The 55,936-nt window shown below is 65.8% G+C and carries 52 protein-coding genes (1 of these 52 cut by a window edge); 28 read left to right on the top strand and 24 right to left on the bottom strand.

Annotated features, from left to right (window positions below; genetic code table 11):
- Window positions 1-698, bottom strand: partial view of an adenylate/guanylate cyclase domain-containing protein gene (locus I6F09_RS22440; RefSeq protein WP_225189070.1) — the start only. The gene continues 1,393 nt to the left of window position 1, outside the view; the window shows 698 of its 2,091 coding nt (coding positions 1-698); the start codon lies at window positions 696-698; its stop codon lies beyond the left edge, outside the window.
- A gap of 308 nt (window positions 699-1,006) precedes the next feature.
- Here I6F09_RS22440 and I6F09_RS22435 point away from each other — a divergent pair, with 308 nt between their 5' ends.
- Genes I6F09_RS22435 through I6F09_RS22420 form a run of 4 tightly spaced genes read left to right on the top strand, consistent with a single transcriptional unit; the run spans window position 1,007 to window position 3,569 of the window.
- The gene (locus I6F09_RS22435) at window positions 1,007-1,312 is read left to right on the top strand and encodes a DUF2282 domain-containing protein (RefSeq protein ID WP_036026732.1); all 306 of its coding nucleotides are present in this window, start codon (window positions 1,007-1,009) and stop codon (window positions 1,310-1,312) included.
- A gap of 34 nt (window positions 1,313-1,346) precedes the next feature.
- Window positions 1,347-2,261, top strand: a complete 915-nt coding sequence (locus I6F09_RS22430) for a DUF692 domain-containing protein (protein ID WP_225189069.1) — start codon at window positions 1,347-1,349, stop codon at window positions 2,259-2,261.
- Window positions 2,251-3,033 carry a DNA-binding domain-containing protein gene (locus tag I6F09_RS22425; RefSeq protein WP_225189068.1) on the top strand — a complete coding sequence of 261 codons (783 nt, stop codon included), beginning with the start codon at window positions 2,251-2,253 and terminating at the stop codon, window positions 3,031-3,033. Before I6F09_RS22430 ends, I6F09_RS22425 begins: the two co-directional genes overlap by 11 nt.
- Window positions 3,030-3,569 (top strand): DoxX family protein, encoded by a 540-nt coding sequence (locus I6F09_RS22420; RefSeq protein ID WP_225151627.1) that lies wholly within the window; start codon window positions 3,030-3,032, stop codon window positions 3,567-3,569. Before I6F09_RS22425 ends, I6F09_RS22420 begins: the two co-directional genes overlap by 4 nt.
- Window positions 3,570-3,620: 51 nt before the next feature.
- Here the strand turns inward: I6F09_RS22420 and I6F09_RS22415 are convergent, their stop codons facing one another.
- Genes I6F09_RS22415 through I6F09_RS22405 form a run of 3 tightly spaced genes read right to left on the bottom strand, consistent with a single transcriptional unit; the run spans window position 3,621 to window position 5,704 of the window.
- On the bottom strand, window positions 3,621-4,466 hold the full coding sequence (locus I6F09_RS22415; RefSeq protein WP_225114022.1) for an SDR family oxidoreductase: 846 nt from the start codon (window positions 4,464-4,466) through the stop codon (window positions 3,621-3,623).
- Between the two features lies 1 nt (window position 4,467).
- A complete protein-coding gene (locus I6F09_RS22410; RefSeq protein ID WP_225189067.1) occupies window positions 4,468-5,028 on the bottom strand; it encodes a carboxymuconolactone decarboxylase family protein in 561 nt (186 codons plus the stop codon).
- Window positions 5,006-5,704: a TetR/AcrR family transcriptional regulator gene (locus I6F09_RS22405; RefSeq protein WP_225189066.1), complete on the bottom strand. Its 699-nt coding sequence runs from the start codon at window positions 5,702-5,704 to the stop codon at window positions 5,006-5,008. The genes I6F09_RS22410 and I6F09_RS22405 overlap by 23 nt, the downstream gene beginning before the upstream one ends.
- Before the next feature lie 100 nt (window positions 5,705-5,804).
- On the opposite strand from I6F09_RS22405, the gene I6F09_RS22400 reads away from it, so the two are divergent.
- From I6F09_RS22400 to I6F09_RS22390, 3 genes are all read left to right on the top strand, one after another.
- The gene (locus tag I6F09_RS22400) at window positions 5,805-6,809 is read left to right on the top strand and encodes a tripartite tricarboxylate transporter substrate binding protein (protein WP_225189065.1); all 1,005 of its coding nucleotides are present in this window, start codon (window positions 5,805-5,807) and stop codon (window positions 6,807-6,809) included.
- Window positions 6,810-6,914: 105 nt separating this feature from the next.
- The gene (locus tag I6F09_RS22395; protein ID WP_036011717.1) at window positions 6,915-7,454 is read left to right on the top strand and encodes a VOC family protein; all 540 of its coding nucleotides are present in this window, start codon (window positions 6,915-6,917) and stop codon (window positions 7,452-7,454) included.
- Between the two features lie 89 nt (window positions 7,455-7,543).
- Window positions 7,544-8,356, top strand: coding sequence for a class I SAM-dependent methyltransferase (locus I6F09_RS22390; RefSeq protein WP_225147758.1), 813 nt, complete (start codon window positions 7,544-7,546; stop codon window positions 8,354-8,356).
- 29 nt (window positions 8,357-8,385) lie between these two features.
- Here I6F09_RS22390 and I6F09_RS22385 read toward each other — a convergent pair whose 3' ends face one another.
- A complete protein-coding gene (locus I6F09_RS22385) occupies window positions 8,386-9,927 on the bottom strand; it encodes a L,D-transpeptidase (RefSeq protein WP_036026748.1) in 1,542 nt (513 codons plus the stop codon).
- A 262-nt stretch (window positions 9,928-10,189) separates the two neighbouring features.
- Window positions 10,190-11,626, bottom strand: coding sequence for an oligosaccharide flippase family protein (locus I6F09_RS22380; RefSeq protein ID WP_109145177.1), 1,437 nt, complete (start codon window positions 11,624-11,626; stop codon window positions 10,190-10,192).
- Window positions 11,627-11,905: 279 nt separating this feature from the next.
- Here I6F09_RS22380 and I6F09_RS22375 point away from each other — a divergent pair, with 279 nt between their 5' ends.
- Window positions 11,906-12,994 carry a glycosyltransferase family 1 protein gene (locus I6F09_RS22375; protein ID WP_225189064.1) on the top strand — a complete coding sequence of 363 codons (1,089 nt, stop codon included), beginning with the start codon at window positions 11,906-11,908 and terminating at the stop codon, window positions 12,992-12,994.
- Window positions 12,991-14,058, top strand: coding sequence for an endo-1,4-beta-xylanase (locus I6F09_RS22370; protein WP_109145179.1), 1,068 nt, complete (start codon window positions 12,991-12,993; stop codon window positions 14,056-14,058). The genes I6F09_RS22375 and I6F09_RS22370 overlap by 4 nt, the downstream gene beginning before the upstream one ends.
- A gap of 104 nt (window positions 14,059-14,162) precedes the next feature.
- On the opposite strand, the gene I6F09_RS22365 is transcribed toward I6F09_RS22370, so the two are convergent.
- The 3 genes from I6F09_RS22365 to I6F09_RS22355 form a co-directional block, all read right to left on the bottom strand.
- Window positions 14,163-15,110 carry a DUF6492 family protein gene (locus I6F09_RS22365; RefSeq protein ID WP_225189063.1) on the bottom strand — a complete coding sequence of 316 codons (948 nt, stop codon included), beginning with the start codon at window positions 15,108-15,110 and terminating at the stop codon, window positions 14,163-14,165.
- Between the two features lie 96 nt (window positions 15,111-15,206).
- Window positions 15,207-16,001: an rRNA adenine N-6-methyltransferase family protein gene (locus I6F09_RS22360; protein WP_225189062.1), complete on the bottom strand. Its 795-nt coding sequence runs from the start codon at window positions 15,999-16,001 to the stop codon at window positions 15,207-15,209.
- Between the two features lies 1 nt (window position 16,002).
- Window positions 16,003-19,467, bottom strand: a complete 3,465-nt coding sequence (locus I6F09_RS22355; protein ID WP_225189061.1) for an AAA family ATPase — start codon at window positions 19,465-19,467, stop codon at window positions 16,003-16,005.
- A gap of 136 nt (window positions 19,468-19,603) precedes the next feature.
- Between I6F09_RS22355 and I6F09_RS22350 the strand changes: the two genes are divergently transcribed.
- The 3 genes from I6F09_RS22350 (at window position 19,604) to I6F09_RS22340 (ending at window position 27,311) form a co-directional block, all read left to right on the top strand.
- Window positions 19,604-26,047 (top strand): non-ribosomal peptide synthetase, encoded by a 6,444-nt coding sequence (locus tag I6F09_RS22350; protein WP_225189060.1) that lies wholly within the window; start codon window positions 19,604-19,606, stop codon window positions 26,045-26,047.
- A 140-nt stretch (window positions 26,048-26,187) separates the two neighbouring features.
- Window positions 26,188-26,358: a hypothetical protein gene (locus tag I6F09_RS22345; protein WP_167361674.1), complete on the top strand. Its 171-nt coding sequence runs from the start codon at window positions 26,188-26,190 to the stop codon at window positions 26,356-26,358.
- A 221-nt stretch (window positions 26,359-26,579) separates the two neighbouring features.
- Entirely contained in the window at window positions 26,580-27,311 is a 732-nt protein-coding gene (locus tag I6F09_RS22340) for a 4'-phosphopantetheinyl transferase superfamily protein (RefSeq protein ID WP_225189059.1), read from the top strand.
- A gap of 28 nt (window positions 27,312-27,339) precedes the next feature.
- Here I6F09_RS22340 and I6F09_RS22335 read toward each other — a convergent pair whose 3' ends face one another.
- The 3 genes from I6F09_RS22335 to I6F09_RS22325 form a co-directional block, all read right to left on the bottom strand.
- The gene (locus I6F09_RS22335) at window positions 27,340-28,365 is read right to left on the bottom strand and encodes a histone deacetylase family protein (RefSeq protein WP_036026779.1); all 1,026 of its coding nucleotides are present in this window, start codon (window positions 28,363-28,365) and stop codon (window positions 27,340-27,342) included.
- A 131-nt stretch (window positions 28,366-28,496) separates the two neighbouring features.
- Window positions 28,497-29,435, bottom strand: coding sequence for an SMP-30/gluconolactonase/LRE family protein (locus tag I6F09_RS22330; protein WP_036035942.1), 939 nt, complete (start codon window positions 29,433-29,435; stop codon window positions 28,497-28,499).
- On the bottom strand, window positions 29,392-31,479 hold the full coding sequence (locus I6F09_RS22325; RefSeq protein WP_225189058.1) for a PQQ-dependent sugar dehydrogenase: 2,088 nt from the start codon (window positions 31,477-31,479) through the stop codon (window positions 29,392-29,394). Before I6F09_RS22325 ends, I6F09_RS22330 begins: the two co-directional genes overlap by 44 nt.
- A 198-nt stretch (window positions 31,480-31,677) precedes the next feature.
- Here I6F09_RS22325 and I6F09_RS22320 point away from each other — a divergent pair, with 198 nt between their 5' ends.
- Both I6F09_RS22320 and I6F09_RS22315 read left to right on the top strand, forming a co-directional pair.
- Complete coding sequence (locus I6F09_RS22320; RefSeq protein ID WP_036011788.1) at window positions 31,678-31,911, top strand: hypothetical protein; 234 nt, start codon at window positions 31,678-31,680, stop codon at window positions 31,909-31,911.
- 9 nt (window positions 31,912-31,920) lie between these two features.
- Complete coding sequence (locus tag I6F09_RS22315; protein WP_225189057.1) at window positions 31,921-32,097, top strand: hypothetical protein; 177 nt, start codon at window positions 31,921-31,923, stop codon at window positions 32,095-32,097.
- A gap of 140 nt (window positions 32,098-32,237) precedes the next feature.
- Here I6F09_RS22315 and I6F09_RS22310 read toward each other — a convergent pair whose 3' ends face one another.
- Window positions 32,238-33,011, bottom strand: a complete 774-nt coding sequence (locus I6F09_RS22310) for an enoyl-CoA hydratase-related protein (RefSeq protein WP_109145186.1) — start codon at window positions 33,009-33,011, stop codon at window positions 32,238-32,240.
- A 122-nt stretch (window positions 33,012-33,133) separates the two neighbouring features.
- Here I6F09_RS22310 and I6F09_RS22305 point away from each other — a divergent pair, with 122 nt between their 5' ends.
- Together I6F09_RS22305 and I6F09_RS22300 are read left to right on the top strand one after the other, a co-directional pair.
- The gene (locus tag I6F09_RS22305; protein ID WP_225189056.1) at window positions 33,134-34,723 is read left to right on the top strand and encodes a gamma-glutamyltransferase; all 1,590 of its coding nucleotides are present in this window, start codon (window positions 33,134-33,136) and stop codon (window positions 34,721-34,723) included.
- A gap of 148 nt (window positions 34,724-34,871) precedes the next feature.
- Complete coding sequence (locus tag I6F09_RS22300; RefSeq protein WP_081494583.1) at window positions 34,872-35,090, top strand: hypothetical protein; 219 nt, start codon at window positions 34,872-34,874, stop codon at window positions 35,088-35,090.
- Window positions 35,091-35,142: 52 nt separating this feature from the next.
- On the opposite strand, the gene I6F09_RS22295 is transcribed toward I6F09_RS22300, so the two are convergent.
- The 4 genes from I6F09_RS22295 to I6F09_RS22280 are packed head-to-tail and all read right to left on the bottom strand — an operon-like array spanning window position 35,143 to window position 38,606.
- The gene (locus tag I6F09_RS22295; RefSeq protein ID WP_225151661.1) at window positions 35,143-36,426 is read right to left on the bottom strand and encodes an FAD-binding oxidoreductase; all 1,284 of its coding nucleotides are present in this window, start codon (window positions 36,424-36,426) and stop codon (window positions 35,143-35,145) included.
- Between the two features lie 11 nt (window positions 36,427-36,437).
- Complete coding sequence (locus tag I6F09_RS22290; protein ID WP_036011798.1) at window positions 36,438-37,169, bottom strand: amino acid ABC transporter ATP-binding protein; 732 nt, start codon at window positions 37,167-37,169, stop codon at window positions 36,438-36,440.
- Entirely contained in the window at window positions 37,166-37,819 is a 654-nt protein-coding gene (locus I6F09_RS22285) for an amino acid ABC transporter permease (protein WP_024341720.1), read from the bottom strand. The genes I6F09_RS22290 and I6F09_RS22285 overlap by 4 nt, the downstream gene beginning before the upstream one ends.
- Window positions 37,820-37,847: 28 nt before the next feature.
- Window positions 37,848-38,606 carry an ABC transporter substrate-binding protein gene (locus I6F09_RS22280; RefSeq protein ID WP_225189055.1) on the bottom strand — a complete coding sequence of 253 codons (759 nt, stop codon included), beginning with the start codon at window positions 38,604-38,606 and terminating at the stop codon, window positions 37,848-37,850.
- A gap of 178 nt (window positions 38,607-38,784) precedes the next feature.
- Here I6F09_RS22280 and I6F09_RS22275 point away from each other — a divergent pair, with 178 nt between their 5' ends.
- Window positions 38,785-39,441, top strand: coding sequence for an XRE family transcriptional regulator (locus I6F09_RS22275; protein ID WP_225189054.1), 657 nt, complete (start codon window positions 38,785-38,787; stop codon window positions 39,439-39,441).
- A gap of 149 nt (window positions 39,442-39,590) precedes the next feature.
- On the opposite strand, the gene I6F09_RS22270 is transcribed toward I6F09_RS22275, so the two are convergent.
- A complete protein-coding gene (locus I6F09_RS22270; RefSeq protein ID WP_225189053.1) occupies window positions 39,591-40,856 on the bottom strand; it encodes a D-amino acid dehydrogenase in 1,266 nt (421 codons plus the stop codon).
- A gap of 66 nt (window positions 40,857-40,922) precedes the next feature.
- On the bottom strand, window positions 40,923-42,251 hold the full coding sequence (locus I6F09_RS22265) for an aspartate aminotransferase family protein (protein ID WP_036026788.1): 1,329 nt from the start codon (window positions 42,249-42,251) through the stop codon (window positions 40,923-40,925).
- A gap of 148 nt (window positions 42,252-42,399) precedes the next feature.
- Between I6F09_RS22265 and I6F09_RS22260 the strand changes: the two genes are divergently transcribed.
- A complete protein-coding gene (locus tag I6F09_RS22260) occupies window positions 42,400-42,948 on the top strand; it encodes a cupin domain-containing protein (RefSeq protein ID WP_018646206.1) in 549 nt (182 codons plus the stop codon).
- A 178-nt stretch (window positions 42,949-43,126) separates the two neighbouring features.
- Here the strand turns inward: I6F09_RS22260 and I6F09_RS22255 are convergent, their stop codons facing one another.
- Genes I6F09_RS22255 through I6F09_RS22245 form a run of 3 tightly spaced genes read right to left on the bottom strand, consistent with a single transcriptional unit; the run spans window position 43,127 to window position 46,924 of the window.
- Window positions 43,127-45,382: a xanthine dehydrogenase family protein molybdopterin-binding subunit gene (locus I6F09_RS22255; RefSeq protein ID WP_225128762.1), complete on the bottom strand. Its 2,256-nt coding sequence runs from the start codon at window positions 45,380-45,382 to the stop codon at window positions 43,127-43,129.
- Complete coding sequence (locus I6F09_RS22250; RefSeq protein WP_225189052.1) at window positions 45,375-46,430, bottom strand: xanthine dehydrogenase family protein subunit M; 1,056 nt, start codon at window positions 46,428-46,430, stop codon at window positions 45,375-45,377. Before I6F09_RS22250 ends, I6F09_RS22255 begins: the two co-directional genes overlap by 8 nt.
- Entirely contained in the window at window positions 46,427-46,924 is a 498-nt protein-coding gene (locus I6F09_RS22245; protein ID WP_036011822.1) for a (2Fe-2S)-binding protein, read from the bottom strand. The genes I6F09_RS22250 and I6F09_RS22245 overlap by 4 nt, the downstream gene beginning before the upstream one ends.
- A 251-nt stretch (window positions 46,925-47,175) precedes the next feature.
- Here I6F09_RS22245 and I6F09_RS22240 point away from each other — a divergent pair, with 251 nt between their 5' ends.
- From I6F09_RS22240 to I6F09_RS22230, 3 genes are all read left to right on the top strand, one after another.
- Window positions 47,176-47,808, top strand: coding sequence for a TetR/AcrR family transcriptional regulator (locus I6F09_RS22240; protein ID WP_225189051.1), 633 nt, complete (start codon window positions 47,176-47,178; stop codon window positions 47,806-47,808).
- A gap of 128 nt (window positions 47,809-47,936) precedes the next feature.
- On the top strand, window positions 47,937-48,242 hold the full coding sequence (locus I6F09_RS22235) for a hypothetical protein (RefSeq protein ID WP_225189050.1): 306 nt from the start codon (window positions 47,937-47,939) through the stop codon (window positions 48,240-48,242).
- A gap of 321 nt (window positions 48,243-48,563) precedes the next feature.
- Window positions 48,564-48,779, top strand: coding sequence for a hypothetical protein (locus I6F09_RS22230; protein WP_036011828.1), 216 nt, complete (start codon window positions 48,564-48,566; stop codon window positions 48,777-48,779).
- 194 nt (window positions 48,780-48,973) lie between these two features.
- Here I6F09_RS22230 and I6F09_RS22225 read toward each other — a convergent pair whose 3' ends face one another.
- On the bottom strand, window positions 48,974-49,351 hold the full coding sequence (locus I6F09_RS22225; protein ID WP_225189049.1) for a PRC-barrel domain-containing protein: 378 nt from the start codon (window positions 49,349-49,351) through the stop codon (window positions 48,974-48,976).
- A gap of 221 nt (window positions 49,352-49,572) precedes the next feature.
- Here I6F09_RS22225 and I6F09_RS22220 point away from each other — a divergent pair, with 221 nt between their 5' ends.
- Window positions 49,573-49,980: a DUF4864 domain-containing protein gene (locus I6F09_RS22220; protein WP_225189048.1), complete on the top strand. Its 408-nt coding sequence runs from the start codon at window positions 49,573-49,575 to the stop codon at window positions 49,978-49,980.
- Here I6F09_RS22220 and I6F09_RS22215 read toward each other — a convergent pair.
- A complete protein-coding gene (locus tag I6F09_RS22215) occupies window positions 49,977-51,269 on the bottom strand; it encodes an MFS transporter (RefSeq protein ID WP_225189111.1) in 1,293 nt (430 codons plus the stop codon). The genes I6F09_RS22220 and I6F09_RS22215 overlap by 4 nt on opposite strands.
- A 121-nt stretch (window positions 51,270-51,390) precedes the next feature.
- Between I6F09_RS22215 and I6F09_RS22210 the strand changes: the two genes are divergently transcribed.
- The 6 genes from I6F09_RS22210 to I6F09_RS22185 all read left to right on the top strand — a co-directional run bounded on the left by I6F09_RS22210 (window position 51,391) and on the right by I6F09_RS22185 (window position 55,788).
- Window positions 51,391-51,837, top strand: coding sequence for a hypothetical protein (locus tag I6F09_RS22210; RefSeq protein WP_225113999.1), 447 nt, complete (start codon window positions 51,391-51,393; stop codon window positions 51,835-51,837).
- 76 nt (window positions 51,838-51,913) lie between these two features.
- Window positions 51,914-52,195, top strand: coding sequence for a hypothetical protein (locus I6F09_RS22205; protein ID WP_225113998.1), 282 nt, complete (start codon window positions 51,914-51,916; stop codon window positions 52,193-52,195).
- 9 nt (window positions 52,196-52,204) lie between these two features.
- On the top strand, window positions 52,205-53,632 hold the full coding sequence (locus I6F09_RS22200; protein WP_225189047.1) for a TolC family protein: 1,428 nt from the start codon (window positions 52,205-52,207) through the stop codon (window positions 53,630-53,632).
- A 13-nt stretch (window positions 53,633-53,645) separates the two neighbouring features.
- Entirely contained in the window at window positions 53,646-54,980 is a 1,335-nt protein-coding gene (locus tag I6F09_RS22195) for a copper oxidase (RefSeq protein ID WP_225189046.1), read from the top strand.
- Window positions 54,981-55,012: 32 nt separating this feature from the next.
- Entirely contained in the window at window positions 55,013-55,468 is a 456-nt protein-coding gene (locus I6F09_RS22190; RefSeq protein WP_225134787.1) for a cupredoxin family protein, read from the top strand.
- A gap of 17 nt (window positions 55,469-55,485) precedes the next feature.
- Window positions 55,486-55,788, top strand: a complete 303-nt coding sequence (locus I6F09_RS22185) for a copper-binding protein (RefSeq protein WP_057027389.1) — start codon at window positions 55,486-55,488, stop codon at window positions 55,786-55,788.
- Window positions 55,789-55,936 lie beyond the last annotated feature (148 nt).

Genomic DNA, 55,936 nt, shown 5'->3' with positions numbered 1-55,936 from the left:
AGCCTGGTATATTCGATGATGACGGCAAGCACGCCTTGGCGCTCCTGGTAGACGTCGATGGGGCCGGCGAAGGCGATCGACGGCCGCTCGCCGGTCGCGTGGTCCATCACCCTGAACCATTGCGGGTCTTCCGCGCCGAGGCCGGCCTTGAACCAGGCCTGATCGGCGACGCGGAAATCGGTCGGCTCGAAGCGGCGGTTGGCGAACTCGATGTCGCCGGGCACCACGTCGTATTCGTCGACGCGGCGCTCGCCCGGATGATCCGTCAGCGAGATCTCCATCATCTCCAGGCGCCGATCGCCGAGCTTGTGCGCGGCGAAGAAGGAGCCGTCAGGCCAGCCGAACGCGACCCAGGAAATCGTGGCCTGCGATTGCAATTGCGAGAGGAAGACGAATTCGCGCTTGTCGGCCTCGCGGGTGTCGAGCACGTTCTGGAGGAACAGGGTGCGGATCGCGGTATGCGCGGCGCGCGCCTCGTCGACGATGGCCGAGACCTCCTTGCGCACCGCCGCGACGATCTGCTCGTTGATGGTCGAGGCGAGCTGCCGGCTGGCCGCCTCCGCGGTGCGCCACCACAGCAGGCTGGAGAGCGCCGCGGTCAGCAGGATCGCGGCGAGGACCAGCGCGGAGACAGCAAGGCGGATACTGACCGTCATCCTTGCGATCGCGCGCAGCTGGCGTCCGGGATCGACGTTCATGGTTTTATCCGCCTTTGGGTGGGCGCGACTCCTGTCATCTTCCTACGCAGATTTCCTACCGTCCGTTACCTCTGCCAAGTTTGGTCGGACGCATCCAATGCTCTCGCTCTAACGTGTCGATAGCGCCAAGGCATTGGATTTGGGCACCCACTTGCCCGCTCATCCCGTCCAAGCGCACCGACCGTGCGCCCGATCCAATCGATCTCACGGTTTCGTGAGCAGCCCGCCGTAACACGGGCGGCGCGCGGAACGAAGGAGATCATGCGCGCTCGCCTGCCGGGCGGCACCATTCGAACAGGAGAACCTCGATGTCTGCCAAACATACCGTCACCTCCCTCGTCCTCGCCGGTGCGGTGTCGACCGCGCTCGCGACCCTTGCCTCCGCCGCCCCCCTGAGCAAGGCCGAAGCCGATGCCGCCGTCGCCGCCAAGAAAGAGAAGTGCTTCGGCGTCGCACTGAAAGGCCAGAACGATTGCGCGGCGGGACCGGGCACCACCTGCCAGGGCACCTCGACCGTGGACTACCAGGGTAATGCCTGGAAATTCGTCAAGGGCGGCACCTGCACCAGCATCGAGCTGCCGGGCGGCAAGAAGGGTTCGCTGAAGCCGATCTGAACGGCGCAACGGCAGGCGCGAACGGAGCAGCACGATGAGCACGATCAAGCCGGCCCCGCCAGCAGCGCTGCCGCTCCGCTTCGCAACGCCGATCGGCGGCGTTGCCGGGACGAGCTTCAAGCCCGAGCACCTCCCGGCAATCCTCGAGGCAAAGGATCAGCGCGGCTTCTTCGAGGTCCACGCCGAGAACTACATGGGCGCCGGAGGGCCGCCGCATCGCGCGCTTGAGGCGATCCGCCGCGACCATCCGCTCTCGCTGCACGGCGTCTGCATGTCGATCGGCGGACCCCGGCCGCTCGACAAGGCGCATCTGGCGCGCTTCCGCGGCCTGGTCGCGCGCTATCAGCCGGCGCTGGTCTCCGAGCATCTCGCCTGGTCGACGCACGAGACCAGCTTCTTCAACGATCTGTTGCCTCTGCCCTATACCGCGGCGACGCTCGCTTGCGTCTGCGATCACATCGATCAGGTGCAGGAGGCGATCCGGCGACCGCTGCAGTTGGAAAACCCGTCGACCTATCTCGCCTTCCGCGAATCCTCCATGCACGAGACCGAATTCATCCGCGCCATTGCGGAGCGCACCGGCTGCGGCCTGCTGCTCGACGTCAACAACGTGTTCGTCTCCGCGGCCAACCATGGATATCCTGCGCTCGACTACCTCGCTGATTTCCCGCTGTCGCGCGTCGAGGAAATTCATCTCGCCGGGCATGCCGAGCAGGCCGACGACGAAGGTGACCTGCTGTTGATCGACAGCCACGATGGCCCGGTGGCCGACGCCGTCTGGAAACTCTACGAGATCGTGATCCGCCGCCGCGGGCCGGTGCCGACGCTGATCGAATGGGACAGCAAGATTCCGGACTGGCCGGTGCTGCAAGCGGAAGCCGCTGCCGCCCAGGCGATCCTCGATCGCCATCAGTCCGCCGTGCGGGCAGGAGAGCGTCATGCCGCCTGAACCAGGTTTGTGCTTTGCCGCATCGTTCGCGCCGGCGCTGCTGGATCCGGCGCGCAGCACGCCTGAGCTCGTGACCGGCCCCAACGGCAAGGCCGCTGGCCGGCGCTATGACGTCTACCGCAACAACGTCACGGTCAGCCTGATCGACGCGCTCGCCGCGATCTATCCGGCGGTGCAGCGCATCACCGGCACCGACTTCTTCCGCGCCATGGCGCGCTTCCATGTGCGCAGCAATCCGCCGACATCGCCGCTGCTGTTCGAATACGGCCGCGATTTTCCGGATTTCATCGAAGCCTACGAGCATGCGCAAGGTATGCCCTGGCTCGCCGACGTCGCGCGTCTCGAGCGGGCCTGGCTCGATGCCTATCACGCCGCGGACGCCGTCCCGCTGTCGCCGGCCCGGCTCTCGGCGGTGACACCCGACCGCCTGGCTGATGTGGTGTTCATTCCGCACCCGGCCGCGCGATGCCTGCGTTCGGACTATGCCGCCGTGACGATCTTTGCGGCCAACCGCGACGACGCACCGGTCATGCGGATCGATGCCTCGACGCCGGAAGATGCCCTGATCACGCGAGGCGAATTCGACGTCGCCGTGCGCCGCCTTCCACCCGGCGGTGCGGTCTTCGCGCACCATCTCATGTCGGGCCGGCCGCTCGGCGAAGCCGCTGCGGCAGCGCTGGAGGCGGCAAGCGAATTCGACATTGCCGCGAACATCGCCGGGCTGATCGAAGCCGGCGCCTTCACCTCGCTCTGTTGCGGAGACCCATCATGATCACGGAGCAACCCATGACGCCCGCCAGCGGCCTGCCGTCGCTCGGAGCACTCATCGACAGAGCCAATCATCTGGTGCAGGCGCTCGCGATACCATCGCTGGTCCAGCTGGTGCTGCGCCTCGCGCTGGCCGTGCCGTTCTGGCGCTCGGGCCTGCTCAAATGGGACGGCTTCCTCAGGCTCAACGACACGGCAGTAACGCTGTTCAGCGACGAATTCATGCTGCATCTGCCCGGCGGTCCCTATCACTTTCCGGCCCCGACGGTGATGGCCTTTCTCTCGGGCTCCGGCGAGATCATGTTCCCGATCCTGCTGGTGCTGGGGCTGGGCACGCGGTTCGCAGCGCTCGGACTGCTAGTGATGACGGTGATCGTCGAGCTCACGGTGCCCGACGGCTGGCCGATCCATCTCACCTGGGCAGCGATGGCACTTGCCCTCATGGCTTACGGGCCGGGGCACATCTCGCTCGATCATCTGATCTGTCGCATCCGTAGCCCGGATGGAGCGCAGCGCAATCCGGGGCAGGTTGCGCGGTGAGGCATCGGTCCCGGATTACGCTTGCGCTCCATCCGGGCTACAGAAGAGCACTTACATCCCGCTCAGGCCGCTATCGACTGCGAGGGTCTGTGCGGTGACGTAGACGCTTTCGTCGGAGAGGAAGAACAGCACGGCATAGGCAATCTCCCAGGCTGTCGCCTGGCGGCCGAACGGGATGTGGCTCTTGCCGCGGGAGGGACGGCCGGCGCCGGCTTCGCGGCCGTTGGGGGTGTCGACGAGTCCGGGATAGACGAGATTGGCGCGGATGCCGCGGCGGGCTCCGAGATGGGCGATGTTGCGCATCAGACCGCCGAGCGCGGCTTTCGAGGAATCGTACACCGCCATCTGCGAGCCCGCCTTCAGCGCGGCGATGGAGGAGATGAAGACGATGGCGCCGCCATCGTCGAATTTCGGCAAGCCGGCGCGGCAGCACAGCATGGGGCCGCGGACATTGACGTCGTAGATCTTGTTCCACTCCTCGGGGCTGACGGCATCGAGCCCGACCTTGCCGAATGTGCCGACGTTCAGCACCATGCCGTCGAGCCCGCCCATGGCGCGGCGCGCCTCGTCGATCATGCGGACGACGTCGGCCTCCGAGGTGACGTCGGCCGCGATGGCAAAACCCTCGCCGCCTTCATCCGTGATGCGCTTCACCGTCTGTTCGGCGGAGCTGCGGTTGAGATCGGCGACCGCGACCTTGGCGCCCTCGCGGGCGCACAGGATGCTCATGGCACGGCCGTTGCCGATTGGATCGCTCGCTGCGTCGAACACGCGTTGGCCGCCGCCGACGATCAGGATGCGGCGCCCTTTGAGGCGCCCCCTGCCCGGCGCTTCTCCGGATGATTCCGCGCTCGGCGGACGAATGTAACGCTCCGGCTTGCTCTCGGTGTCCGCCATCTCAGCCGCCTGGCTTCTTGCCGCCGTCATAGACCTTCATGCCAGCGGCGGGATCGAGATCGGTTTCCGTTGCTTCGGTCAGGCGCGCCATCATCATGTAAAAGCCGAGCGCGACGATGGCTTCGACGATTTCCTGGTCGCTGAAATGTTTTCGCACGGCCGCGAAGATGGTCTCGGGGACACGGACGTTCTCGACCACTTCGCGGCCGAACTTCAGCAGCGCGCGCTCGGCCTCGCTCAGGCCGGTGGCGTCGTAGTCACTACGCTCGACGGCGTCGATCTGGTCCTGCGTGCAGCCGACGCCGAGCGCGATCGGCACGTGCTGGCGCCACTCGTAGGCGCCGCCTTCGAGCTGGGCGGACTGGAGGATCAGAAGCTCGCGGTTGACCGCGCTGAGCTTCTGCTTGTGCAGGATGGAATTGCCGAGCCGCATCGCCGGAATCATGTTGGCCTCGGCATGGGCCATCATGCGGAAGATGTTGAGCTTGACCGGCATGCGGTCGAACGAGGCGCGAATGTCGCCGCTCGTCGTCTCCGGATCAATCAGGGGCAGCCTTGCCACGCATTTCTCCCTTGGGCTTTCGTTTCTTGTTGTCGGCGTCTTGACCTGCCGCGATCAGCGACAGGAAGAAGGCGAGATAGCGGTCGATCGCCTCGATCACCTTCGGCCGCGGCGACGGCACCGCGCCCATCACGTAATGCTCGAGGCGGATGTAGATCAGACCGGCGGCGAACAGCCGCGCGGTCTCGCGCGGATCAGTGGTCGAGATCAGGCCGGCGAGCGCGAAGCCGCGGAAATAATCCGTCATCAGGCTCTGCTCGCGCGCGTAGAAATGATCGGCGAATTTGGCGCGAATGCCTGGCACGCGGTTGCGCTCGGCGGTGATGACCTTCTGGAACTGGTGCTCGCGCGGATCGGACCATTGCTCGACGAGGTCGAGCGCGAACTGCCGGCAGAACTCCGCCGGCTGCCGCGCCAGCTGCTTGTAGCGCGGCTCCTCCAGCCGGCTCGCCGAGCTGGCCAGCCCATGCTCGCTGACGATCGCCTCGAGGATCGCCGCCTTGCCGGGGAAATGGTTGTAGAGGCTGCTCTCGCGGATGCCGACGCGGCGCGCGAGCTCGCGCATCGAGGCGCCGCCATAACCGCTCTGCGCGAACAGGTTGAGCGCTTCGGCGAGGATGCGCTCGCGCGTCGTGGGCGCAGCCGCTTCAGCCGCGCTGGAGGTGTCGACAGCCATGCTGCTTGACTAACGAACGCTCGTTCGCTAGTCAACCGTACGAACGATCGTTCGTTTCAACTCCGCTCGATAAGCGGAGAGCAATTGGGGGAAGAACGCCATGGCAAGCCACGCTCGCCTTTTGCCCGCGCAAACCATCGCAGCGCTTCGCATCGTCACATCATTGCTGCTGATCTTGTCAGCGGCGCCGTCCGCCCGCGCCGAGGATGCTGCCGCCTACCCCACCCGCAAGATCAGGATGCTGCTGCCTTACGCGGCCGGCGGCGGCGGCGACGTAGTCGGCCGGCTGCTTGCGGACAGGATGGGCAAGACGCTCGGGCAGAGCATCTATATCGAGAACCACACCGGCGCCGCCGGCACGATCGGCACGCAGATGGTCGCGACTTCCGCGAATGACGGCTACACCATCACCGTCGGCGGCATGACCACGCATGTGCTGGCGCCCGCGATCTATCCAAAACTGCCCTACGATCCGATCAAGGACTTCACGACGATCGGGCGCGTCGGCGTCTCCTCCATCATGCTGGTGGCGACCAAGGACTTTGCCGCCAATGACATCAGGGGTCTGGTCGCGCTGGCCAAGAAGGGCGAGCCGATCCAGTACGGCAGCTGGGGCGTCGGCTCGACCGGACAATTCTGCGCGGAAATCCTGATGCAGCAGACCGGCATCAAGATGGACCACGTGCCGTTCAACGGCATCGCAAAGCTGGCCGGCGATTTGCTCGGCCGCCACATTTCCCTGGCGACGCTCGACGTCGCCACCGCAACGCCGCTGGTGAAGGAGGGCTCGATCAAGGCGCTGGCGGCCTGCGGCGAGCGGTCGCCGAGCCTGCCCGAAATCGCCAGCTACAAGGAGCAGGGCGTCGCGTTCGACCGCAGCCTGTCATGGGCGATGTATGCGCCCGCCGGCGTGGCTCCGCCGATCGCGCAGAAGCTGTCGGCGGCCCTGAAGGAGACCCTTGGCGATGAGGTGGTGAAGCAGAAGCTGCTGGCGCTCGGCATCACCCCGCAATTCGTGCCCGGCGAGGAGCAACGCGACATCAACGCGCGCGACATCACGGCCTGGAAGCAGGTTGCCAAGGACGCGGGCATCGAGGTCAAGTGAGCAAGTGGCGGGCAGCTCGCCAGCAACCATCCTTCGAGACGCCCGCCTGCGGCGGGCCCTCAGGATGAGGCCCCTCGTGAATAGGCAGAGAGCAGGAGCGCGGACATGAGCCGCATCTTCGGCGCGGTGCGCCAGAACGGATATGTGGTGCGGGACATCCACGCCGCGATGAAGCACTGGATCGAGGTGATGGGCGTCGGCCCCTGGTACTACATGGACCGGGTCAAGACCGACTGGTTCCGGCATCGCGGCCGGGATTCGGCCGTCGAGATGAGCATTGCGCTGGCGAATTCCGGCGATCTCCAGATCGAGCTGATCCAGCAGCGCAACGACGCGCCCTCGCTCTACAGGGAATTTCTCGATGCCGGGCACGAAGGGCTCCAGCACATGTCGTATTGGAGCCACGACTATCAGGCGCTCTACGACAAGGCGCTCGGGCTCGGCTATCGGATCGGCCATGAGGGCCAGATCGGCGGCAACAAGGGACGCTTTGCCTATTTCGACACGCAGGCGCATCCGGGCACGGTGATCGAAATCTCCGACATCAGCGGCACCAAGGGCCCGTTCTTCGAGAAGGTGCGGCAGGCCGCGATGAGCTGGGACGGCACGCGGCCAATCCGCGAGATCGGCGGCGGGAGATCGTAGAACCGATTGCCCGCAATGTACGCCGTTGCTGGCTCTTGCGGGAAACCATGGTAACGTGGCCTCGTGTCCGAACCTTCAGCGAGGCTAGCATGCCCGACACTGACAAGGTTTTCGCCGGCTCGATTCCGAAAATCTACGACGAGTATCTGGTCCCGATGATCTTCGCCGTCTATGCGGAGGACATCGCAAGGCGCGTTGCCGCACGCTCTCCCGCTGTATTGCTCGAGATCGCAGCGGGCACCGGTGCGGTGACGCGTGCCGTGGCGGCGGCGCTGCCGCGCGGCGTTCGATACGTTGCAACGGACCTCAACGAACCGATGCTCGCGGTCGCAGCGCAGCGCCAGGCGAATGACGATCGCATCACCTGGCGCCAGGCGGACGCAATGGCCCTGCCCTTGGGCGACGCCGAGTTCGACGTGGTCTGCTGCCAGTTCGGCGCGATGTTCTTTCCGAACCGCATCAAGGCCTATGGCGAGGTCAGGCGCGTCCTGAAGCCGGACGGCACGTTCGTGTTCAACGTTTGGGATCGCATCGAGGAGAATGCGCTCACGCATGAAGCAACGGTCGCGCTCGAGAAGCTGTTTCCCAATGATCCGCCGCGTTTCATGGTCCGGACGCCGCACGGCTATCACGACAAGGCCGTCATCAGGAGCGATCTCGAACGAGCTGGCTTCCGCGACATCTCGATCGAAACCCGATCCGAAATCAGCCGCGCGCCTTTAGCCGAAGATGTCGCCATTGCGCTCTGCCAGGGCACGCCGCTGCGCAGCGAGATCGAGGCACGGGATGCCGGCAAGCTTCAGGCTGCGACCGATACGGTTGCGGAGGCAATCCGGGCCCGCCATGGATCCGGTCCGGTGGAGGGCAAGATCCAGGCGATCGTGATCGAGGCCCGCCCGTAGCAGGGGCGTTGGCCGAGGCGGCGCGTCCTTTACCAGAAGCCGCGCTGGAACGGCTGCGCCGGCTGATAGTACTGGTACTGGCTGCGCCGGCGCGGGTTGGCCGGCTGGACGTAGGGATCGCGGTAGAAGAAGCCGAAGCCGTTGTCCCAGCCGTCATCGCTGGCGATCATGGCAGGCGCGGTCGGCTTGCGCGTGATGAAGCCGCCTTGCGGCTCGTTGCTCAGCACCGCGACGAACTCGGTGCGGTAATTGGTCTCGCTGCTCAGCGGCTCGTCCGAGACGACGATCGAGGAGCGCGGCAACGCGGTCGGCCCGATGCGGTCCCATACGTCCTGCGGGATGGTGATGCGGTCGAGTGCGTTGCGGGCCTCATCGCCGTTCTCGATCGTGACAACGCTCCAGCGCAGGCCCGTCCCGGTCTTCGCCATCGCCGTAAAGATATGCGTGCCGATCGGCTGCTCGGGATTGCGGATCGTGACGGGGACCTCGATGCTGGTGTCGAACACCTCGCCGCCGCCGTCGGGCGCCGGCTTGTGCGTGTTCCGACGCACATAGAGCTTCTGCGTCGCCCGGCTGATGTAGACCGAGACCGGCTCGCCCGCGAGCTTCGCGTCGGTCGCCGCCTTCACGGCCTCGGTCTTTCTGGCCGCAGCGGTCTTCGCGGCTTCCTTGGTCGCAGCCACCGCATCGCGCTTCGGCTGCGCGGCGGCCCTGGCGGCCTCGAGCTGCGTCGCCGCGTCGGCAGCCTTGGTTGCTGCCTTCTGCTTCAGCTCCTCGGCCTTGGCGCGGGCCTGATCCGTCTTGGCATTTGCGAGCATTTTGTCGGCGAAGGCGAGCTCGGCATCGGCGCGGGTCTTCTGCTGTTCCAGCTTGCGCAACGCGGCCGGGAGCGAGGCGGCTTCCTTCGCGGCGGCGGACGCAGCCTTCTTGGCCTCGTCGGCCGCCCTTGTGGCCTCCTCCGCCTCGGCGGAGAGCTTGTCGGCCCGGCCGGGCACGGCCGCGATGGCCTCCGGCTTTGGCACGAACAGCGAGGGATGAGAGAATTCCGTCGGGACCGTGTCATGCGGCGAGACGATCACGCGCATCCCGATATAGGTCTTGTCGAACACATTCTCGGCGAAGCCGAACGGCATTCGCACGCAGCCGTGCGAGGCGGCATAGCCGGGCAGCGGTCCGCCATGCAGGGCGATGCCGTTCCAGGTAATGCGCTGCATGTGCGGCATCCAGGCATCGTCATAAAGGCTCGAGCGATGCTCCCGGTTCTTCTCGAGGATGGCAAAGACGCCAGCCGGCGTCTCGCGTCCGGTGGTGCCGGTCGATACCGGCGCGCGCACGATCCAGCCGTCGGCATCGTAGAAAGTGACCTGCTGGCTCTTGATCGACACGATCGCCATGACCGGATCGCCGGCCACCCGCGGCGCGACTGCCTCGGCCACCTGGCGCTGCTGCTTGGCCGCAATCGCCGGGGTGGCCGCCGCAAGGGTCGCCGCCGCCACGAGCGCCATGATTCCGGCAGGCCCCCGGCGCCCCACCGCCCTGATGGATTGCGCCGTCGTCGATCGGTTTTTCATGCCATCCTCGGTCGAGCTGCCAGTCGGCTGGTATCGCTCACGTGTCAGATTGGAATCGTTGCATTAAGAAATTGCAGTCGCCTTACGTTCCGTCTGTGGCGGGATTCGGTACGTTCGGACGACAAATCTCTCATATACGACGCCTCGCGGAGGCGGAAGGCGGCCGTCAGCCGAGGGCAGCCGGAGCTGGCCTCAATCGCTGCGGCAGAATGTCCGGATCACCTTTTGGTGCGACCGTACGGACGCGCGAATAGCCCTTCCGCTAGACGCCGAGAGCCTTGCGGTTCAACGTTCGCAGGAAACGCAGCGACAACGTTCGCACGTTCGCAACATTGAGCAGCCAGGCCGCGGCCGCATAGGCAAGGCCGCCGGCGAGGCTGACGATGACGAGCGAGGCGAGGCCGGTGCCGCCCACTTGCGCGCGCGCAACAAGGATCGCCGCCGCCATCAATGCCGCGGAGGCAGCGACGCCGGCGAGGCGATTGAGCTCGAACGGGACCGGATGGGCCCGATGCATCAGGACGAGTGCGACCAGGAAGCCGATCGCCTCGGTTGCCAGGGTCGCCAGCGCCGCGCCGTAAAGGCCGTAGCCGCCGATCAGCGCGAACATCAGGATCACGCTGATCACCAGCGTGAGGAAAGATTGCGCCGCCAGCATGAACGGCCGCTCGGCGAGCTGGAAGCTGATCTGCACGTAGAACTGATTGGCGATGCCGAAAAGCCGCGCAAGCACCAGTGTCGGCAACAGGGCCGAGACGCCGGCGCGGAAGTCGATCCCGACGAGCGTTCCGGCCACCTGGTCCGCCGCAAGCGCAAGCCAGACCGCAACGGGCGCCACCACGACGAGCAGCAGCTCGAGGCTTTCGGTCAGCCGCTCCCGCGTCGTCTCGCCGTTGTTCTCGGACAATGACCGGAACACCAGCGGCACCGTCGCCGCGGCGACGCTGGATGCGATCATGACCATGAACTGGCGCGGCAGATCGGCGGCAACGCCGAAGATGCCGGCAGCATCCTTGCCGAGCAGATAAGCGACAATGAGGCGGTCGCAGGCCGAATAGACGGCCACGGACAATCCCGCCAGCGTCAGCGGCAGGCCGTAGCGCGCCAGCTGCATGAACTGGCTGCGCTGGAATCGCGCGATCCCGGTGCGGTCGCCGACGAGGTTCAGGATGATGCCGGCGAGCGACCCCAGGCCGAATGCGGCGAGCAGCCCCAATCCACCCCAGCCGAGCCAGATTCCGAGAAGACCGAAGCCGACGCTGGAGACGCTGCGCACGATCGAGATCGCCGCGAACCGGTAGGGGCGCAATTTAGCGCGCTCGAACTCCTGGCCGACATCGACTGCATTGGCCATGATCGCGACGAACATGCTGGCGAGCAGCAGCTCGACGCTGACATCGCTGCGGAACAGGACGACCAGCGGAGTGGTGGCGCAGAGCACCGCGGCCGTGAGCGCGAAGGCGACGATTGCCGTGCCACGAAAATCGACCTCCGCCGACATCGCCTGATAGCGCGACACCGACAGCTTGATCCAGGCGAAGAAGATCGCGCCCAGAATCCCGGCAAGGCTGATGCCGACGACATAGACGCCGTACTCCGCCGGGCTGAGGAGCCGCGTATAGGCCGTGACGGCGAAGAAGCCCACCGCCGCAGGCAGGATGTAGGCGACGAGATAGATCGAGAAATGGCGGTTCAGCATGCGAGCACGGGACCGTGGGCGGCCATCAGGATTAACGGATCGTTAAGACGATTGGGTGCGACAATCGGGGCTCGCCGCTGGCATTGCCAAGGATAGGTCAAGGACAAGTCAAGGATAGCCGGATAACCCTGCAAATCGGATCGCTAATGGAGCGAGCACGCGGTTATCGCGCGTTAGCGTTAAATTTGCCCTGTCCTTGAAGGAGCGGGCGCGATCACAGAAAAGAAGCAATGATAGCGAAACGTCGCCCGACTCCTCCGACGCACTGATGTAACTGATATGGACGTTGTCGAACGAACACGGGCGAGATCGACCTCCCTCCCGCGTCGAACCGCCACTGCTCCCGCGGCTCCGGCGTATCCCGGCGCGAAGGGCCGCGACAGGATGGTCCTCAACCTCTTCTTCGAGGAACGAGACGACCGCTGGTTTCCCGGCGACCGTCACCTTCGGCCGCTGCTGCGCCGGTTGCTGCTGGGCAAGTCCTTCATCAGCGGACAGCGGCGCGTTCTGCTCAATCTGTGCGCAGGTCTCGATCGGCTTGGCATTCGCTACCGCGTCAACGATTATCGCTACATTCGGAAGCATCCGGAGGAACTGGCCTGCATCATCGGCCGGCCGTTCGTGCTCGACTGGTTCAAGTGGAAGAATCCACTGCTGCTTGGCGTCGCCATGTATGACCATCCAATCGACGCACCAGAAACTCTAGAGGATCTCGACGTGAGGCAGGTGCTGTTGCCGTGCGCCTGGTATGCCGACATGTTCCGTCCGCACTGGCCCCATGTCGGTGCCTGGCCCGTCGGCATCGAGACGGATCTGTGGGTCCCGGCGCCGGCCGCGCAGAAGAAGATCGACGTGCTGCTCTACGACAAGGTCCGCTGGGATTACGACCGGTATCAACCGGAGCTGATCGAGCCGATCCGAAAGTTTCTCGAAGCCAGCGGACGCTCGGTCGAAACGATCCGCTACGGGCACTACAAGGAAGAGGATTACAAGACCGCGCTGGCGCGCTGCCGCAGCATGATCTTCCTCTGCGAGCACGAGAGCCAGGGCATCGCCTGCCAGCAAGCACTGTCGAGCGGCGTGCCCGTCTTCGCCTGGGATCGCGGCGGACCCTGGCAGGATCCGAAATATTTCCCGGACAAGGTGCGATACGAGGGCAACGTGTCCTCGGTGCCCTATTTCGACGCGCGCTGCGGCATGACCTTCACTGATGCGGGCAGCTTCGCGGCGGGCTGGGGCCGTTTCTGGTCGCAGGTCGACGCAGGAGGCTTCGCGCCGCGCGATTATGTGCTGGACCACCTGACGCTCGAGAAGGGCGCGCTTCACTATTACGAAATCGCGGAAGCCGCGATGCAGCGGCACGCGTGACCGGGCTCGACCGACGCGAATTCCTGCTCGGCAGTGTCGCAACGCTCGCGGCGGGCGCATCGGCGTCCGCGGTGCCGGCCTCGAAACGCGTCCAACGCCGCCCGGGCTACGGCGCAGCCGCCACGCTCTGGGACCTGCAAGCCGATCCGCGGCTCGGCGAGGCCATCAGCACCTATTGCACGCAGGTGGTGCCGGTGCTCGAGCTGAAATGGCCGATGCTGCGGCCGGACGCCCATACGTTCACCTTCGAGCGCGCCGACGCGATCCTGGATTTCGCGCGCGACAACGATCTGACCATGCGCGGCCACGCACTCGCCTGGTATCACGACATTCCGGACTGGACCAAGCAGATCAAGGGCAGCAAGGGCGTCGAACGCGCCTATCTCGACCACATCGGCACCGTCGTTTCCTACTACAAGGACAAGCTGACGTCGTGGGACGTCGTCAACGAGCCGATCCCGGACAATCCGCGCAGCCCGAAGGACCGGCGCGACACCTTCTGGACGCAACATCTCGGCGATCGCTGGATTCCGCTGGCGTTCCGCACGGCGGCCGCGGCCGACCCCTTCGTCAAGCTCGCGATCAACGAATATGACATCGAGTCGGCGAAGGACTCGTTCATCGCCAAGCGGGCGGCCTATCGCACCCTCATCATGGACCTGCTCGATCAGGGCGTTCCGCTCCACGCCGTCGGGCTGCAGGCGCATTTGCACGCCGAACTCGAGATCGACACGCACGGACTCGCCGAATTCGCAACCGAGCTGCGTTCCTGGGGGCTCGAGGTTCTCATCACCGAGCTCGACGTCGACGACCAGAAGCTGGCGGGAAGTCCTGCGGAGCGCGACGCCGTCGTCGCCAAGCGCGTCGACGACTTGCTGACGGCCGTTGCCGCGAGCGGCCCGGTGCGGTCGATCCTGACCTGGGGCATCTCGGACCGTTACAGCTGGATCAACGGCACCTTCGCCCGCAAGGACAAGCAGCCGAACCGCCCGCTGCCGCTCGACGGCGAGTTCAAGCCGAAGCCGTTCATGGACGTCATCAGCAAGTTCACGAAGGACGGCTAAAGCGCGATGCGATTAGGATGAATCGTCATCGCGCTTTAGATTATTGTTCGAGCATGATCTTTTCGGAAAACCGCTATGCACTTTTCCGGATCATGCTTTAGAAATCAGCGTGTCTTCGGCATTTCGAACGCGGCCACATCGCCGATATGATCGGGGGCCAGGCTCGGCGCGCGCCGCTCGCGCGAGGACAGGCGGAACACGTCGCGGATGTCGGCGATCGACGTCGACGAATAGGACTGAATGCAAAGCGCGACCTGCTCGGGCGAGGCCGTGCGCATCATCGCTTCGATGGCCGGGCGGTCGAGCGGCGTGTCGTCCCAGTGCGAGACCGCGATGCTGTCTTCGGTGAGCCGATGTCGCGCCAGGTGTTCCGGCGCATTGGCGACGAAGTTTCCGTAAAGCAGATACTCCGAAAACTTCTTCTTCCGGCACAGCGCCAGCGCCCAGCTCAGGCCGGTCGCCGACTTGATCGCGTCCGTCATCGCACGCGCCGTGTCCCTGTCCCAGACCAGCGCGTTGCCGACATAATCGTCCGCCGGGAACGCGCGCTCCTTGATGCCGAGAAGCTGGTCGACGGTGCGCAGCCACAGGCCGTGCAACGGGTGGTCGGCGGCGATCGCTTTGCGCGTGACGAACAGCGGCGTCGTCTCAGCGCCGGCATATCGGCTGACGTCGAACTCGCGGAAGAACAGATTGTCCGAATCTAGGATGCAGACGCGCTGCTCGGGCGCGTTGAGGACGCCGGCGATCTTCAGGATCTGCTGGATGTGCCAGCCGTGCACGGGCGAGGACAGCAGCGACAGCCAGACGCGCCGGCTGCCGAACTGGAGCGCCGGCGGCAGCGCGAACAGCCATTTCGGCAGATAGCGCGAGGCCGGAACGATGACCCGCTTGTCGGACGCGAAGCGCGCGAACAGCGGCACGTCCTCATCGTTAACGAGTACATAATGGCGCGTGTATCCCGACAGCCAGGTGTCGATGCTCTCGCTGAGCAGCGAAAAGCGTTCGATATCCTTGGCGTAGCTGGCAGTCAGCAGGGCAACGGAATGCATGGAGCACGCTCAAATGGCCATCAGACCGGCACTGATAGCGGCAATGCGAGATGCCGGAAACTCACGATCGAAATCAAGGTAAAGCGAAACGAAGTGTTAGCCATCCGACGGCAGCCCCCGCTCCAGCCCGCGAAAGCGGAGCGGCGCCAGGGCTGAGGCGCGCTGCCACCAGTTGGCGACGCGGTCGTCGAGGGCGGTCACGCCGCGGCCCCGGCCGGGAAAGATCCGGATCTGCTGGATCGCCTCTGCCTCGAAACCCCTGGCCCGCCGCGTGATCTTGAGGGCGGCGCCTTCGCGGTCGCGCTGCGTCAGCGGCACCAGAAGACGGCCGCGCGGACGGAGCGACCGCAGCCAGAGCGGGTGCGGATGCGGGAAGCCGGCATGCACGATGATCACGTCGGCGGGCTCGCCCACGTCCTTGCACCCATCGCCGTGGACGACCGTGACGTTGCCATAGCCGCGCAAGTAGTTCGCCGCTCGGGTCGCGAGCCGATCGTCGCATTCGATCGCATGGACGCGGCCCTTCTCGCCGACCATGATCGACAGCACCGCGGAGAAATAGCCGAGGCCGCAGCCGATCTGCACCACACGGTCCGCCCGCTTGACGTCGAGAGTGTCGATCAAATGCGCCCACAGGCTCGGCAGGCCGGTGTCGAGCTTGCGGCGCGCATCGATCGCGACGAGCACGTTGTCGTAGAGATGAACGGGATCGGCGTCGGGCGTCAGCCGGTAACTGCGCGCTGCCTCGCCCTTGATGCGCCACGGTCCCCTTGGCAGAAATTCCTCGCGCGGAACGGCGGCGAGCGCGGCGAGCAGACGCTTCGAGGCAATCCGCTCGCGCCTGGCGATCAACTCAGCGTAGCGCGCACGCGCGGCGGCAAGATCGCTCATGTCACAGACCGGCCTGCTCGCGCACCGCCGCGTCGCTACCGAGCTCATCGAGGAGCTGCATCGCCTGCTTCAGGTCCGGCGTGTAAAAGCCCTCGCTGAATTTGCCGACGATCGGCATCAGCAGGAGTCTTGCGTGCTCGCGCTTGCCGGCTTGATGCGACAGGCGCGCGAGGCAGACGGCGGTGCGAAGCTCCCAGGACAGCGCTCCCTGCTTGCGTGCGGTCTCCAGCGAAAGGCCGAACAGGTCCTCCGCCTCCTGTACCGACGCCGGGTCGCCACCCGCCAGCGTGATCTCGCCTTGCATGCGATAGACCTCGGCGAGATAGAAGTGATCGCCGGTCCGCCTTGCGGTCGCAAGCGCACCATCCAGCGCGCGCAAGGCGGCGTCGCGCATCCCGACCTTGGCGTACGTTTCCGCGAGCAGACAGCGGAACCAGCAGCCGGCGAGCCAGGAATCCATCGCCTCGTACTCGTCGAGGCCGAAGCGCATCTGGCCGAGGCCTTCGTCGGCTTCGCCGAGCTGAGCCAGCGCCCAGCCGCGCAGGATCGCCGCCTGCTGCTTCCAGTGCAGGAAATTGTGCTCGGTGGCAATGATCATGGCGCGATTGGCGTAGTCGCGCGTGCCTTCGACGTCGCGCAAATGCTGGCGGAGATAGGCGCCGAACACCAGCGCGAAGGCGAGCGTGAAAGGGTGGCGGATCTTCTCGGCGTTCGCGATCGCCTGCTCGCTGTGCTGGCGCGCCGCGTCGGGCCGACCGAGGAACCACAGGAGGTAACCGAGATAGGACAGCGAAACGACACCGGGATCGATGCCGTGCCGTTCCATCAGGTCGGAGTGCAGATCGGGGCTGAACAGGTTGATGCAGCGGTGCAAATGGTGCTGCGAGGCTGCGAAGCGGCCGCGATAGAGCATGGTCATCGCGATCGCGCGGTGCGCCTCGATCAGATAGCCGGTCTGCTGCGCCGGCTGCGTCCGCTCGTTCAGCCGCTCGCGCTTGGCAAACTTCAACAGCTCGACGCTGAGATCGTGCGCGCGGGTGAGATCGGCGCGGATGAAATGGCACACCCAGAGCCCGCGCGTCGCAGCGAAGACCTTTTCGTCGTCATCGAGCTGACGGCCGAGCTCCAGCGCGCGGATGTAGTTCTCCTCGACCTCCTGCACCGCGTAGCCCTTGGCGGCGATCAGCGCGTTGCCGAGCGCGATGCGCAGCTTGAGCTCCATCTCGTCGGCGCCCTGCATGCGCGCATTGGCCTGCACGACGTTAAGGCCGCGGCGCAGGTGGCCGATCGCCTCCAGATTGGCCCCGGTCTTGGCCGCCTGCTTGCCGGCCTTGAGCCAGAAGCTGGCGGCGCCCTCGCTCTGGCCGGATTCGGTCAAATGATGGGCGAGCAGCTCCGGTTCGCGCTCGGTCCTCTCCGGATACATCTCGGCGAGCACCTGGGCGATCCGCGCATGCAGCTTGCGCCGCTCGCTGTGCAACAGGCTCACATGCGCGGCGTTCTGGATCATCACGTGCTTGAAGGAGTACAGCGCATCCGGCGGATGGCCGCGGCGCATGATCAGCCCGGCCTCCTGCAGATGACTGAGCGCCGCCTCGATCTGCTCGGCCGGCGTATCGGCGACGGCATGCAGCGTCTCGTAGGAGAACTCGCGGCCGATCGTGGCGCCGATCTGCGCGATGCGCTTGAAGGGTCCCATCCGATCGAGCCGCGCCATCAGCGAGTCGGTCAGGGTGGCCGGGATTGCGAGCTGCCGCCACGGTCCCGACAGCACGTAGCGCCCGTGCCGCTCGGTCAGCAGATTGGATTCCAGAACCGTCTTGGTCAGCTCTTCCAGGAACAGCGGCACGCCGTCGGTCTTGACGATGATCTCCTCGACAACCTCCTTGGGCAGCTCGCGTCCCGCGACGCGCTCGACCAGCGTCGTGCGCAACTGCCGGCTCAAGCGGTTCAGGACCAGGGTGGTGATGTGCGAATGCGCGTTCCAGCTCGCCTGGAATTCCGAGCGCGCGGTGATGATCGCCAGGATCGGCTGGTTCTGCACCCGATCGACCAGGAGGTCGACCACCTCGCGGGAGGTCGGGTCGATCCAATGCAAATCCTCGAACGCGATCACCAGCGGCATCTCGCGCGCAAGGCCGAGGAAATGGTTGACCAGCGCCACGACCGTCGCATCCTTCTGCTGCTGCGGCGACAGCTTGAGCGGCGGATAGCGGTCCCCGGTCGGTATCGACAGCAGCGCGGCAAACAGCGGGGTGACCTGCTCAATGTCGCCATCGGCGGCGGCGATCGCGTTCTCCAGGCTCGCCAGCGACAGCGCGGACGAATCCTCGCGATCGAGACCGAGGGAGAATTTGAGCTGCTCGACGAACGGATGGAACGCGGTGGAGGTGTAATAGGGCGAGCACTGCAGCGAGACCTGTCCATGGCGGTCGCCCGATATCCGCTCGAAGATCTCCTGGATGATGCGCGACTTGCCGATTCCGGGCTCGCCGAACTTGACCACGACCTGGCCGTCGCCGTCCTTGGCCTGCTGCCAGCGCCCCATCAACAGCGCGATCTCCTCCTCGCGGTTGACGAGCGGCGTCAGGCGCGTACCCATCGCCGCAGCGAAACGGGTCTCCAACCGCGAGGCGCGCACCACGTGCCAGGCCTGGGCCTTCTCGGAGATCCCCTTCAAGTCGTGGACTCCGAGATTGCGGTAGTCGAACTTCCCCTTCAGCAGCGCCTGCGTCGAGGCCGAGATCACCACGCCGTTGGGCGGCGCCAGGCCTTGCAGGCGCGCCGCGAGATTGACGGTTTCCCCGACCGCGGAGTCGCGTTCTTCGGTGCCCTGCCCGACGAGGTCGCCGACCACAACGAGGCCGGTCGCGATCCCGATGCGGACGGCGGGTGAATGGCTGAGCGCACCACGCGGCTCGACCGCGCGTGCCGTCGACAGCACCCGCACGATCTCGAGCCCGGCGCGCACCGCGCGCTCGGCATCGTCCTCATGTGCGGTCGGATAGCCGAAATAGACCAGGATACCGTCGCCGACGAAACGGGCGGCAAAGCCCTCGTATTGCTTGACCACCCGGACGCAGGTCTCGCGAAAATCCGCGATCATGTCGCGGACGTCCTCCGGATCGAACTGCGCGGACAGCGAGGTGGAATCCACCATGTCGCAGAACATCGTGGTGAGCTGGCGCCGTTCGGCTCCGACCTCCGCCCGGATTTGCGGACGCGGCGCCTCTGCCGGCGCCTCCGTGGTTTCCGCTTGAAACAGCGCCGCCATCGCCCGCTGCAGCCGCTTGCGATCGCCGAGCGGCAATCCGAGCTCGACCAGATCGGCTTCGGTGAGATCCGCGATGACGTCGAGATCGAGGCGGTGCTGCGCGAAAAGATCGGTGTAGTGCCCGAGACCGATGCTTTCGAGCCAGTGCTTCAGCCCGCCTTCCAAACTCGTGCTCGGCTCGTTCTCCAGCATCGTGATTCTGCCCGACCCTTACTCCGTCGAAGGGCTCGAGGGCCCCTCAACCACAGATTTTGGGGTCCAAACTTCACCTCGGACTGGACGCATTCCCCAACTTCTTGGAAGAATAACTTAATCGGACCAAAAGGGAATGGCGTTGTCGGACATTGCATCCGGAGCGGACGAAGCATCAGCCGGCACCACGGCCGAAACGAAGGTATTCGCGCATATCAGCGGCCTTCTCGAATTCTACGCCCGCAGGACGCCGGCGGCACCCGCACTCCTCGCTCCCGGCCGGCCGGCGCTCAGCTATGGCGCGCTGGCCGAGTCGATCCGGCAACTGGTCCGTGCCTTGCGTGAACTCGGCATCCGTCCCGCAGACCGCATCGCGGTGGCGCTGCCGCGCGGCGCCGATACTGCCCTGGCGCTGCTAGCAGTCGCATCAGGCTGCGCCTGCGTCCCCGTCAACCCCGATCTGACGGCGGACGAGCTGCAACGCTATTTCAGCGAACTGAAGCTGACCGCGCTCGTGACCCGGGCCGACATGAACTCGGCGAGCCGTGACGCCGCCAGGATGCTCGACATCGCATTGATCGATTTCGTGGCGGGGCCCACCCACGATCTCGGCGGCTGCGCGTTCATTGCTCCGGCGATCGGGCCGGCCAATGCCGGCGGCGCTTCGCGCGGCGACGACGATGCGTTCATCCTGCTGACGTCAGGCACGGCGGCGCGACCGAAAATGGTGCCGCTGACCCATCGCAATGTCTGCCTGTCCGCTTACAATGCCGGCCATGTGCTGTCGCTCACGATGCATGATCGCCTGCTCAACGTCCTGCCGCTGTTTCATGCCCATGGCTTGATCTCAGGCCTGCTCACGGCGCTGGCCGCGGGCTCCAGCGTGATCTGCACCGACGGTTTCGACGCAGCGTCGTTCTTCGGCTGGATGCGGGAGCTGCAACCGACCTGGTACACGGCGGTGCCGACCATTCATCGCGCATTGCTGACGGCGGCGGAAGTAAACCCCGACCGCGCCCGACCATCGTCGCTGCGCGTGATCCGGTCGGCTTCGGCCTCGCTCGCGCCGACGATTCTCGCCGGGCTGGAGACAACGTTCGGCGTTCCCGTGCTCGAAACTTACGGCATGACCGAGGCGGCCTCGCAGATTGCGGCCAATCGGTTCGAGCTGCGCAAGGTCGCGTCGGTCGGTCGCGCCGCCGGCCCGGAGATCGCGATCATGGACGAGACCGGCCGCACGCTCGCAAGCGGGGCGCACGGCGAGATCGTGCTGCGCGGGCCGAACATGAGCCGCGGCTATTATAATGACGAGCCGGCGACGCGGGCCGCATTCCGCAACGGCTGGTTCAGGACCGGCGACCTCGGCTATCTCGATGACGACGGCTATCTCTTCATCGTCGGCCGCATCAAGGACGTCATCAACCGCGGCGGGCAGAAGATATCGCCGCTGGAGGTGGAAGACGTCCTGCTCAGCCATCCGGCGGTGCTGGAAGCCGGCGTGTTCGCGGTCCCGCACCAGAAGCTCGGCGAGAACGTCGCGGCCGTCGTGGTGCTGCGGCCGAACGCCGATGCGACCTCGGACCATTTGCGCCAATTCGCGCGAAAGCGGCTTGCGGCCTACAAAGTGCCGAGCCTGATCCGCAGCGTCGCGGCGCTGCCGAAGGGCGCCAGCGGCAAGGTCAAGCGCAACGCCCTCGCCGGGCTGATTGCAACGGTCGACGCGGACGAGGAGACCCGGCTGCCGCGCAATGCGGTCGAGAGCCAGCTCTCCGAGATCTGGGCCGGCCTGTTGGAGCTGCCGCAGATCGGCGCCGACCAGGACGTCTTCGCGCTCGGCGCGGATTCGCTCGCGGTGACACAGATGCGCTCGCGCCTGCGCGACCGCTTCAATGTCGACTTCTCGTTCGAGGATATCTTCGATTGCCCGACGGTCGCAGCGCTTGCGGCCCGGATCGAGACCGCCGCAAGCCGGCGCGAGACGGCGCTGCCGGGCTGGCGCCGGCTTGCAGGCACGGACGCACCGCTGTCGTTCCAGCAGCAGCGGATGTACGTGCTCTCGCGACTGGACCCGACGCGGTACAATTATAACGTCGTCGAGATCGCCGTCCTCAAGGGCCCGGTCGACGCCGCCGCGCTGTCTGCGAGCCTCGCTGCGATCTCAACGCGCCATGAGGCGCTGCGCTCGGTGTTCGTCGAGCGCCAGGGCGAGCCGATGCAACTCGTGCTGTCATCGACGCCGCGGCTGGAGCGCATCAAGCTCAAGCCATGCCCTGCGGGCAGGCGGCCTGCGGCAATCCGGCGCGAGGCGCTCAGGCTTGCGCAACGTCAGTTCGACCTGGCCCACGCGCCGCCCCTGAAGACGACACTGCTGTCGTTCGACAGGAACAACCATGCGCTGGTGGTCAACGTCCATCACCTCGCCACCGATGGCTGGTCGCAGCGGCTGTTCTGGCAGGAGCTCGCCGTCCATTATGCCGCGACACGCAAGAAGCATTCGGCCGCACTGCCGCCGCCCGCTTTCCAATATCGCGACTTCGCACCCTGGCAGCAAAGCTGGGCGCAGACGCCCGCGGCCAGGGAGCAGCTCGATTATTGGCGGACCCAGCTCGACGGCGTCACCATGCTGCCGCTGAGAACCGACAGGCCGAGACCTGAGATCTGGAGCGGACACGGCGCGCGTCACTACCTTGAATTCTCAAAGTCCCTCTCGTCCGAGCTGCGCGCGTTGAGCCAGAACCAGGGCGTCACGCCGTTCATGACGCTGCTCGCCGCTTTCCAGTGCCTGTTGTTCCGCCACACCTCGCATGAGGACGTCGCCACGGGATCGCTGATCGCCAACCGCAACCAGATCGAGAGCGAACGCCTGATCGGGCTGTTCGCCAATACCCTGGTCCTGCGCAACGATTTCAGCGGCGATCCGAGCTTCGGCGAGATGTTGCGGCGGGTGCGGCAGGTCACGCTGGACGCCTACCGCAACCAGGACCTTCCGATCGAGGAGGTGTTGCGCGCATTGCGGGTGGCGCGCCGCAGCGACGGCAATCCGCTGTTCCGGATCATGTTCATCCTCCAGAACGCCTCGATCGAGGCGGCGCGCTTTCCTGGCCTGTCGACCCGGCGGCTGGAAGTCGATCCCAGGGTGGCGCGGTTCGACATCACGCTCGAACTGGTCGAGGCCGATGGCCGCTTCACCGGCTTCTTCGAATACGCCACCGATCTGTTCGAGGCCGCGACGATCGAAGCCATGGCGGCCCAGTTCAAGGCGCTGCTCAAGGCCGTCATCGCCAATCCGGAACAGCGCATCTCGCGCCTGCCGCTCCTGACCGAGGCCGAACGTCGGCAAGCGCTGGCAAAAGGCCGGGGCATGCCGGCCAATTTCACCACACGCGGCAACTTGAGCGAACGCTTCGAGCGCCAGGCGAGGAAGACGCCGAACGCCGTCGCGGTCTCGGACGGTCGCACGTCCCTGACCTATCGCGAGCTGGCGCGTCGCACTGGGGCGGCCGCGCGCTGGCTTGCCCGTGAGGGCGTCGGCGCCGAGAGCGTGGTTGCCCTGCTCGCGGAGCGCGGGCCCGACCTGCTCGCCGCGATGATCGCGGTGCAGCGCGTCGGCGCGGCCTTCCTCAATCTCGATCCCGACCAGCCGACGGCAAGGCTCTCGACCATCCTCGGATCGAGCTGTGCCCGCGTGCTGCTGACCGGGCGGGCTCAGTCTGCCATGGTCGAGGCCCTGCTCGAACCGCTGGTCGAGCGCATCCCGGTGGCCGAGCTCGACGACGCTCTTGCATCCGGGTCGACAAAGCCGGCCCGCGCCGCACGCCGCGCCGCCTCGAGCCTTGCCTATCTCGTCTATACGTCCGGCTCCTCCGGCGCGCCGAAGGGTGTCATGATCGAGCAGCGCGGCCTGTCGAACCATCTGGCCTCGCTCATCTCCGAGCTCGGCCTCTCGCCTAAGGACGTGATCGCGCAGACCGCGCCGCAGAGCTTCGTCATCTCGGTCTGGCAATTCCTCGCCGGTCCGATGGTCGGCGCGCGCGTCCATGTCTGCGGCAGCGCGATCGTGCAGGACCCGATGCTGCTGGCGCGCGAGATCGAGCGCGAGGGCATCACGGTGCTCGAGATCGTGCCCTCGCTGCTGCGCCTCATTCTCGAGCGTATGGACGAGGCGCCGATCCGGCGCGCCTTCGCGAAGCTGCGGCTGCTGATCTCGACCGGCGAGCCGTTGCCCGTCGAGCTCTGCCGCGCCTGGTTTGCCCGCTGCCCGAGGGTGCCGCTGATCAATGCCTATGGCGCGTCGGAATGCTCCGACGACGTCTCCCTGCATCGCCTTACCAAGGCGCCGGCGATCGCGACGGCCAACGTTCCGGTCGGGGCGCCGCTGCCGAACACGCAGCTCTACGTGCTCGACGCGCAGCTCCAGCCGCAACCGATCGGCGTGACCGGCGAGCTCTGCATCGGCGGCGCCGGAATCGGCCGCGGCTATATCAACGATCCCGCGCAGAGCCGGCAGCGCTTTCTGCCCGATCTGTTCTCGCGCCGAGCCGGCAGCCGGCTCTACCGGACCGGCGATCTGGCCCGGCGCCGCGCCGACGGGACGATCGAATGCCTCGGCCGCGCCGACCATCAGGTCAAGATCCGTGGCTATCGTATCGAGCTTAAGGAGATCGAGAACGCGCTGGCCGAGCATCCAAGCGTGCGCGCCGCCATCGTCGAACCGCGCCGCGAGGCGAGCGGCGACATCAGGCTGATCGCCCATGTCGTCGCCAAGCCCGGCAGCCGGAGCAGCGCCAGCGAGCTGCGCGACTTCCTGAAGAGCCGCCTGCCCGTCCACGCCATCCCCGCCGCCTTCCTGTTCCTGGATCAGGTGCCGCTCAACGCCCATGGCAAGATCGACAGTTCGGCGCTGCTGGCGTCCGTCCCGCCGGAAACGTCCGGCGCGGATGCGGCCGTCCCGGCGCGGCGCTTCACCGAAAAGGTGCTCTCCGACATCTGGATCGACCTGCTGAACGTCGAACGCATCGGTGTTACCGACAATTTCTTCGACCTCGGCGGCCATTCGCTGCTGGCCGGCCAGGTGATGGCGCGCATCGCGCGGGCGCTCGGCGTCTCGTTGCCGATCAAGGCCATCTTCGAGGCGCCGACGATCGAGGGGTTGGCGCGGCGGGTCGAACAGACCGTGGCCACGAAGCCGCACGAGCCTGCCGCAAGCCTGCCGCGATCGGCTGCGGGCGGGCCGCCGGCGCCTTCCATCGGACAGGACCAGATGCTGCACATCGAGCGGAATCTGCCGGGGCTGCCGCAGCTCAACCTGCCCTTCGCCTTCCGCCTGCAGGGCCCGCTCGATTCGGCCGCCCTGGCAAAGGCGATCGACGACGTGGTGCGCCGGCACGAATCGCTGCGCACCGCGTTCGCCTGGAACGGCGATGAGCTGGAAAGCCGCATCGCCGCGCCACGCACGCTCGGCCGAATCATGACGGTCGAGACGATCGGCGACGGTCATTCCCACAACAACAAGCGGCGCAAGGCGCTCGAGCTCAGGAAGATCGATCTCCTGATCGAGCAGGAGGTCTATACCCCGATCGACACCACGCGCGCGCCGCTGTTGCGCGCCCGGCTGTTGCGGCTCCACGACGACGACCACGTGCTGCTGCTGACGTTGCATCACGCCGTCGTCGACGGCTGGTCGATCGGCGTGCTGTTCGAGGAATTGTCGAGCCGCTATGCCGCGCTGGCCGGATATCCGTCTGCGCCGCTGCCGAGCCCGCCGCCGGCCTTTTCGGACGTGGCACGCTGGCAGCGCTGGTGGTGCGGCACCGACGCGGCGCGCCGCCAGGCTTCCGACTGGATCCTGAATTTGCGCGGAGCGGGTCCCCTCTTCGACGGCGAATCGAGCCCGGGCGCCTCCACCGGGCATCATCCGGTCTGCCTCGAGCGCGAGCTGATCGCCCGGCTGACGGCGTTTGCCGGCCAGCACAATTGCACGCTGTTCATGTGCCTGCTCACCGGCCTGAAGGCCATGCTGCTGGCGAGGGCGGGCCGCACCGACATCGCGGTCGCGACCGCGATGGCCAATCGTGCCCAGCCGGACACCGACCGGATCATCGGCCCGTTCGAGAACACGGTGATCGTCCGCACGACAATCACGCCGGACCTGTCTTTCGCGCAGGCTCTGCTGCGGGTGCGCCAGAGCGTGCTCGAGGCGCATGCGCGGCAGGAGCTGCCGTTCAACGTCCTGGCCGATCGACTGGAGCAGGAGGGGATCGATCCGGCCTCGCTGCTCCAGGTCTATTTCACGCTGCAGAATCCGTTGCGCCGGCCGCTCGATCTCCCGGATCTCGCGACGGAATCGATCGGCAACGTCGCGCGCGAAGGCCAGCCGGTGCTGCCGATCGACCAGACCTGGCTGTCGCTGATGCTCAAGGAGCGCCCGACCGGCATTACCGGCTCCTGCAATTACAAGCGCGATTTGCTCGAGGGCCGAGCGGTCGGCGAATGGATGGAGGACCTCGTCGCCCTGCTAACGGCGGCGATCGCCCAGCCCAACGCACCACTCGGCAGATTGCTCGCGCGCAGGGCCGCTTGATGCCGCGACATCGCGCCAGAATACGGGTTCACGCCCCAAAGCTGTGAATGATCAAGTTGCAGCTTGATTATTTGGCGTCGTCGCGCAAGATTATTCTCGGATTTTGATTTGGGATGATCATTTTCAACCGGGGGAGTGTTATGGGTTTCATCAAATTTACCAAGAAGACCTCGCTCAGCGCGGAGGACCGCAAGGCGCTGCAAGACCTGCTCAATTTCGAGAAGCAAAAACTCCAGCTCGCACTGAAGGATGTCGACGCCAGCCTTAAGGCTCTGCGCGGGTCCAAGAAGAAGAAGTCCAAGAAGAAGTAAACTCGTCGGTCGGGGACGGCCGTACGAATCTTCGCAGAGCGGCCGCTTGCGTGTCGAGTTTGGGGGCTCGCACAAGCTTGCGCCTGTAAACCGGCCTGCAAATCGACAAGAATTCGCCCGGGTGGACCGCTAGGTACGGTCCTCTCGGCTGATTCTTGCGCAGTTGTTTCTTCCGTCGAGACCGAGGGATTTGGCCTCGCCCGACGCCATGGGCCCAATTGATGGCAGACGACAGAATCGAACTCTTTGTCGGACTGATCGAGAGCATTGACGTGCCGGGCGCGGCCGAGGCGTGCCGACGCCTGCTCTCGGTCGACGAGCGGGCCCGGGCCGATCGCTTCGTGTTCGAGCGGCATCGGCGGCAGTACATCTTCGCGCATGCGATGTTGCGCCTGGCGCTGTCACAGGTCGCTTCCAACGTCGCGCCCACCGACTGGACGTTTGGCGCGGGCCGCTATGGCCGGCCGTTCGTCGCAGCACCGGCCACCTCGACCGCGCTGCATTTCAGCCTGTCGCATGCCGACGGCTGCGTCGCCTGCGTGGTGTCGCGGCATGAGGCCGTCGGGGTCGACGTCGAAACCGTGTCGCGGCGCGTCGCGCCGCTGTCCACCGCGCTTCGCTTCTTTGCGCCGGAAGAGGTCGAAGCCTTGCGCGGACTGCCGGAGCCGGCGGCGATCGAGCGCTTCTTCGACTATTGGACGCTCAAGGAGGCCTATCTGAAAGCCAGGGGCTTCGGGCTGAATCTGCCGCTCCACGCCTTCGCCATGCAGGTGTCACGCGAGGCCATCGAGATCAGCTTCAAGCCCGACATCGTCGACGATCCGGACGCCTGGCGCTTCTCGCTGTGCTCGCCATCGCCCGCGCATCGCCTCGCGATCGCCGACGGCTCCCGCACCGACGGCGGCCTTCCCATCAGCCGCCATGCCTGGCCCCTCCGCGAAGCGGCTGAGTGAGGCGGGCAAGCGGAGAGGCGAAGCGATCTCACCGCGCTTCTTCGAATCCTGCCAGCACAGAGGTCAGGTTGGCGCCGAGAATGTCCGAGAGATAGCCGCCTTCCTGCACGAGCACGGTCGGCAGGCCCAGCTTCGCGATGGCCTGGCCGATGCGGCGGAAGCCGGGTGTGGTGACGGCCAATCCCTTGAGCGGATCGTGCTCGGAGGCATCGAGGCCGAGTGCGATGACGAGGGCGCCGGGTGCAAAGGATTCGATCGCCTTGCGCGCGATGTCCAGCGCCTGGAGATAGCCGTCATCGCCGGTGCCGATGGGAAGCGGAATGTTGAGGTTGGTGCCGAGGCCGGGTCCTTCGCCGCGCTCATGGGCATAGCCCCATACGTACGGATAATACGCAACGGGGTCGGCATGGATCGAGATCGTGTAGACGTCGGGCCGGGCATAAAAGATGCCTTGCGTGCCGTTGCCGTGATGGACATCGACGTCGAGGATCACGACGCGCTCATGCTTCTGCCGCAGATGCGCCGCCGCGATCGCGCTGTTGTTGAGGAAGCAGAAGCCGCCGGCCATGTCGCGATAGGCGTGATGGCCGGGCGGACGGCAGAGCGCGTAAGTTGCGTCCTCGCCATCCATCACCATCTGCGCTGCGGTCACCGCAACATCGGTGGCGGCGCAGGCCGCGGCCCACGTGCCCGGGCCGATCGGCGCTGCGGTGTCGGCGGTATGCCAGCCGAGCTTGCCGACGATGTGGGTCGGATAGGTCGCGGCATGGCGCACGGGATGGATATTGCCGATCATCTCCGGGCCGGAATCGCCGAGCGCCGTCCAGGCGTCCCAGGCTTCGCTGAGGAACGACAGGTATTCCGGACTGTGAACGCGTGCGCGCGGACCGGGCCCGAACTTGGTTGGCTCGACCAGTTGATGCCTGCCGTCCTTCAATCCCCTGAGCAGGCGATCGGCGCGCTCGGGCTGCTCTGTGGTGCGCTTGACGACACCACGCACCAAGAAGAATTGCGGATCGTGGCTGCGGTGCAGCTCGGTATGGACGGCTTTCACTTAAACACTCCGTGGTCGCCTGCTACTGGACGTGCCGCAGAGTCTTGATCGCCACGGCCGCCGGATGCAAGCAAGAAGAATGCCGTCCATCGTCGCGCTGCCCTGCGCGGAAAGCAGAGCGCTTGCGAAGCTCAGCAACGGCCGCGCTGGAGGCAGTGCTCGCGGCCCTGCTGGTCGGTGCGGAAGGACTCGATGAAGCCACCCTGGCGCTGGGTGACGAAGACGGTCTTGCCGTCGCTGCCGCCGAAGGCAATGTTGGTCGGCTCCTTGGCCTTCAGCGGGATCTCGCGCTCGACCGCGCCGGTCGGCTTCATCAGCGCAATCGTGCCCTTGAGAATGCGCGCGACGTAGAGGCGGCCGGCAACGTCGGTGCGCAGGCCGTCGATGGTGTCGGGCTGAAACGCCTTGACGAGTTTTGCAGCCGTCAGCTCGTTGCCGCTGATCGCATAGGACCAGATCTGGCCGCTGCTGGATTCGCCGACATAGAGCGTCTTGCCGTCAGGGCTGAGGTCGATGCCGTTGGTGGTGCCCATGGCGCGCGGCGTCGACATCACCTGCCCCCGCACCGTACCGTCCGCTCCCCTGGCGATGCGCCAGATGTGGCCTTCGCGCCCCTTCCAGTTCGGATCGCTCGCATAGATCGTGCCGTCCGGCGCGATCGTGATGTCGTTGGGCTGGCTCATCTCGCCGGAGTGAAACCACACCGCGGGCTTGGTCGCACCCTTGGGGATGGCGAAGATGTTGTGCTTCTTGTAGTCGGCGATGAACATGGTGCCGCTGCGATCGAAACGGATCGCGTTGCCGACGCTGCCTTCGGGGAGCGTCGTGAACAGCTCCGAGGCGGCGCCACCAGCGGGCAATTTGCCGATGGTGCCGGGCTTGCCGAGATTGACGACGAACAGATTGCCGTCGAGATCGGCGGCCGGCCCTTCGATGCCGAAGGTGTATTCGCTGGCGGGCGTCACCTGTGCGCTTTCGAACAGTTTTGTTTCGGCAGCGGCCGGCAGCGTCGTGACCAGCAGGATGCTACTGCACAGGCACCAGAAGTTCCTGCCGGATGTAATAGCCATCGCCGTCGGTGCACTCGCCGTTCAGATAGGGATCGGCTGGCCGGAAGAATCGGCTAAAGCCGGGTCTGTCTACAGCGCTCCTTTGTGTCACGACGACGACGTTTCCAGCCGGTATTTCGCCGCATTCCTTGTTGGCCTTGCTGAAAAACTTCCGCTGCGGCGGGCCTAGCTTGATCCGCATCCGCGTGCCCGGCACCATTTTGGCGACGAACAGGTCCGCGGTATCGAGCAGGCGCGTGTAACCGGGCTCGGTCTTGGGCAGGCTCTCGCCGCCCGGCGGCATCAGCTTCTCGGCGCCTAGGCCGCGCAGGCGCGTCCGCAGCCTGCCGGCGTCGGGATCGCCAGGGTAGATCCAGCCGTCCTGCGCCAGCATGAAGTGCAGCACTGCCCTGTCCTTCTCCGCATCCGATTGCCCCGCGTTCAGGCCGAAATCCGAATGGCAGCCGACGCAATGTTTCTCGACGAGGCCCTTGCGCAAGGTGGTGAGGCGAACGCTGTTCTGCGCGTCTCTGGCGACGAAGGCTGCGAGCTGGTCGATCATCGCCTGGCTGCGCGTATCGCAGGGGAGCGGCGCAGGCGCTTCGCCGGCCGCGCGATCGATCCGGATCACAGTCTTGTTCTTGTCCTCGACCAGCCAGATCGCGCCGTCCTCCGTCACCGTCATGCCGACCGGCGCACCTTGCGGCCGCGCGCCGTTGACGCGGTGCCAGCCGGCGATCAGCTCTTCGAACGGCGCGGCGGCGACCTCGCCGGCGTCGGTCCGGAAACTGCGGGTCGGCTCGGCCGCGCAACTGACGTGATAGCGCACCGGCGCCGGACTGGGCTTTGGAAAGCCGCGATCGTCGACGTCATAGACCAGCAGCCGGCTGCCGGTCGGCCGATAGCCGTGCAGACCGACCAGCAGCTTGCCCTCCAGCTCCGGAAATTTGGCGCCCTGGTAATACAGCATCGCGAGCGGCGCGCCGTGCGGCGGCAGCAGCGAGAGCGGCGCCTTGTAAAGCACATTGGCCGAGCAGAACGACTTGTACACGCCCGATTGCAGCACGAGCCTGAATTCGGGGCTCGGCGTCGACAAATCGTAGCAATAGGGCCAGCCGTAGTGCCTGCCCTGCTCGATCGCGTTGATCTCCTCGTTCGGCTTGAAGATGTCGGGCAGGTCGCGGGCGTTCTCGCCTTGCAGGAAGGCGTAGCCAGCGTCCGGAAACTTCGGGTGCAGCACCAGCGCCATCGAGTTGCGCAGGCCGCGCGCATAGACGCTGTGCGGCGGGTCGGGATCGCCGGGTTTCAATGCCGGGAAGACGCCGCTTGAGGGCGGCGTGAACAGCCAGATCGAGGCCAGCGCGGACACGCCCTCGGCCGCCGCACAGGGTTTTGTGATCGGCGCAGGCGTGATGCAATCGTCGCTGTGCGAGCCGACATTGACGAACAGCCGGCCGTTCCGGTCGAACACGAACTGCTTGAACGGGTGCGCGCTCTCATCGGTCCTCGTGCCATCCGGCAGCGCGATCCGGCGGCCGGGCAGGTGGCGGATGATGGTCTCGACCGTGCTGCGTGGATTATCCGCGAGCGGGTCGAACCGGAAGATCGTCTCCGCGGTCGAGGCATAGAGCTTGCTGTCCGGGCCGATGACGAGAGCGAACGGATATTCTATCCCCGTCAGCAGTTCCTTGAAGCGTTGCCCCTGCGGGGCACGCGGATCGAGCAGCAGCAGCCGCCCGTCGGTGTGGCCCCAGCCGCCAATATCGGCGACCACCAAAAGGTCGCGGCCGGGCACCTGGACGATCGAGCGCGGAAATTTGAGGCGGTCCCCCTCGCTGGCGACGAGGCCGGCGCAATATCCCGCCTTCATGTCGATCTGGATCCTGGGAAAGGCGAGATCGCCGCTGCCGCAGGCTTCCGCGCCGATCGCGTAGCCGCTCTTTCTGACCGGCTCGGACGAAGCCGGGGCGAAGCCGAGCAGCGCGGCGGCGAAGCCCGCTGCAAGAACGACCGCTGCAGGCAAGCGCAAATTTGGCCGTTCGCGATCGAATGTGAACTGGTTCACCGTGAGCCGCCTTCCCGCGGGCGTTGTTCCATGCCGCCGCGGTGCCGTCCAGTCATCACCCGCCTGTGATTAAACCTGTAACGACCTTGGGTCCGACCAATATCCGTAGATTTCCTTACCGGGCTCGACCCGAATGTTTCGCGAATGCTTGGGGTGGTATCGGTTTGCCGTCCCGATCGCTTTCTACAGGAGGCGCCTATGGTCCAGGTCTATTTTCACTGCTCCAACACCGAGGGCACGCTGATCGACCGCTACGGCGCCGCAGTCGCCAATCTGACCGAGGCGCGCGACCGCGCCGCTCAGATCATGAACTCGATGATCCAGACCCCCGGCGCCGAGGACTGGCGCGACTGGGTGATCCACGTCAGCGGCTCCGACGGCGAGGATCTGTTCGACCTCCCCTTCACCGCCATGCTCGGCAAGCCGCATTGAGGTGATGCCATGTTGCTCGCTTCATTGAGCCTGCTGCGCCAGCCCCTCAGCTTCGTCGCCACCAGATGGCAGACGCTGATCCGCGTCGCAGCCAGTCCCTACCGCCCCGAGCTGCACTACATGCGCGGACCCGGCCCGAAATGGCGCGCCAAGTACCAGGCCAGCCGGCTGGATCGCATGCGCTGAGCGCGCGGCCGTAGAAATCGCACTAATCGTCGTCATGGCCGGGCTTGACCCGGCCATTCCACGTTTTGGGGGCTCGGATAGGAAGACGTGGATGCCCGGGACAGCCCGGGCATGACGGTTGGATGAGAAGCATGCCCACCTCACCTCCCGGTAAACTTCGCCTTGCGCTTCTCCACGAACGCATTGCGGCCTTCCATGGCGTCCGCGCTCTTGCGGATCGTGGCCTGAAGCTCGATCTCGCGGCGGAACTGCGCTTCATAGGTCGCATGCTCGCTCTCCTCGACCAGAGCGCGGGTTGCGACCAAAGCGCGCGTCGGTCCTTCGGCGAGGCGGCGCGCCAAACCTAACGCCTCATCCATCAACTTGGCGTCGTCGACGACCTGCCGGACCAGGCCGATCTCCTGGGCGCGTTCCGCCGTCAGCGGCTCATTGAGCAGCATCAGCTCGAGCGCGCGCTGCCGGCCGATCAGCCGCGGCAAGAGCCAGGTCGAGCCGAGATCGGGCACCAGCGCGATGCGGCTGAACACCTGGATGAAGCTCGCCGACCGCGCCGCGACGATGATGTCGCCGGCCATTGCGAGACTGAAGCCGCCGCCGGCCGCGACGCCATTGACGGCAACGACGACAGGCACTCGGCATTCGCGCAAGGCCTTGAAGGCCGGCCAGTAGAAGCGCATCACGCCGGCCGCGATGTCCTCGCCGAGCGCCTCTGAGGCTTTCAAATTCTGTCCTGAGCAAAATCCCCGCCCGGCGCCCGTGAGCACCAGCGCGCGGATGGCCTCGTCCCCCGTCATTTCGCCGACGGCTAGGGCAAGTGCGCCGAGCAGGTCTGGCGTCATCGCGTTGAGGCTGGCCGGCTCGTCGAGCGTCAGGATCCCGACCGCGCCATCCCGCGCCTGTTTCACACCAGCCATGCCGCGCCTCCCTTTCGATGTTCTCGTTGGCGGCAATGTGCCATTGTCCGCGCGCTTCGCCAATCGCAGAGCTTTCAACCTCAGTGCACGACGCAACTGAATCCAGAGATCAAGACGACACCATGCCTCACCAGTTCAGCCTCAACCAGACCGTCCGCAAGCCCGCCGTCACCTCCAAGGGCGGCATCGTCGCCTCGCAATCGCGGCGGGCGGCCGAAGTCGGGGCGCAGGTGCTGGCCGCCGGCGGCGATTGCGTCGACGCGATCGTGGCGACCACGTTTGCCCTCAACGTCCTGGAACCCTGGAACAGCGGCATCGGCGGCGGCGGCGCGATGGTGCTCTACCGCGCCAAGGAAAATCGCTATGAGGTGATCGACTACGGCATGTGCGCGCCGCAAAGCCTGCGCACGGCCGATTATCCGCTCAGCGGCGAAGGCGCGTCGTCCGACCTGTTTCCCTGGCCAAGGGTGAAGGACGATCGCAACATCCACGGCCCCGGCTCGATCGCCGTACCCGGTGTCGTCGCCGGAATGGAAGAGGCGCACCGCCGCTACGCCAAATTGCCGTGGAAGGATCTGGTCGCGCCGGCAGCTCGGCTCGCCGGCGAAGGCCTGCTGGTCGATTGGTGGACGACGGTGACGATCGCGGGCTCGGCCGCCGATCTCAGGCGATACCCCGCGAGCGCGGCCGCGTATCTGAAGGACGGCCTGCCGCCGACCGCGCCGTGGGGCATCAAGGCTGAGACGCGGCTGCCGCAGGATGCCCTGAAGGCGACGCTGTCACATCTTGCGGACGCGGGCGCGCGTGATTTCTATCAGGGCGATCTTGCCAGGAGCATTGCTTCCGACATCAAGGCCGACGGCGGCTCGCTGTCGGTGGAAGATCTCGCTGCATTCCGCGCCCATGTGCGCGCGCCGCTGGCGATTCCCTATCGCGAAGGCAAGGTGTTCGCGACCCCCGAGCTCACCGCAGGGCCGACGATGGCGCATGCGCTACGGCTGTTGCAGCAGAGCTTGACGCCGGCAGACGCGCCGGATGCCGGCGCCTATGTCGAATATGCGCGCGCCCTGCAGGCCGCCTTCCGCGAGCGTCTCAAGGATATGGGCGATGCCGACGGCAAGCGCTCGCTCGGCGCCGAATATCTGGCGCCGGCCTGTACCACGCATTTCTCGGTGGTCGATCGTCACGGCAACATCGCGGCGGTGACGCAGACGCTACTGTCGTCCTTTGGCTCGCGCTACGTGACACCGCACACCGGCATCACCATGAACAACGGCATCATGTGGTTCGACCCGACAGCTGGCACCACCAACTCGCTTGCACCCGGCAAGCGCTGCCTCTGCAACTACACGCCCGTCATCGCCGAGACCAAGGACGGCAAGCGCCTCGCAATCGGCGCCTCCGGCGGTCGCCGCATCCTGCCGTCGGTGATGCAGCTCGTATCCTTCGCGATGGATTATGGGATGGACCTGGATGCCGCCATCCACCAGCCGCGCATCGACGCCAGCGAAGGCGCGGTGGTGATCGGCGATGCGCGCCTGCCGGCGGAGGTGCGCGAGGCGCTGGCCGCGCGCTTCGACTATGAAGAGAGCCGGGTGCAGGCGGTGCCCCAGAAGTTCGCCTGCCCGAGCGTCGTGATGCGCGAGGGCGAGGTCAATTCCGGCGCGGTCGAGATTTTCCAGCCCTGGGCCGATGCGGTGGCGGAGGCTTGACTCCGCTCGACATGCCAGCGCGCGTTGAGCGCCAGCGCAATTACGCATCCAGGCGAGCGTCACGACTCCTCCACATTCGCAGGGAACTTACTCTCCCACCGTTCGTTCACTGAACGGACAAATGCGCTCGCCCCCACCGGAGGACATCATGAAGAAACTTGCGCTCGCCGCCTCGCTGATCATTGCGGCCGGCTTCACATTTACGAGCCCCGCACTGGCGAAGGGTGGGCACGGACATGGACATGGTCATGGCCACAAGATGGGCCATCATCACCATGGCAAGTCGTTCGGCTGGTACCACGGTCGCAAGGTCGGCTGGCGCGGTCACGCGTGCCCGCCCGGACTTTGGAAGCAGGGTCGCTGCTAAAGCCGATCTAAGATTCGAGCAAGGCGTCGCTCCTCACCGAGCGGCGCCTTTTTCATATGCCGAGTCGATCGCGCACACGGCCCGCCATCACCGCAGTCGTCACGCCCACCGGCCAGAACGCGTGCATCGGGATCGGCTTGATGCCCGTGATGGGCATGTCGATCTCGGCCTTGGCGCCGCCGATGAGGCGGCGGGCGAGTTGCGCACCCATGGCGGTCGCAAGCGCAACGCCGCGGCCGTTGCAGCCGAGCGAGATCAGGATGTTCTCCGCGGGCTCGTGCACATGCGGATAATGGTCCGCAGTGATGGCGAGCCGGCTGTTCCAGCCGTGGGTCCAGGCAACGCCCTTGAGCTGCGGCCAGAGTCGCTCCGCATAACGCATGAGATAGGCGACGTCATGCGGCGACCTGATCCAGCGCATCGGGCCGCGCCCGCCCATCAACAGACGGTTCTGCTGATCGATGCGATAGTAGACCGTGATGTGGCCGCTCTCGTAGAGGACGGGGCGCGTCGGCATGATCGAACGGGCGACCGCGTCGGACAGCGGCGCGGTGGCGGCGATCGAGGAAAACACCGGCACGATGGTGCGGCGGAGCGCCGGCCAGAGATCGTCGGTGAAGCCGTTGGTGGCGAGCAGGACTTTATCCGCATGAACCACTGCGCGCGGCGTCTCGATGCGCCAGCGCGTGCCGTCGCGGCGCAGGGACAATGCCGGCGTCTCGCCATGAACCTTCGCGCCCGCAGAGATGGCAGCGCGGGCAAGACCACGGGCGTAGCTCAGGGGATGCAGATCGCCGCCGCGTGCATCCAACATCGCGCCGATGTAGCGGTCGGTGCCCGTCATCTCGCGCAACTGCTCGCGGTTCAGATAATTCACCGGCATGCCGCGGCGGATGCATTGCTGCGCGGTCTTCTCGATCGCAGCGGCGCTGCTCTCGTTGTAAGCCGCGCGCAAGGTGCCGTTCTGCCGCGCTTCGCACGGGATCTGGTAGCGGCGGATCAGATCGTGTGTGAAGTTGGTCGTGCCGTAGGCGAACGCGATCATGCGGCGGCCGAGCTCGGTGCCGAAATCGGCCTCGATCTTGTCAGGGTCGTGCTTCAGGCCGGGATTGGTGTGGCCGCCATTGTTACCCGACGCGCCCCAGCCCGGCTCCTGCGCCTCCAGCACCAGCGCCTCGACGCCCTGTTCGGCCAGATGCAGCGCGGTGGAAAGGCCGGTGTAGCCGCCGCCAACGATCGCGACCGAGACGCTCTTGTCGACATCGAGCGGCGGCGTGGCAACCGGCGCCACGGCGGTATCGGCATAGAGCGAGGGCGGCAGAGGCAGGCGCGTCATGTCGAAACCGGTCAGAGCGGATGCAGCACGCGGCGCAGGAAGTCCTGCGTCCGCGCGTGCTGCGGTTGATTGAGCACCGATTTCGCCGGCCCCTGCTCGACGATGACGCCGCCATCGATGAACAGAACACGATCGGCGACGTCGCGCGCAAAGCCCATCTCGTGGGTGACGACGACCATGGTCATGCCGTCGTCGGCGAGCTTGCGCATGACGCCGAGGACGTCGCCGACCAGCTCGGGGTCGAGCGCCGAGGTCGGCTCGTCGAACAGGATCGCCTTGGGCTGCATGGCGAGCGCCCGCGCGATGGCGACGCGCTGCTGCTGCCCGCCGGAGAGCTGCGGCGGATGCGCATCGGCCTTTTCCGCAAGCCCGACCTGAGCGAGCAGCGCGCGGCCGCGCTCGAGTACCTGGGCGCGCGGCTCCTTCTTCACGAAGAGCGGCCCCTCGATCACGTTCTCCAGCGCTGTCCGATGCGGGAACAGGTTGAAGCGCTGGAACACCATCGAGACCTGGGTGCGGATGTTCACGATCGAGGGCGCGTCGCGATCGACCCTCAAGCCTTCGACGCTGATCTCGCCGCGGTCGTAGCTTTCGAGGCCGTTGATACAGCGCAGGATGGTCGACTTGCCGGAGCCGGAGGGGCCGATGATGCAGACCACCTCACCCTTCTCGACGCTCGCCGTGATGCCCTTGAGCACCTCGACCTTGCCAAAGCTCTTGTGGACGTCGCTCAGCTCGATCATCGCTTGCCGGCCCGCTTCTCGAAGTGACGGACCAAGAGGATCAGCGGAATGCTCATGGTGAGGTACATCAGGGCGACCAGCGTGAACACGCTGGTGTTCTTGAACGTCGAGGACGCGATCAGCTTGCCCTGCAGCGCGAGCTCGGCGACCGTGATGGTCGAGGCTTGCGAGGAATCCTTCAGCATCATGATCATGACGTTGCCGTAGGGCGGCAGCACGATGCGCACGGCCTGCGGCAGCACCACGCGGCGCATGGTGAGCCACCAGCCCATGCCGATCGACTGCGCCGCCTCGATCTGCCCCTTGTCGATCGCCTCGATGCCGGCGCGGAAGTTTTCGGCCTGGTAGGCCGAATAGGCGATGCCGAGCCCGAGGATCGCGGCCTGCAACGCGCTGAGCGTAACGCCGAGATCGGGCATCACGAAGTAGAGGTAGAACAACAGCACGATGATCGGGATGCCGCGGATCACGTTGATCAGGCTGGCGCTGAGCATCGACAGCGCTTTGATGCCGGAGACCCGCATCATCGCCCAGACCAGGCCGAGCACCGTCGACAGCAACAGCGAGCCGATCGTGACGATGATCGTCAGCGCGACGCCGTTCAGCAGGATCGGGAAGAACTCGACGGCGTCGCGCCAGAAGCCTTTCATCGGGCAGCCTTCGATCAGCTTCTATCGATCAACCTTGTGCTTTCAGGCCCCATTTATCGAGGATCTTGTCGATGGTGCCGTTGGCTTTCAGCTTCGCCAGCGAAGCGTTGATCTTGCCGAGCAGTGCGCTCTCGCCCTTGCGCACGCCGATGCCGACCGAGCCGACCGTGACCGGCTTGTAGCCGTCGACCAGGCGCACCTCGGGGAAGCCGCCCTGCTTCAGATTGTAGGCGAGGATCGGATAGTCGGCGTAGCCGGCCTTGAGTCGGCCGGTGTTCACGTCGCGCAGGATGTCCGGGATGGTGTCGTAGGCCTTCACGTCGGAGAACAGGCCGGTCTTCTTCAGCGCGTCGACGAAGGCCGTGCCGACCTGGGCGCCGACAGTCTCGCCCTTCAGGTCCTCCTGCGTGGCGTAAGCCTTGGTGTCGGTCTTCGGCACCACGAGGCCCTCGCCGTAGCTGTAGATCGGGTCGGAGAAGTCGATGACCTCCTTGCGCGGCGGCGTGATGAACATCGCTGCCGCAATGATGTCGATCTTGCTCGAAGTCAGCGAGGGGATCAGCGCCGAGAACGCCATCGGCTCGATCTGCACGTTGAAGCCGGCATCCTTGCCGACCTCGGTGATGAGATCGACCATGATGCCCTGGATGGTGTTGGTCTTGGTGTCGAGGAAGGTGAAGGGAATGCCCGTCGGAGTCGAGCCGACCTTCAGAGCCTGTTGCGCCGCTGCCGGCACCGCTGTGGCAATGGCGAGCCCCGCAACTGCGGCCTGAACAAAACGCTTCATCGCATCCCCCTTTTGGGCCTGGCCGGCGGCGGCGCGCGCATGTCGCGATCAAACGTTGCGGGCCGGCCCGTTTCGGCCTATTTTCACCAATATGAAAATTTGGTCACACTTTCGCGGGTGATGCAAGCGGTTTTCATGCACATGAAGGAAGCGGTTTGACGTGAGCGGTGGCAAAAGAATGCGCAAACCGGCCGCCGCAAAGCCGGCCAGGAACAGGCCGGCCAAGGTGAAAGCCAAAGCCGCTGCCAAGCCGGCCGAGCCGGCGATGGACGTCGCGGTCGGCCGCCGCATCCGGGATCTCAGGCGAGTCAGGCAGTTCTCGCTGGAGACGGTCGCAGCGCGCACGGAGCTGTCGATCGGCTTCCTCAGCCAGATCGAGCGCGGGCTGTCGTCGCCGTCGCTGCGGGTGCTGGCGACGCTCGCCGACGTGCTCGGCGTCGGCATCGCCGCGCTGTTCGGCGCGAGCCCGAGCGCCGACGGCGCATCGGATCAGGTGGTGACGCGCGGGCTGCAGCGGCCGGAATTGAAACTGTGGCGCACCGGCGTGTCGAAGCAATTGCTGAGCCCCGCGAGCAGCGATAACAAGCTCAACCTGTTCCTGGTGCATCTTGAGCCCGGCGGCTCCACCGGCGATGAGCTCTACACCCACGACGGCGAAGAGGCCGGGCTCGTGCTCGAAGGCGAGATGATGCTGACGGTGGACAGCCAGACGTGGTCGCTGAAGACGGGCGACAGTTTTAGATTCGCGAGCCGACGGCCGCACCGGTTTTCCAATCCGGCGCGGGATGCGAAGGCCGTGGTGCTGTGGGTGAATTGCGTGACGGGGGCGGGCTAGCTGCTTTCAACGCACGCGGCGGGTGGAAGAAATCCGCGGCGTCTCCACGCCGTCATGCGAGTGCAGCAAAGCAATCCAGAGTCTCACCGCGGAGACAGCCTGGATTGCTTCGTCGCAAGGGCTCCTCGCAATGACGAGGGGATAGAGCCTTAGCCAAACCGGTGCTTGTACCGCTCCACCGACAACGCACTGACGTCGATGTCCGGCTTCTTGCCCGACAGCACGTCAGCGAGCACGCGGCCCGAGCCGCACGACATGGTCCAGCCGAGCGTGCCGTGGCCGGTGTTGAGGTGGAGGTTGGCGTAGTGGGTCCGGCCGATCACGGGCGGGCCGTCCGGCGTCATCGGGCGCAGGCCGCTCCAGAACGTCGCCTTGGACAGGTCGCCGCCGCGCGGGAACAGGTCGGTCAGCGAATGATCGAGCGTGGCGCGGCGTGCGTCGTAGAGCTTGTCCGAATAGCCGGAGATTTCGGCGGTGCCGCCGACGCGGATGCGATTGCCGAGGCGGGTGATCGCGACCTTGTAGCTCTCGTCCATCACGGTGGATTCCGGCGCGCCGGAGGCGTCCTTGATCGGCACCGTGATCGAATAGCCCTTCACCGGATAGACCGGCAGCGAAATACCGAGCGGCGCCAGGAGCCGCGACGACCAGCTGCCGAGCGCGAGCACGTAAGCGTCCGCCTGCAGCGGGCCGGCGCTGGTGGCGACACCGCTGACGCGCGCGCCATCGGTGACGATACGGTCGATCGAGGTGTTGAACAGGAAGCGCACGCCGAGCGCCTGGGCGTGCCTCGCCAGCGCCTGCGTGAACATGTGGCAGTCACCGGTCTCGTCCTGCGGCAGGCGAAGCCCGCCGACGAACTTCTCCTTCACGCCCGCCAGTGCCGGCTCGACCGCGATGCAGCCCTCGCGGCTCAGCACTTCGAAGGGAACACCGTACTGCTTGAGCACGGCGATGTCTTCGGCGGTGCCGTCGAGCTGGGCCTGGTAGCGAAACAGCTGCAGCGTGCCCTGCGAGCGCTCGTCATACTGGATGCCGATGTCGCGGCGCAGATCACGCAAGGCATCGCGGCTGTATTCCGCGATCGGAATCATCCGGCTCTTGTTGACCGCGTAGCGCGCGCTGGTGCAGTTGCGCAGCATCTTGAGCAGCCAGACCCACATGACCGGATCGAGCTTCGGCCGGATCACCAGCGGGCCGTGCTTCATCAACAGCCACTTGATCGCCTTGACCGGCACGCCGGGGCCGGCCCAGGGCGAGGAATAGCCGGGCGACACCTCGCCGGCATTGGCGAAGGAGGTCTCCAGTGCCGGCTCCGGCTGGCGGTCGACGACCGTCACCTCATGGCCGGCACGCGCGAGGTAGTAGGCAGAGGTGACACCGATGACACCGCTGCCGAGGATCAGAACTTTCACGCTTCGTCAAACTCCCGCGGCGCTCGCCGCTGCAAGGACACAACTCGCTAGCGGCGAGAGCAATTATCAGGCCACCTTCTTGATGGCGTCGCCGAGGATCGAGATCATCTGGTCGATGTGGCTCTTCTCGACGATGAGCGGGGGCGACATCGCGACGGAATCGCCACCGGTGCGAAGATAGAGGCCGTTGTTGAAGCATTCGACCAGCATGTCGTAGCCGCGCGCGCCGACCGCGCCGCCACGCGGCGCAAGCTCGACCGCGCCCATCAGGCCGCAATTGCGGATGTCGACGACGTTCGGCAGGCCTTTAAGCGAATGCAGCGCATCGCGCCAGTATTCGGCGAGCGAGGCGCCGCGCGTGAGCAGGCCTTCGTCCTTGTAGATGTCGAGGGTCGCGATGCCCGCGGCGCAGGCGACCGGATGCGCCGAATAGGTGTAGCCGTGGAACAGCTCGATCTGGTTCTCCGGGCCGGTCATCATGCCGTCGTGCACCTTGCGGCTGGCGAACACGGCGCCGCAGGGCACGGTGCCGTTGGTGATGCCCTTGGCCGTGGTCATCAGGTCCGGCGTGACGCCAAAGAAGTTGGCGGCGAACGGCGTGCCGAGGCGGCCGAAGCCGGTGATGACCTCGTCGAAGATCAGGAGGATGCCGTGCTTGTCGCAGATCTCGCGCAGGCGCTGCAGATATCCCTTCGGCGGCGGCAACACCGCGGTCGAGCCCGGCACCGGCTCGACGATGACGGCGGCGATCGTTTCCGCGCCGTGCAGGGCGACCAGACGCTCGAGATCGTCGGCGAGCTCGGCGCCGTGCTCGGGCAGGTCCTTGGCGAAGGCGTTGCGGGTGAGATCATGGGTGTGGCGGATGTGGTCGACGCCTGGCAGCAGGGTGGTGAAGGCGCGGCGGTTGGCGACCATGCCGCCGACCGAGGTGCCGCCGAAGCCGACGCCGTGATAGCCGCGCTCGCGACCGATCAGGCGGGTGCGGCTGGCCTGGCCGTTGGCGCGGTGATAGGCCAGCGCGATCTTCAGCGCGGTGTCGACCGACTCGGAGCCGGAATTGGTGAAGAAGACGCGGTCGAGGCCCTTTGGGGCGATCTCGGCGAGACGCTCGGCGAAGTCGAAGGCCAGCGGATGGCCCATCTGGAACGACGGCGCGAAGTCCAGCGTCATCAGCTGGCGCTCGACGGCGGCGGCGATCTGCTTGCGGCCGTGGCCGGCATTGACGCACCAGAGCCCGGCGGAGCCGTCGATCACCTGGCGGCCGTCGACGCTGGTGTAGTACATGCCCTCGGCCGAGGAGAACAGGCGCGGCGACTTCTTGAATTGCCGATTGGCCGTGAACGGCATCCAGTACGAATCGGTCTTGATGGTGTTCGGAATCTGATGAAGGGTCACGGCCGCGCTCCTTTGCTGACCCCATAGCTGAGCCATGGCTTGGATGGCGCAACAAGTCCTTTTCTGGCGACCTGCAAGCCATTGATTTGACTGGGGCTGCCGGTCCATATTTGCGCGATCCGCAACACCTGCAACACGGGACCAGGGCATGAGCGTCGACATCGGTGGACGGCTGCGATTCATCCGGGCGCGCCACAAGCTGTCGCAGCGCGAGCTGGCCAAGCGCGCCGGCGTCACCAATTCGACGATCTCGCTGATCGAATCCAACCAGATGAACCCTTCGGTCGGCGCGCTCAAGCGCATCCTCGACGGCATCCCGATGGGGCTCGCCGAGTTCTTCGCGCTGGAGCCGGAGTCCAGGCGCAAGATCTTCTACCGCGCCGAGGAGCTCACCGAAGTCGGCAAGAAGCCGATCTCATACCGGCAGGTCGGCGACAATCTGTTCGGCCGCAGCCTGCAGATCCTGAAGGAGCGCTACGAGCCCGGCAGCGACACCGGGCGCGTGCATCTCGTGCATGACGGCGAGGAAGGCGGCATCGTGATTTCGGGCAAGCTCGAGGTCACCGTCGAGGACGAGCGCCGCATCCTCAATCCCGGCGATGCCTATTATTTCGAGAGCCGCCGCCCGCATCGCTTCCGCTGCGTCGGCGGCAAACCGTGCGAGGTGATCTCGGCCTGCACGCCGCCGACGTTCTGACGGTCCCTCCGCAATCGTACGGAGCCGAGGATCTAGCGGATATTGAGCCACCGCAATTTCCGCGAACCGCAGCTTGATATGTTGGGAGCCGTAGCCGAGCAGCCTCGCGCAAAGGTGCTGAGGTTATGGCCCCGGACTCCTAGGCACTCCGGGGCCGCCTGTTTCGGAAGAGCTAGAGCTACGTCAGCAGTTCCTCGATCCGGATCGGAAAGTTGCGGACGCGCACGCCGGTGGCGTGCCAGACCGCGTTGGCGACCGCGCCGGCGCTGCCGGTGATGCCGATCTCGCCGACACCCTTGATGCCGAGCGCATTCACGTGCGGATCGTGCTCCTCGACGGTGATGACGTCGAGCGGCGGCACGTCGGCGTTCACGGGGATGTGGTACTCGCCGAGATTGGCGTTCATGATCCGCCCGCTGCGGCGGTCTGTGATCGCCGCCTCGTGCAGCGCGAAGGACAGGCCCCAGATCATGCCGCCGAACAACTGGCTCTGCACCATGCGCGGATTGACGATGCGCCCGGCGGCGAAGGCGCCGATCATGCGGGTGAGGCGAACCTGGCCGAGCTCGGGATCGACCTTCACCTCGGCGAACACCGCGCCATGGGCATGCATCGCATATTGCTCCATCGCCGCAGGGTTCGGCGCGCCGGTGCCGCGCGCCTCCACTTCGGCAACGCCCGCGCGCGCCAGAATCCCGGCATAGCTCTCGCTGCGGCTCTCATCGTCGCGGCGGATCAGCCTGCCGTCGCGCGCGATCACGCCGGCATTGCCGGCGCCGAACAGCGGCGAGCGCTCGTCGCTTGTGGCGAGATCGGCGAGCTTTCCGATCACGGCGGCACCGGCGCTGTGGATCGCAGCGCCTGCGGTTGCCGTGTGCGCCGAGCCGCCGGCGATGCCGGCATCGGGCAGGTCGGACGTGCCGGACCTGAAGTCGAGGCGGTCGATGTCGAGACCAACGGAATCGGCCGCGATCTGCGCCAGCGCCGTCCAGGCGCCCTGCCCCATGTCATGCGCGCCGATCTCCATCACGCCGGAGCCGTCGCGGCGGATCGCCGCGCGCGCCTCGGCCTGGAACATCAGCGCCGGGAAGGTCGCCGTACCCATGCCCCAGCCGACCAGAAGGCCGGCATCGTCGCGCATCTGCCGCGGCTGCAGCGGACGCTTGGCCCAGCCGAAGCGCGAGGCGCCCTGCTCGTAGCAGGCGCGCAGCGCCTTGGAGGAGAACGGCCGCCCCGTCATCGGCTCGACCTCGGCGTAGTTCTTCAGGCGGAAAGCGAGCGGATCCATGCCGCAGGCCCAGGCCATCTCGTCGATCGCGCTCTCGAGCGCGATCGAGCCGGTCGCCTCGCCCGGCGCGCGCATGAACAGCGGCGTGCCGGTGTTGACGCGCACGGCATCGTGCGAGGTGCGGATCGCGGGCGCCGCGTAGAGCGTGTGCGAGGCATCGGCGGCGGGCTCGTAGAAATCGTCGAAGGTGCTCGACACGGTTCGCGCGTGATGATCGAGCGCAGTCAGGCGGCCCTCGCCATCGGCGCCGAGGCGCAGGCGTTGGCGCGTCGGCGCCCGGTGGCCGACCGGGCCATACATCTGCTCGCGGCGGAGCACCAGCTTGACTGGCCTGCCGACCAGCTTCGCCGCCATCACGCCGAGGATCTGCGGCCCGGTCAGGAAGCCCTTCGAGCCGAAGCCGCCGCCGAGGAACGGGCTGCGGATGTGAATCTTCTCCGGCGCGAGGCCAAACAGCTCGGCGACGCGGCCGCGAGCCATCACCATGGCCTGGCTCGGCGTGTCCAAGAAGAGCTTGTCACCCTCCCAGCGCGCCACGATCGCGTGCGGCTCCATGGCATTGTGATATTGCGGCGGCGTCTCGTAGATCGCGTCGATCTGCTTGTCGGCCGCGGCGAGGCCCGCCTCGACATCGCCGCGATGGCTTTGCGTGGGATTACCGACGCCGACGACCGGCGGCACGAAGCTCTCGCCGGCATCGAGGCCGACCAGCGCAGGCTGCACCTCGTAACGTGGGGCCAGCAGCGCGGCGCCTTCCGTCGCGGCCTCCAGCGTTTCAGCGATCACGACCGCAATCGCCTGATTGGCGTAGCGGACCTCATTGCTCTGCAACACCTCCATCCGGAATACGAACGGATTGGTCTTGAGGTCGGGGTCGATCGCGAGCGCTGGCTTGTGATCGGGCGTCATGACGTCGACGACGCCGGGATGGCGTTTTGCGGCAGCGACATCGAGCGAGACCACACGGCCCCGCGCAATGCTCGAGACGGCCATCACGGCAAACAGCATGCCGGGCGGATGATTGTCCGCAGCATAGCTCGCCTGCCCCGTCACCTTGAGGATGCCGTCGCGGCGGGTCAGCGGCTGGCCGATATTCGAGCCGTGCCTGAGATGTGCGGGCGCACTGGTCAAATTGAGCTCAGACATGGACGGCTCCGGAGGTCGAGGCGAAGGGAGAGGCCGGCAGCGCGGGGATACGCGCAGGCGTCCCGGCGGCGGCCAAGGTCAGCGCGCGCACGACGATGCGGCGCGCGAGCTCGATCTTGAAGGCGTTGTCGCCCGATGGCTTCGCGCCCTCGAGCGCACGCAGGGCTGCCTCCTGGAACGCGTCGGCGGTCGGCGCGACGCCCTTGAGGACGTCTTCCGCTGCACGGGCGCGCCAGGGCTTTGCGGCGACGCCGCCGAGCGCGAGCCGCGCCTGTGCGATTCTGCCGTTCTCGATCCGCAGCGCAGCCGCGGCCGAGACGACGGCAAAGGCATAGGAGGTGCGCTCGCGCACCTTGAGGTAACGCGCATGCGCGGCAAAGCCGCGTGCGGCAGGCGGCAGGCGCACCGCGACGATGAGATCGCCGGGCTCGAGCACCGACTCGCGCTCGGGCGCATCGCCGGGCAGGCGGTGCAGCTCGTCGAGCGCGACCTCGCGCCGGCCGCCCCTGCCCTCGATCTCGACGATGGCATCGAGCGCGACCAGCGGCACGCAGAAATCCGAGGGGTGTGTGGCGATGCAGCTCTCGCTCCAGCCGAGCACGGCATGGCTGCGGTTGTCGCCGTCGCGCGCGTCGCAGCCGGAGCCCGGCGCCTGCTTGTTGCAGCGGCTGGCAGTGTCGTAGAAATACGCGCAACGCGTCCGTTGCAACAAATTGCCGCCGACGGTGGCGGCATTGCGCAATTGAGCCGACGCTCCCGAGAGCAGCGCTTCGGCCACTGCGGGATAGGACCGCGCGAACTCCGCATCATGCGCGAGGTCGGCATTGCGCACCAGCGCGCCGATGCGCAAAGACCCGTCCGCGAGAGTCTCGATCTGATCGAGCCCATCGAGACGCGTGACGTCGACCAGCCGGTCCGGACGGCTGATGCCACCCTTCATCAGGTCGAGCAGGTTGGTGCCGGCTGCGAGGTAGACCGCGCCGGGCTGGGCCGCCGCCGCAACGGCTTCAGTGACCGTGGCCGGCCTGACATAATCGAACGGTTTCATGCGGAGCGCCTCTGATTGGTCTCGTCCATCTGTCCTTGCGCGTCCAGCACGGCATCGACGATGCCGACGTAAGCGCCGCAGCGGCACAGATTGCCGCTCATGCATTCGCGGACGCGCTCGGGATCGTTGCCGGCCTGGCCTTCTCTGATCATGCCGATCGCGCTCATGATCTGGCCCGGCGTGCAGAAGCCGCATTGAAAGCCGTCATGTGCGATGAAGGCGGCCTGCACGGGATGGAGCTGGTCGCCGCGCGCGAGGCCTTCGATGGTGAGGATGTCGGCCCCGTCATGGCTGATGGCGAGCGCGAGGCAGGAATTGATGCGCTTGCCGTCGACCAGGATGGTGCAGGCGCCGCATTGGCCGCGGTCGCACCCCTTCTTGGTTCCGGTCAGATGAAGGCGCTCACGCAGGAGATCGAGCAGCGTGACGCGCGGATCGTCGAGGACGAAATCGCGCCGCGCACCGTTCACGGTGAGGCTGATGGAGTGGTTCATACAAGGCTCCGATCAGATTTGGACATGAGTCATCGCGCAGCGCGCCATCGCCGTGGCCGCCGTCGAATAGCGCCGGCCGAACACGATGCGGCCGACGCTCGATCGAAGATACGGAGGCAGCCTCCGCTTAACAAGGCCGGTGCGGAAAAATCTGGAATTCGTCAAAAGCGCGTGCGTCACCAACGCGATGCAGCCCTGCGCGGGTCCGGCGAGGGTTCAATCTAACCAATTCGTGATCTACATTGCGCGCCATGGACGACCACACCGACCAGACCCGCAAACCCCGCGCCGATGCCGTGCGCAATCGCGAGCGCGTGCTCGAAGCGGCAAAGCTGGTGTTCAGCGCGGGCGGTTCGGAGGCGAGCCTGGAAGCGGTGGCCAAGCGCGCCGGGGTCGGCATCGGCACGCTGTATCGGCATTTTCCGACGCGCGAGGCCTTGTTCGAGGCGGTGTACCGCCGCGAGGTCGAGCAGCTCAGCGAGCTGGCCGAGCAGTTGAAGAATGCCAAGGATCCGGTCGAGGCGCTGCGGCGCTGGCTGCGCTCAGGGGTCGAGTTTGTTGCGACCAAGAAGGGGATGATGGCAGCGCTGGCGCTCGCGGTGCAGAGCGGGTCGGAGCTGCATGCCTTCTCCTTCGAGCGTCTGACCAAGGCGATCGGCTCGCTGCTGGACCGCGCCATCGCAGCCGGCGAGATGCGCGCCGACATCAACCCGGAGGATCTGCTGCGCGCCTTCTTCGGCATGTGCTACGTGCACGACCAGCCCGGTTGGCAGGCGACGGCGCTGCGTCTGCTCGACGTGTTCGTCGACGGCTTGCGCGTGCCGCCGCCCAGCAAGGCCCGCTCGTCGATGACGACAAAGCCTGCGACGAAGCGAAAGCGCTAGGCTGGAGCTTGCCGATGGGAGCCGCTGACCCCGAGCGGACTTCGCTAAACATGGAACTGTTGTCACCTAATCCGATTTAAACGATCATTTGATACATCGCTTCGACTTGCGACATGGCAGGTTCAGGCATGGCGCCAGTTCTCAATTTGCCCCGGCTCACCAATTCGCTCAGACAGGATCGTCTGGCGCTTCAACGTGCCCGCGAGGTCGTGGCGGAGGCGACCGAGGTGCTTCAACGCTGTCCAAAGCCGGATACGTTTCTAGGCCGTAAGACTCAAGAGCCGTTTCCGAATGAGGACGAAACAAAAGTTGACCAGGGTGGCGCAGCGTTCAAGCCGCGAGCCGTTTCCAAGAACGTAGAGACTTCATTAACACACCTGAATGCACTTCCGGGCCGTGGCAGGCATATCGGCCTCATCGGAAAACCGGATTAGACAATGCTGGCCAGACCAGATGCTAGAGCGAGCCGATGGACGCGAAAAGCTTGCTGATCTAACGCGCGACAACGTGGTGGCCCATAGCCTGCGCGAAGCCGCCCGGCAATGGCGAGCCATGGCCGTGCAGCAGGACTTGCTGGAGCGCGAACCGACCTGTCGCAGATCCGTAACCGCTCTGATTAGAGCAACTTCAAAGGATTGCTGCGCCGAGTTTGCTGAGATAACTTGCCTGTCATCACCGGCCAAGGCCGTGCCGTAGGCGTCGGTGGCTGAGAGACCAATCGTGCTCCCGCCTGCATCTATGCATGGGAGCGACAAATGGATCGCGCCATGGCGCTTCGCCATCTGGCGGAAGCCGAAGAGCACATTTCACTGGCCGACCGACACCTTTCCGAGCAGGAGGTTCGAATTGCGGACCTTGAGCTTTCGGGGCACGACACGAGCTTGGCTCGCGCTATCGGCGAAACATTTCGGCTGACACTGGCGCGGCACCTCGCGCACCGCGATCACATTTTGAGAGAGCTGATACCGTAGCTCTCGGCCCGTGCTTTCGAACATCCCGTCGATCAAAACGCCAACTATGGCGCAGTATGATCTCGCCATCGGCACTAAACAGGGTAGCGCCATTTCAACGCGACGCAGGAATCAGCTTCTGGCCGATCGGCGACTTGCACGACCTCTGATGTTTGTGCCGCCGTCAGTTCAGCTGTCCTGACGCGCCGCTGGCGTTATAGGCCACCTCGCCCTTCCCAGTAGGTTGGCGTTCCATAATACCGGTGAGTTCGCGTTTCCCAGTCTCGATCTTCCCAGGAGTCATCGCTGAACTCAGGCGCATCCCTCAGTTGTTGCTCGGTGATATTGGTTCGGAAACCGTCAAGCGACGTGTCATATTTCAGAGCGCCCCAGGGAATCGGGTAGTGGCTGTGACCCAAGCCCGCAAATCCACCAAAGCTCATGACCGCATAAGCCACGCGGCCTGACACCTTGTCGATGATGAGGTGATCAATCTCGCCGATATTCGTCCCATCTGCTCCATAAACCTCGGTTCCCTCAATGTCCTCGCTTGAGATGCAGTGATGATCCGGATGTGCTGTTGCACGGGCCATGACTTTGCTCCTTGGTAAGGTGGTTTTGCCGGCTTAACTCGGCCATCGCGGAGCCGTTCCTGCCTTAGGAGAACATGTCGCAGCTGCCTGCTGTTGCGCCGCTGTCCCGGATGAGTCGGCATCTGGAGCGTTCAAACCCAGCGCGTGATATCTGAGTACACGCCCTGGCGGCACAGATGTGCTAGGATCGCCTTCGCCGGGTATTCAACGCGGAGCCTGTCATGCGCATCGCAGCCTTGCTGGTCGCTCTCATCATTGTTGCCTGTCATCATTCAGCTTTTGCCGGCGATGTCGCGGCTGCCCAGAGCATCATCCGCGCCCAGGAGCAGGCCTTCGTTCGCGACGATGCTGCGGCGGCTTATTCCTATGCGGCGCCGGCGATCAAGGAGATCTTTCCCGCGCCCGACATCTTCATGTCCATGGTGCAGAACGGCTACGCGCCGGTCTATCGTCACAAGAGCTTCGAATTCGGCGAGAGCAAGAGCGATGGCGGCTGGATCGCCCAGCGCGTCCATATCGTCGATGCCAATGGCGAGGCCTGGGTGGCACTCTACACGCTCGAGCAGCAGGGCGACGGCAGCTACAAGATCACCGGCTGCTCGCTGCTGAAGGCGGGACAGGCGGTTTAGGTGGCAAAGCCCGGGCCGGTCTTGACCGAGCCCGTCCGCGCGCGGATCAAGAGCAGCACGACGATGCCGATGTTCAGCGCATTCCAGGCGACGCCGTTGGCGAACGCTGCGGCATACGAGCCGGTGGCATCGAAGATGACGCCGGACACCCAGCCGCCGAAGGACATGCCGAACACGGACGCAAAGATCACGATGCCGACGCGGGTCGCGGCCTCGCTCGCCGGCATCGCCTCGCGCACGATGATGGCATAGCTCGGCACGATGCCGCCCTGGAACAGGCCAAACATCGCGGAGATCAGATAGAGCGAGGTCAGGCTGTCGAAGAACAGATAGAACACGAGCGCAAAGCCCTGCGCCAGCGATCCCACCAGCAGCGTGTAGATGCCGCCGATCTTGTCGGCGAGGTAGCCCGAGCCGATCCGGCTGACGATGCCGCAGCCCATCATCAAGGACAGCATCTCGGCGCCGCGCGCGACGCCGTAACCTAGATCGCCGCAATAGGCGACGATGTGCACCTGCGGCATCGCCATCGCCACGCAGCAGGAGATGCTGGCGATCGAGAGCAGCACCGTCAGCGTATTCGTCGACAGCCGGAGATCGACCCGCGGCGGCGGCGCGTTGGCATGGTCGTGGACGGTGTCGCGGCCCATCTGCGCGCGCAGGATCAGCACCAGCACCGTCATCAGGCCGGCGCAGACGATGCCGATGCCGATATGGGTGTAGCGCCAGCCGATCTCCTGCGCGCCCCAGCTCACGATCGGCGGCCACATCGCGCCGGCGACATAATTGCCGCTGGCGACGATGGTCACGGCAAGACCGCGATAGCGCTCGAACCAGTGCGAGGCTTCGGCCATCAGCGGCGCGAAGGTGGCGGAGGTGCCGAGCCCGATGAAGAAATAAGCCGCCACGAACTGCCACAGCTGGCCCGACAGGCCCGCGAGCACGTTGGCAACGCCGAGGAAGGCGATGCTGATCGCCATCGCCGGAACGATGCCGAATCGGTCGGTGATCTTGCCGGCGATCACGCCGCCAAGCCCGAACCCGAACATCATGAGGGTGAAAGCCAGCGACACTGCGCCGCGCGTGGCAGCGAACTCGACCTGCACGATCGGAATCACGACCACGACTGCCCACATGCCGACGGCCCCGATCGAGCCGATCAGGAGCGCAATGACGAGCCGCACCCAGGCCTGACGGGAGTCAGGGGTGAAGGCGTCAGGTGTTTGCCCTGGATGATTTGGCGCGTGCACGGCAGGACCATGTTCGCGGGCCGCCGCATGGTCAACCATCTTGCCGCGATATTGGGCATGCGCGGTGCGCTGCGGTAATAAGCTCTTGGCGAATGCGTCTTTTGCCATTAGTTTGCAACAAGCGTGTGCAACATTGCCGCGCGAGGAGCCTATCAGCGGAATGTTGATGCGATTGACGCGATCGATGCGGATCAGGGTGGGGCGGATCATCGCCCTCGCCTATCTGTTCTGCGTGCTCGCGCCGGCCGCAAGCCTCGCCTGGGGCAGTGCTGCGCCCTGCCTCGGCGACGATGCCCAGGCTGACCTCGTTCCGGCGCATCACCATATGGCTGCGAGCCATGATATGGCAGCGAACCCTGGCGATATTCCGCACGAGCACGCGGGAACCCCTTCGGAGACCGCTGCGAAGGACGCACCTGCTCCGAAGCATCACGACGGCAAGGGAACAGCGGGCCCCTGCTGTGCGATGATGTGCGTCAGCGCGCTGCCGGCCGATCTGCCCAGCGTCGCCACGCCGCTCCGGCCGATGTCGACCTGTGCGCCCGAGATCGTGCCCAGCCTGCACAGCGCGGCGCCGCCCCAGCACTACCGTCCCCCCATCGCCTGATCTGACATGACGGCGTCGGTTTCGATGCGCGCTTTTGCGCGCGCGAACCTGTGGTCTCCAGATCAGGAATTAAGACATGGTTGCGCTTTCCGGGGCGAAATCTGCCGCATCCGCGGTGGGTGATCGACACTCACGTTTCACTTGGCTGCTGCTGGCCTTTGCCGGGCCGACGCTGTCCGGCTGCGTGCCGACAACGACGCACATGGCCAGCGCGGATCCCGCAGATCCGGCGGCGAAGGTGGCCCCAATCGGCTATCGCTCGACCATCGCGCCCTATACCAGCCTGCGGCCTGCGACCCCGGCACCCTGGCGTGGCCGCAACGAGGCGGTGACGCCGCAGCCGAAGCAAGAGCGGTAGGAGCGCGCCATGTCACAGCATTTTGCGCGAGGCCTGCTCGTGCTCGCCGCGCTCGGACTTTCCGGCTGCGCCGCGTTCTCGCCCGACAGCGGCATGAGCGCGGTCTCCGATCTGACGAGCCAGGCCATCAACAAGGACGTCGCCTTCGTGCGCTCGGCCGAGGGTGCCGCCGCGGTCGATGCCCGCGTCCGCCAGCTGCTCTCGCGCACGCTCAGCGTCGACGCCGCCGTGCAGATCGCACTACTCAACAACAAGGGACTGGAGGCCGCCTACAACGAGCTGGCGCTGGCGGAGACCGAGCTGGTCGAGCAGAGCCTGCCGGCCAATCCGGTGTTCGCAGTCTCTCGCATCACCGGCAATGGCGCCAGCGAGATCGAACGCCAAGTGGTCGGCGACATCCTCGCGCTCGCCACCCTGCCGTTCCGGTCCGAGATCGCCCGCGAACGCTTCCGTGGTGCGCAGCTGCGCGCCGCGCTGGCGACGCTGCGGCTCGCCTCGGACGTTCGCCGCGCCTATGTCCGTGCGGTTGCCGCCAACGAGATGGTGGGGCTGCTGACCGACGCAAAGGCGACGGCGGAATCGACCGCACAGCTCGCGCTCAAGCTCGGCGAGACCGGCTCGCTCAACAAGCTCGACCAAGCGCGCGAGCAGGTGTTCTATGCCGAGACCACCGCAGACCTCGCCACCGCGCGGCAGATGGCGGGAAGCGCGCGCGAAAGGCTGGCGCGCCTGATGGGGCTCTGGGACGACGGTCTCGACTTCCGCCTGCCCAATCAGCTGCCGCCGTTGCCGCGCCGGCCGCTAACCCTTCCCACGATCGAAGCCGACGCGGTGGCGCATCGGATCGACCTGCAGATCGCGCGGCTGGAGCTGGCCGCGCTGGCGAAGGCGCTGAACCTCACCGAGGCGACGCGCTTCGTGACGCTGCTCGATCTCGCCGGCATCTCCCGTCGCACCCAGGATCCGGAAGGGCCGCCGTTCCGCGAGCGCGGCTTCGACTTGCAGTTCCAGATTCCGATTTTCGACGGCGGCGAGGTGCGCGTGCGCCAAGCCGCCGAGACCTACAACCTCGCCTTCAACCGCCTGACCGAGCGGGCCGTCAATGTGCGGTCCGAGGCGCGCGACGCCTATCGCGTCTACCGCTCCACCTACGACATCGCCGGCCATTACCAGCGCGAGATCATCCCGTTGCGCAAGATCATCACCGAGGAGATGCAGCTGCGCTTCTCCAGCATGCAGGTCGACATCTTCGCGCTGCTCACCGAAGCGCGGCAGCGCCTCGCGGCGCTGCGCGGCGCGATCGACGCCAGGCAGAGATTCTTCCTCGCCCAGGCCGATCTGCAGACCGCGGTCAACGGCGGCGGTCTGCCCGCCGGCGGCGCCGACAATCCAACCACCGTTGCCGCGGCAGCTCCTGCCGAAGGCGGCGGCCACTGAGACGGAGGCCAAGATGTTTTCCCGCCGAGGATTTTTAGGCACCGCCGCGCTTGTCGGCGCATCGGCCATTCAAGGACGCGTCCAGGCCGCGTCGATTCCGGAAGCACCCACCATGGACAAGGTGGTGATGCAGCCGCCGCTGCATCCGAGCAGCGGCCCTGACTACCGACCCGTGGTCACGCTGAACGGCTGGTCGCTGCCGTTCCGCATGAACGGCGACTGGAAGGAATTCCATCTCGTCGCCGAGCCGGTGGTGCGCGAGTTCGCGGAAGGAATGAAGGTGAATTTGTGGGGCTACAACGGGCAATCGCCGGGCCCGACCATCGAGGCCGTCGAGGGCGACAAGGTGCGCATCTTCGTCACCAACCGCTTACCCGAATACACCACGGTGCACTGGCACGGCATGATCATCCCGAGCGGCATGGACGGCGTCGGCGGATTGAACCAGCCGCACATCCAGCCCGGCAAGACCTTCGTCTACGAATTCGAGATGAAAAAGAGCGGAACCTTCATGTACCACCCGCATTCCGACGAGATGGTGCAGATGGCGATGGGCATGATGGGCATGTTCATCGTGCACCCGCGCGACCCGAGTTTCCGCGCCGTCGACCGCGACTTCGTGTTCGTGATGAGCACCTATCGCGTCGACCCCGGCACCTATCTGCCGCACGTCAACGAGATGACGGACTTCAACATGTGGACCTGGAACGCGCGGGTCTTTCCCGGAATCGATCCGCTGCCGGTCAGGCTCGGCGACAAGGTGCGCGTGCGCATCGGCAATCTCAGCATGACCAACCATCCGATTCATTTGCATGGCCACAGCTTCGCGGTGACCTGCACCGATGGCGGCTGGATTCAGGAGAGCGCGCAGATCCCGGAGACGACCACCGACGTCCCGGTCGGCGCCATCAGGGTGTTCGACGTGCTCGCCGACAATCCCGGGGACTGGGCGTTCCATTGCCACAAGTCGCACCACACCATGAATTCGATGGGCCACGACGTGCGCAACCTGATCGGCGTATCACGCAAGGACCTCGCCAAGGCCGTCGGCAAGCTCGCGCCCGACGGCATGGCCATGGGCTCGACCGGCATGGCGATGGGCAACATGGAGATGCCCGCGCCCGACAACACGCTGCCGATGATGACTGGCACCGGCCAGTTCGGGCCGATCGAGATGGGCGGCATGTTCACCGTGATGAAGATCCGCGAAGGCCTCGCGCGCGACGATTACCGCGATCCTGGTCCGTACAAATTCCCGCCAGGCACCGTCGCCTACGAAGTCGCCGCACCCGCCCCGGAGCCGGCGCGGCAGAAAGCCGGCAGTCCGCCGATGAAGCACAAGATGTGAGCGTTTCGATGAACCACCAACCGGAGACTACGATGAAGACCACGATCAAGCTCGCCGTCGCGCTGGCTGCACTTTCGACCGCGCCGGCCTTTGCGCACGACAAGCACGGGCACGGAAACTATTCGGCCGGCGAGCCCGGCGATCCCAAGAAACCCGCACGCACTATCGAAATCCTGATGAACGAGATGGACTACACGCCCGCGAAAATCGAGGTGAAGCGCGGAGAGCAGATCCGATTCGTGCTGCGCAATGTCGGCAAGGAGGACCACGAATTCCTGCTGGCCACGACCAAGGAGAACCTCGCGCATGCGGACCAGATGAAGAAACATCCGCACATGGAGCACGACGAGCCTAATGCGGCGCGGCTTGCCCCAAAGAAGACGACCGAGATCCTCTGGAAGTTCAGCAAACGCGGCACCTTCGAATATTCGTGCCTCATTCCCGACCATCGCGAGTACGGCATGGTCGGCCAGGTCACCGTGAAGTAACACGAAAGGAGATCCACATGAACCGCATCATCCGTATCGCTTCGGCGCTGGCGCTGACCGTCGGCCTTGCGACTGCAACCCTCGCCGCCGAAGGCGCGGCGATCAGCGGCGAGGTGAAGAAGATCGACGAAGGCGCCGGCAAGATCACGCTCAAGCACGGACCGGCGAAGAGCCTCGGCATGGAGGACCCCATGACCATGGTCTATCGGGTCAAGGATCCCGCCATGCTCAAGCAGGTGAAGGTCGGCGACAAGATCACCTTCGAGGCCGAGGAAGCGGCGTCGGGCTACACGGTGACCAAGATGCAGAAGGCGAAGTAGGGCAGCATCGCCTGCCCGTCATTCCGGGGCGCGCCTCTTGGCGCGAGCCCGGAATCCATTTCACCACCATACCTGCGGCCCGATGGATTCCGGGCTCGATGCTCCGCGTCGCCCCGGAATGACAACCCGCCCCCGAAACATCCCGGTC

The sequence above is a fragment of the Bradyrhizobium sp. IC3195 genome, assembly GCF_020193585.1.
GTDB lineage: Bacteria > Pseudomonadota > Alphaproteobacteria > Rhizobiales > Xanthobacteraceae > Bradyrhizobium > Bradyrhizobium yuanmingense.
This window is presented reverse-complemented; position numbering and strand designations above follow the sequence as displayed.

What these genes read in the sequence shown, in the direction of transcription:
- I6F09_RS22215 (WP_225189111.1), bottom strand. Translation starts at nt 51,269, where the DNA reads ATGGTTGACCATGCGGCGGCCCGCGAACATGGTCCTGCCGTGCACGCG.
- I6F09_RS22400 (WP_225189065.1), top strand. Translation starts at nt 5,805, where the DNA reads ATGGCAAGCCACGCTCGCCTTTTGCCCGCGCAAACCATCGCAGCGCTT.
- I6F09_RS22330 (WP_036035942.1), bottom strand. Translation starts at nt 29,435, where the DNA reads ATGGCTATTACATCCGGCAGGAACTTCTGGTGCCTGTGCAGTAGCATC.
- I6F09_RS22355 (WP_225189061.1), bottom strand. Translation starts at nt 19,467, where the DNA reads ATGCTGGAGAACGAGCCGAGCACGAGTTTGGAAGGCGGGCTGAAGCAC.
- I6F09_RS22225 (WP_225189049.1), bottom strand. Translation starts at nt 49,351, where the DNA reads ATGGCCCGTGCAACAGCACATCCGGATCATCACTGCATCTCAAGCGAG.
- I6F09_RS22240 (WP_225189051.1), top strand. Translation starts at nt 47,176, where the DNA reads ATGGACGACCACACCGACCAGACCCGCAAACCCCGCGCCGATGCCGTG.
- I6F09_RS22185 (WP_057027389.1), top strand. Translation starts at nt 55,486, where the DNA reads ATGAACCGCATCATCCGTATCGCTTCGGCGCTGGCGCTGACCGTCGGC.
- I6F09_RS22290 (WP_036011798.1), bottom strand. Translation starts at nt 37,169, where the DNA reads ATGATCGAGCTGAGCGACGTCCACAAGAGCTTTGGCAAGGTCGAGGTG.
- I6F09_RS22210 (WP_225113999.1), top strand. Translation starts at nt 51,391, where the DNA reads ATGTTGATGCGATTGACGCGATCGATGCGGATCAGGGTGGGGCGGATC.
- I6F09_RS22375 (WP_225189064.1), top strand. Translation starts at nt 11,906, where the DNA reads ATGGACGTTGTCGAACGAACACGGGCGAGATCGACCTCCCTCCCGCGT.
- I6F09_RS22230 (WP_036011828.1), top strand. Translation starts at nt 48,564, where the DNA reads ATGGATCGCGCCATGGCGCTTCGCCATCTGGCGGAAGCCGAAGAGCAC.
- I6F09_RS22305 (WP_225189056.1), top strand. Translation starts at nt 33,134, where the DNA reads ATGCCTCACCAGTTCAGCCTCAACCAGACCGTCCGCAAGCCCGCCGTC.
- I6F09_RS22205 (WP_225113998.1), top strand. Translation starts at nt 51,914, where the DNA reads ATGGTTGCGCTTTCCGGGGCGAAATCTGCCGCATCCGCGGTGGGTGAT.
- I6F09_RS22220 (WP_225189048.1), top strand. Translation starts at nt 49,573, where the DNA reads ATGCGCATCGCAGCCTTGCTGGTCGCTCTCATCATTGTTGCCTGTCAT.
- I6F09_RS22275 (WP_225189054.1), top strand. Translation starts at nt 38,785, where the DNA reads ATGCGCAAACCGGCCGCCGCAAAGCCGGCCAGGAACAGGCCGGCCAAG.
- I6F09_RS22405 (WP_225189066.1), bottom strand. Translation starts at nt 5,704, where the DNA reads ATGGCTGTCGACACCTCCAGCGCGGCTGAAGCGGCTGCGCCCACGACG.
- I6F09_RS22380 (WP_109145177.1), bottom strand. Translation starts at nt 11,626, where the DNA reads ATGCTGAACCGCCATTTCTCGATCTATCTCGTCGCCTACATCCTGCCT.
- I6F09_RS22350 (WP_225189060.1), top strand. Translation starts at nt 19,604, where the DNA reads ATGGCGTTGTCGGACATTGCATCCGGAGCGGACGAAGCATCAGCCGGC.
- I6F09_RS22255 (WP_225128762.1), bottom strand. Translation starts at nt 45,382, where the DNA reads ATGTCTGAGCTCAATTTGACCAGTGCGCCCGCACATCTCAGGCACGGC.
- I6F09_RS22390 (WP_225147758.1), top strand. Translation starts at nt 7,544, where the DNA reads ATGCCCGACACTGACAAGGTTTTCGCCGGCTCGATTCCGAAAATCTAC.
- I6F09_RS22320 (WP_036011788.1), top strand. Translation starts at nt 31,678, where the DNA reads ATGGTCCAGGTCTATTTTCACTGCTCCAACACCGAGGGCACGCTGATC.
- I6F09_RS22245 (WP_036011822.1), bottom strand. Translation starts at nt 46,924, where the DNA reads ATGAACCACTCCATCAGCCTCACCGTGAACGGTGCGCGGCGCGATTTC.
- I6F09_RS22385 (WP_036026748.1), bottom strand. Translation starts at nt 9,927, where the DNA reads ATGAAAAACCGATCGACGACGGCGCAATCCATCAGGGCGGTGGGGCGC.
- I6F09_RS22415 (WP_225114022.1), bottom strand. Translation starts at nt 4,466, where the DNA reads ATGGCGGACACCGAGAGCAAGCCGGAGCGTTACATTCGTCCGCCGAGC.
- I6F09_RS22395 (WP_036011717.1), top strand. Translation starts at nt 6,915, where the DNA reads ATGAGCCGCATCTTCGGCGCGGTGCGCCAGAACGGATATGTGGTGCGG.
- I6F09_RS22295 (WP_225151661.1), bottom strand. Translation starts at nt 36,426, where the DNA reads ATGACGCGCCTGCCTCTGCCGCCCTCGCTCTATGCCGATACCGCCGTG.
- I6F09_RS22235 (WP_225189050.1), top strand. Translation starts at nt 47,937, where the DNA reads ATGGCGCCAGTTCTCAATTTGCCCCGGCTCACCAATTCGCTCAGACAG.
- I6F09_RS22360 (WP_225189062.1), bottom strand. Translation starts at nt 16,001, where the DNA reads ATGAGCGATCTTGCCGCCGCGCGTGCGCGCTACGCTGAGTTGATCGCC.
- I6F09_RS22280 (WP_225189055.1), bottom strand. Translation starts at nt 38,606, where the DNA reads ATGAAGCGTTTTGTTCAGGCCGCAGTTGCGGGGCTCGCCATTGCCACA.
- I6F09_RS22195 (WP_225189046.1), top strand. Translation starts at nt 53,646, where the DNA reads ATGTTTTCCCGCCGAGGATTTTTAGGCACCGCCGCGCTTGTCGGCGCA.
- I6F09_RS22420 (WP_225151627.1), top strand. Translation starts at nt 3,030, where the DNA reads ATGATCACGGAGCAACCCATGACGCCCGCCAGCGGCCTGCCGTCGCTC.
- I6F09_RS22365 (WP_225189063.1), bottom strand. Translation starts at nt 15,110, where the DNA reads ATGCATTCCGTTGCCCTGCTGACTGCCAGCTACGCCAAGGATATCGAA.
- I6F09_RS22200 (WP_225189047.1), top strand. Translation starts at nt 52,205, where the DNA reads ATGTCACAGCATTTTGCGCGAGGCCTGCTCGTGCTCGCCGCGCTCGGA.
- I6F09_RS22315 (WP_225189057.1), top strand. Translation starts at nt 31,921, where the DNA reads ATGTTGCTCGCTTCATTGAGCCTGCTGCGCCAGCCCCTCAGCTTCGTC.
- I6F09_RS22425 (WP_225189068.1), top strand. Translation starts at nt 2,251, where the DNA reads ATGCCGCCTGAACCAGGTTTGTGCTTTGCCGCATCGTTCGCGCCGGCG.
- I6F09_RS22260 (WP_018646206.1), top strand. Translation starts at nt 42,400, where the DNA reads ATGAGCGTCGACATCGGTGGACGGCTGCGATTCATCCGGGCGCGCCAC.
- I6F09_RS22190 (WP_225134787.1), top strand. Translation starts at nt 55,013, where the DNA reads ATGAAGACCACGATCAAGCTCGCCGTCGCGCTGGCTGCACTTTCGACC.
- I6F09_RS22300 (WP_081494583.1), top strand. Translation starts at nt 34,872, where the DNA reads ATGAAGAAACTTGCGCTCGCCGCCTCGCTGATCATTGCGGCCGGCTTC.
- I6F09_RS22435 (WP_036026732.1), top strand. Translation starts at nt 1,007, where the DNA reads ATGTCTGCCAAACATACCGTCACCTCCCTCGTCCTCGCCGGTGCGGTG.
- I6F09_RS22250 (WP_225189052.1), bottom strand. Translation starts at nt 46,430, where the DNA reads ATGAAACCGTTCGATTATGTCAGGCCGGCCACGGTCACTGAAGCCGTT.
- I6F09_RS22285 (WP_024341720.1), bottom strand. Translation starts at nt 37,819, where the DNA reads ATGAAAGGCTTCTGGCGCGACGCCGTCGAGTTCTTCCCGATCCTGCTG.
- I6F09_RS22340 (WP_225189059.1), top strand. Translation starts at nt 26,580, where the DNA reads ATGGCAGACGACAGAATCGAACTCTTTGTCGGACTGATCGAGAGCATT.
- I6F09_RS22310 (WP_109145186.1), bottom strand. Translation starts at nt 33,011, where the DNA reads ATGGCTGGTGTGAAACAGGCGCGGGATGGCGCGGTCGGGATCCTGACG.
- I6F09_RS22430 (WP_225189069.1), top strand. Translation starts at nt 1,347, where the DNA reads ATGAGCACGATCAAGCCGGCCCCGCCAGCAGCGCTGCCGCTCCGCTTC.
- I6F09_RS22345 (WP_167361674.1), top strand. Translation starts at nt 26,188, where the DNA reads ATGGGTTTCATCAAATTTACCAAGAAGACCTCGCTCAGCGCGGAGGAC.